Source organism: Agrococcus beijingensis, assembly GCF_030758955.1.
GTDB lineage: Bacteria > Actinomycetota > Actinomycetes > Actinomycetales > Microbacteriaceae > Agrococcus > Agrococcus beijingensis.
The window spans coordinates 2363649-2419740 of record NZ_CP132360.1; the positions used below are offsets into that span (position 1 = coordinate 2363649).

At 72.2% G+C, this 56092-nt stretch carries 51 protein-coding genes, 1 other RNA gene and 2 pseudogenes (2 of these 54 only partly in view); 18 read left to right on the top strand and 36 right to left on the bottom strand.

Annotation, left to right across the window (positions count from 1 at the left end):
* A protein-coding gene (locus tag Q9250_RS11510) for a dihydrofolate reductase family protein (protein ID WP_306232021.1) crosses the window boundary here: on the bottom strand, positions 1–23 show its start. Its footprint begins 577 nt before the window's first position; 23 of the gene's 600 nt are visible here — the first part of the coding sequence; it begins with the start codon at positions 21–23; its stop codon lies off the left edge, out of view.
* Positions 24–144: 121 nt separating this feature from the next.
* Between Q9250_RS11510 and Q9250_RS11515 the strand changes: the two genes are divergently transcribed.
* Both Q9250_RS11515 and Q9250_RS11520 read left to right on the top strand, forming a co-directional pair.
* Positions 145–1614, top strand: a complete 1470-nt coding sequence (locus Q9250_RS11515) for an MFS transporter (RefSeq protein WP_306232022.1) — start codon at positions 145–147, stop codon at positions 1612–1614.
* The gene (locus Q9250_RS11520; RefSeq protein WP_306232023.1) at positions 1611–2333 is read left to right on the top strand and encodes a formylglycine-generating enzyme family protein; all 723 of its coding nucleotides are present in this window, start codon (positions 1611–1613) and stop codon (positions 2331–2333) included. The genes Q9250_RS11515 and Q9250_RS11520 overlap by 4 nt, the downstream gene beginning before the upstream one ends.
* A 34-nt stretch (positions 2334–2367) precedes the next feature.
* On the opposite strand, the gene Q9250_RS11525 is transcribed toward Q9250_RS11520, so the two are convergent.
* Positions 2368–3141 (bottom strand): SDR family NAD(P)-dependent oxidoreductase, encoded by a 774-nt coding sequence (locus tag Q9250_RS11525; RefSeq protein WP_306232024.1) that lies wholly within the window; start codon positions 3139–3141, stop codon positions 2368–2370.
* Between the two features lie 179 nt (positions 3142–3320).
* Between Q9250_RS11525 and Q9250_RS11530 the strand changes: the two genes are divergently transcribed.
* The gene (locus tag Q9250_RS11530; protein WP_306232025.1) at positions 3321–4637 is read left to right on the top strand and encodes a bifunctional o-acetylhomoserine/o-acetylserine sulfhydrylase; all 1317 of its coding nucleotides are present in this window, start codon (positions 3321–3323) and stop codon (positions 4635–4637) included.
* Between the two features lie 22 nt (positions 4638–4659).
* On the top strand, positions 4660–5871 hold the full coding sequence (gene metX, locus Q9250_RS11535; protein WP_306232026.1) for a homoserine O-acetyltransferase MetX: 1212 nt from the start codon (positions 4660–4662) through the stop codon (positions 5869–5871).
* Between the two features lie 300 nt (positions 5872–6171).
* On the opposite strand, the pseudogene Q9250_RS11540 reads toward metX, so the two are convergent.
* The 5 genes and pseudogenes from Q9250_RS11540 to Q9250_RS11560 form a co-directional block, all read right to left on the bottom strand.
* Positions 6172–7020 (bottom strand): annotated as a pseudogene (locus tag Q9250_RS11540) (glycosyltransferase 87 family protein); the annotation flags it as partial.
* A 38-nt stretch (positions 7021–7058) separates the two neighbouring features.
* Positions 7059–8099, bottom strand: a complete 1041-nt coding sequence (locus Q9250_RS11545) for a hemolysin family protein (RefSeq protein WP_306232027.1) — start codon at positions 8097–8099, stop codon at positions 7059–7061.
* Positions 8096–9409, bottom strand: a complete 1314-nt coding sequence (locus Q9250_RS11550; protein ID WP_306232028.1) for a hemolysin family protein — start codon at positions 9407–9409, stop codon at positions 8096–8098. Before Q9250_RS11550 ends, Q9250_RS11545 begins: the two co-directional genes overlap by 4 nt.
* Before the next feature lie 100 nt (positions 9410–9509).
* Positions 9510–10952: a GMP reductase gene (gene guaB1, locus Q9250_RS11555; RefSeq protein WP_306232029.1), complete on the bottom strand. Its 1443-nt coding sequence runs from the start codon at positions 10950–10952 to the stop codon at positions 9510–9512.
* A 16-nt stretch (positions 10953–10968) separates the two neighbouring features.
* The gene (locus Q9250_RS11560) at positions 10969–12537 is read right to left on the bottom strand and encodes a bifunctional 3'-5' exonuclease/DNA polymerase (RefSeq protein ID WP_306232030.1); all 1569 of its coding nucleotides are present in this window, start codon (positions 12535–12537) and stop codon (positions 10969–10971) included.
* A 75-nt stretch (positions 12538–12612) separates the two neighbouring features.
* Here Q9250_RS11560 and Q9250_RS11565 point away from each other — a divergent pair, with 75 nt between their 5' ends.
* Both Q9250_RS11565 and Q9250_RS11570 read left to right on the top strand, forming a co-directional pair.
* On the top strand, positions 12613–13119 hold the full coding sequence (locus tag Q9250_RS11565; protein WP_306232031.1) for an HNH endonuclease: 507 nt from the start codon (positions 12613–12615) through the stop codon (positions 13117–13119).
* Positions 13120–13221: 102 nt separating this feature from the next.
* Positions 13222–17037, top strand: a complete 3816-nt coding sequence (locus Q9250_RS11570; protein WP_306232032.1) for a multifunctional oxoglutarate decarboxylase/oxoglutarate dehydrogenase thiamine pyrophosphate-binding subunit/dihydrolipoyllysine-residue succinyltransferase subunit — start codon at positions 13222–13224, stop codon at positions 17035–17037.
* Positions 17038–17098: 61 nt separating this feature from the next.
* Here the strand turns inward: Q9250_RS11570 and Q9250_RS11575 are convergent, their stop codons facing one another.
* Positions 17099–18583, bottom strand: a complete 1485-nt coding sequence (locus Q9250_RS11575) for a helix-turn-helix transcriptional regulator (RefSeq protein WP_306232033.1) — start codon at positions 18581–18583, stop codon at positions 17099–17101.
* A gap of 154 nt (positions 18584–18737) precedes the next feature.
* On the opposite strand from Q9250_RS11575, the gene aceA reads away from it, so the two are divergent.
* Positions 18738–20054, top strand: a complete 1317-nt coding sequence (gene aceA, locus Q9250_RS11580) for an isocitrate lyase (protein WP_306232034.1) — start codon at positions 18738–18740, stop codon at positions 20052–20054.
* Positions 20055–20101: 47 nt separating this feature from the next.
* A complete protein-coding gene (aceB, locus tag Q9250_RS11585) occupies positions 20102–21787 on the top strand; it encodes a malate synthase A (protein WP_306232035.1) in 1686 nt (561 codons plus the stop codon).
* Positions 21788–21854: 67 nt separating this feature from the next.
* Here the strand turns inward: aceB and Q9250_RS11590 are convergent, their stop codons facing one another.
* Both Q9250_RS11590 and Q9250_RS11595 read right to left on the bottom strand, forming a co-directional pair.
* Positions 21855–22115, bottom strand: a complete 261-nt coding sequence (locus Q9250_RS11590; protein ID WP_306232036.1) for a zf-HC2 domain-containing protein — start codon at positions 22113–22115, stop codon at positions 21855–21857.
* Positions 22112–22714: a sigma-70 family RNA polymerase sigma factor gene (locus tag Q9250_RS11595; protein ID WP_306232037.1), complete on the bottom strand. Its 603-nt coding sequence runs from the start codon at positions 22712–22714 to the stop codon at positions 22112–22114. The genes Q9250_RS11590 and Q9250_RS11595 overlap by 4 nt, the downstream gene beginning before the upstream one ends.
* A 74-nt stretch (positions 22715–22788) precedes the next feature.
* On the opposite strand from Q9250_RS11595, the gene aroA reads away from it, so the two are divergent.
* From aroA to hisN, 3 genes are read left to right on the top strand one after another with little or no spacing between them, the layout of a single operon-like run.
* Entirely contained in the window at positions 22789–24099 is a 1311-nt protein-coding gene (gene aroA, locus Q9250_RS11600; protein ID WP_306232038.1) for a 3-phosphoshikimate 1-carboxyvinyltransferase, read from the top strand.
* A gap of 7 nt (positions 24100–24106) precedes the next feature.
* Entirely contained in the window at positions 24107–25150 is a 1044-nt protein-coding gene (gene rsgA / locus Q9250_RS11605) for a ribosome small subunit-dependent GTPase A (protein ID WP_306232039.1), read from the top strand.
* A gap of 22 nt (positions 25151–25172) precedes the next feature.
* The gene (hisN, locus tag Q9250_RS11610; protein WP_306232040.1) at positions 25173–25946 is read left to right on the top strand and encodes a histidinol-phosphatase; all 774 of its coding nucleotides are present in this window, start codon (positions 25173–25175) and stop codon (positions 25944–25946) included.
* Between the two features lie 18 nt (positions 25947–25964).
* Here the strand turns inward: hisN and Q9250_RS11615 are convergent, their stop codons facing one another.
* The gene (locus tag Q9250_RS11615) at positions 25965–26456 is read right to left on the bottom strand and encodes a VOC family protein (RefSeq protein ID WP_306232042.1); all 492 of its coding nucleotides are present in this window, start codon (positions 26454–26456) and stop codon (positions 25965–25967) included.
* A gap of 34 nt (positions 26457–26490) precedes the next feature.
* Here Q9250_RS11615 and Q9250_RS11620 point away from each other — a divergent pair, with 34 nt between their 5' ends.
* Complete coding sequence (locus Q9250_RS11620; RefSeq protein ID WP_306232043.1) at positions 26491–26781, top strand: rhodanese-like domain-containing protein; 291 nt, start codon at positions 26491–26493, stop codon at positions 26779–26781.
* Positions 26782–26841: 60 nt separating this feature from the next.
* Positions 26842–28413, top strand: a complete 1572-nt coding sequence (locus Q9250_RS11625) for a CYTH and CHAD domain-containing protein (protein WP_306232044.1) — start codon at positions 26842–26844, stop codon at positions 28411–28413.
* Positions 28414–28437: 24 nt separating this feature from the next.
* Here Q9250_RS11625 and Q9250_RS11630 read toward each other — a convergent pair whose 3' ends face one another.
* From Q9250_RS11630 to prfB, 8 genes and pseudogenes are all read right to left on the bottom strand, one after another.
* The gene (locus Q9250_RS11630) at positions 28438–29808 is read right to left on the bottom strand and encodes an aldehyde dehydrogenase family protein (protein ID WP_306232045.1); all 1371 of its coding nucleotides are present in this window, start codon (positions 29806–29808) and stop codon (positions 28438–28440) included.
* Between the two features lie 83 nt (positions 29809–29891).
* Positions 29892–30262, bottom strand: a transfer-messenger RNA (tmRNA) gene (ssrA, locus tag Q9250_RS11635).
* Between the two features lie 127 nt (positions 30263–30389).
* Positions 30390–31418 carry a 6-phosphofructokinase gene (locus Q9250_RS11640; RefSeq protein ID WP_306232046.1) on the bottom strand — a complete coding sequence of 343 codons (1029 nt, stop codon included), beginning with the start codon at positions 31416–31418 and terminating at the stop codon, positions 30390–30392.
* A 90-nt stretch (positions 31419–31508) separates the two neighbouring features.
* Positions 31509–31985: an SsrA-binding protein SmpB gene (gene smpB / locus Q9250_RS11645; protein WP_306232047.1), complete on the bottom strand. Its 477-nt coding sequence runs from the start codon at positions 31983–31985 to the stop codon at positions 31509–31511.
* A 64-nt stretch (positions 31986–32049) separates the two neighbouring features.
* On the bottom strand, positions 32050–32964 hold the full coding sequence (gene ftsX / locus Q9250_RS11650; RefSeq protein ID WP_306232048.1) for a permease-like cell division protein FtsX: 915 nt from the start codon (positions 32962–32964) through the stop codon (positions 32050–32052).
* Positions 32965–32978: 14 nt separating this feature from the next.
* Positions 32979–33728: pseudogene (gene ftsE / locus Q9250_RS11655) on the bottom strand (cell division ATP-binding protein FtsE); the annotation flags it as partial.
* Positions 33729–33740: 12 nt separating this feature from the next.
* Positions 33741–35204 (bottom strand): 4-hydroxyphenylacetate 3-hydroxylase N-terminal domain-containing protein, encoded by a 1464-nt coding sequence (locus Q9250_RS11660; RefSeq protein ID WP_306232049.1) that lies wholly within the window; start codon positions 35202–35204, stop codon positions 33741–33743.
* A 7-nt stretch (positions 35205–35211) separates the two neighbouring features.
* Entirely contained in the window at positions 35212–36330 is a 1119-nt protein-coding gene (gene prfB / locus Q9250_RS11665; protein WP_306232050.1) for a peptide chain release factor 2, read from the bottom strand.
* A 118-nt stretch (positions 36331–36448) separates the two neighbouring features.
* Between prfB and Q9250_RS11670 the strand changes: the two genes are divergently transcribed.
* The gene (locus Q9250_RS11670; protein WP_306232051.1) at positions 36449–37678 is read left to right on the top strand and encodes an MFS transporter; all 1230 of its coding nucleotides are present in this window, start codon (positions 36449–36451) and stop codon (positions 37676–37678) included.
* Between the two features lie 9 nt (positions 37679–37687).
* On the opposite strand, the gene Q9250_RS11675 is transcribed toward Q9250_RS11670, so the two are convergent.
* The 9 genes from Q9250_RS11675 to Q9250_RS11715 are packed head-to-tail and all read right to left on the bottom strand — an operon-like array spanning position 37688 to position 43051.
* The gene (locus Q9250_RS11675; RefSeq protein WP_306232052.1) at positions 37688–37945 is read right to left on the bottom strand and encodes a hypothetical protein; all 258 of its coding nucleotides are present in this window, start codon (positions 37943–37945) and stop codon (positions 37688–37690) included.
* A 43-nt stretch (positions 37946–37988) separates the two neighbouring features.
* Positions 37989–38513, bottom strand: a complete 525-nt coding sequence (locus Q9250_RS11680) for a hypothetical protein (RefSeq protein ID WP_306232053.1) — start codon at positions 38511–38513, stop codon at positions 37989–37991.
* A 36-nt stretch (positions 38514–38549) separates the two neighbouring features.
* Positions 38550–39008, bottom strand: a complete 459-nt coding sequence (locus Q9250_RS11685; protein WP_306232054.1) for a pilus assembly protein TadG-related protein — start codon at positions 39006–39008, stop codon at positions 38550–38552.
* Positions 39005–39478 (bottom strand): hypothetical protein, encoded by a 474-nt coding sequence (locus Q9250_RS11690; RefSeq protein WP_306232055.1) that lies wholly within the window; start codon positions 39476–39478, stop codon positions 39005–39007. Before Q9250_RS11690 ends, Q9250_RS11685 begins: the two co-directional genes overlap by 4 nt.
* On the bottom strand, positions 39453–39833 hold the full coding sequence (locus Q9250_RS11695; RefSeq protein ID WP_306232056.1) for a TadE family protein: 381 nt from the start codon (positions 39831–39833) through the stop codon (positions 39453–39455). The genes Q9250_RS11690 and Q9250_RS11695 overlap by 26 nt, the downstream gene beginning before the upstream one ends.
* Positions 39833–40021, bottom strand: coding sequence for a hypothetical protein (locus Q9250_RS11700; RefSeq protein WP_306232057.1), 189 nt, complete (start codon positions 40019–40021; stop codon positions 39833–39835). The genes Q9250_RS11695 and Q9250_RS11700 overlap by 1 nt, the downstream gene beginning before the upstream one ends.
* An 11-nt stretch (positions 40022–40032) precedes the next feature.
* Entirely contained in the window at positions 40033–40968 is a 936-nt protein-coding gene (locus Q9250_RS11705) for a type II secretion system F family protein (RefSeq protein WP_306232058.1), read from the bottom strand.
* Positions 40965–41822 (bottom strand): type II secretion system F family protein, encoded by an 858-nt coding sequence (locus tag Q9250_RS11710; protein ID WP_306232059.1) that lies wholly within the window; start codon positions 41820–41822, stop codon positions 40965–40967. The genes Q9250_RS11705 and Q9250_RS11710 overlap by 4 nt, the downstream gene beginning before the upstream one ends.
* Complete coding sequence (locus Q9250_RS11715) at positions 41819–43051, bottom strand: TadA family conjugal transfer-associated ATPase (protein WP_306232060.1); 1233 nt, start codon at positions 43049–43051, stop codon at positions 41819–41821. The genes Q9250_RS11710 and Q9250_RS11715 overlap by 4 nt, the downstream gene beginning before the upstream one ends.
* A gap of 97 nt (positions 43052–43148) precedes the next feature.
* Here Q9250_RS11715 and Q9250_RS11720 point away from each other — a divergent pair, with 97 nt between their 5' ends.
* Together Q9250_RS11720 and vapC are read left to right on the top strand one after the other, a co-directional pair.
* A complete protein-coding gene (locus Q9250_RS11720) occupies positions 43149–43349 on the top strand; it encodes a type II toxin-antitoxin system VapB family antitoxin (RefSeq protein WP_306232061.1) in 201 nt (66 codons plus the stop codon).
* A 2-nt stretch (positions 43350–43351) separates the two neighbouring features.
* A complete protein-coding gene (gene vapC, locus Q9250_RS11725) occupies positions 43352–43744 on the top strand; it encodes a type II toxin-antitoxin system VapC family toxin (protein ID WP_306232062.1) in 393 nt (130 codons plus the stop codon).
* Positions 43745–43848: 104 nt separating this feature from the next.
* Here the strand turns inward: vapC and Q9250_RS11730 are convergent, their stop codons facing one another.
* From Q9250_RS11730 to Q9250_RS11755, 6 genes are read right to left on the bottom strand one after another with little or no spacing between them, the layout of a single operon-like run.
* Positions 43849–44646 carry an aldolase/citrate lyase family protein gene (locus Q9250_RS11730; protein ID WP_306232063.1) on the bottom strand — a complete coding sequence of 266 codons (798 nt, stop codon included), beginning with the start codon at positions 44644–44646 and terminating at the stop codon, positions 43849–43851.
* The gene (locus Q9250_RS11735) at positions 44643–45470 is read right to left on the bottom strand and encodes a 2-keto-4-pentenoate hydratase (protein ID WP_306232065.1); all 828 of its coding nucleotides are present in this window, start codon (positions 45468–45470) and stop codon (positions 44643–44645) included. The genes Q9250_RS11730 and Q9250_RS11735 overlap by 4 nt, the downstream gene beginning before the upstream one ends.
* Complete coding sequence (hpaD, locus tag Q9250_RS11740; protein ID WP_306232066.1) at positions 45467–46561, bottom strand: 3,4-dihydroxyphenylacetate 2,3-dioxygenase; 1095 nt, start codon at positions 46559–46561, stop codon at positions 45467–45469. The genes Q9250_RS11735 and hpaD overlap by 4 nt, the downstream gene beginning before the upstream one ends.
* Before the next feature lie 42 nt (positions 46562–46603).
* Complete coding sequence (gene hpaE / locus Q9250_RS11745) at positions 46604–48097, bottom strand: 5-carboxymethyl-2-hydroxymuconate semialdehyde dehydrogenase (RefSeq protein WP_306232067.1); 1494 nt, start codon at positions 48095–48097, stop codon at positions 46604–46606.
* Positions 48098–48136: 39 nt separating this feature from the next.
* Entirely contained in the window at positions 48137–48841 is a 705-nt protein-coding gene (locus tag Q9250_RS11750; protein WP_306232068.1) for a GntR family transcriptional regulator, read from the bottom strand.
* Positions 48838–50349 (bottom strand): fumarylacetoacetate hydrolase family protein, encoded by a 1512-nt coding sequence (locus Q9250_RS11755; protein ID WP_306232069.1) that lies wholly within the window; start codon positions 50347–50349, stop codon positions 48838–48840. Before Q9250_RS11755 ends, Q9250_RS11750 begins: the two co-directional genes overlap by 4 nt.
* A 152-nt stretch (positions 50350–50501) precedes the next feature.
* On the opposite strand from Q9250_RS11755, the gene Q9250_RS11760 reads away from it, so the two are divergent.
* Positions 50502–51917 (top strand): MFS transporter, encoded by a 1416-nt coding sequence (locus tag Q9250_RS11760; RefSeq protein WP_306232070.1) that lies wholly within the window; start codon positions 50502–50504, stop codon positions 51915–51917.
* A gap of 96 nt (positions 51918–52013) precedes the next feature.
* Here the strand turns inward: Q9250_RS11760 and Q9250_RS11765 are convergent, their stop codons facing one another.
* Positions 52014–52466 (bottom strand): HtaA domain-containing protein, encoded by a 453-nt coding sequence (locus Q9250_RS11765; protein WP_306232071.1) that lies wholly within the window; start codon positions 52464–52466, stop codon positions 52014–52016.
* Positions 52463–53392, bottom strand: coding sequence for a LysR family transcriptional regulator (locus Q9250_RS11770; protein ID WP_306232072.1), 930 nt, complete (start codon positions 53390–53392; stop codon positions 52463–52465). The genes Q9250_RS11765 and Q9250_RS11770 overlap by 4 nt, the downstream gene beginning before the upstream one ends.
* 135 nt (positions 53393–53527) lie before the next feature.
* On the opposite strand from Q9250_RS11770, the gene Q9250_RS11775 reads away from it, so the two are divergent.
* On the top strand, positions 53528–56092 hold the 5' portion of the coding sequence (locus Q9250_RS11775; protein WP_306232073.1) for a cytochrome P450. 471 nt of this gene lie beyond the right edge of the window; only the first 2565 of its 3036 coding nucleotides appear in the window; the start codon lies at positions 53528–53530; its stop codon lies beyond the right edge, outside the window.

The following is a 56092-nucleotide window of genomic DNA, read 5'->3' on the forward strand; positions in this document are numbered from 1 at the left end:
ATGTTGACGTGCAGCTCACCCATCATCCCGCCTCCCGCTGTTCTCGGCTCCGCGCAGCGCGCCCTCGGGGCACCGCCGTCGCCAGTATCCGCGCGGCGAACCCGAGACGGTAGCCCCTCGCCGCCCCGATGGCATGATGCAGTCGTGACGACGACGCGCGCAGTGCCGCTTGCACTCATCGGCTGGCTCGTGTGCGTCGAGCTCACGAGCGGCGTGCTGCAGGGCTGGTACGTCACGCTGACGCCCGACATCGCCCGCTTCCTCGGCGTCACCGACGCCGACGTCAACTGGTTCGAGGCCGGCCAGCTGCTCCTCTCGGCCCTCCTGGTGCCGATCCTCGCGAAGCTGGGCGACATGCACGGCCACAAGCGGATGCTGCTGCTGTCGACCGCGGTCACCGCGGGAGCGAGCTGGTGGATGGCGTTCTCGGGAGACTTCTGGAGCTACCTCTTCGCGTTCTCGCTGCAGGGCGCCTACGCGGTGTGGCTGCCGCTCGAGGTGGCCCTCATCTTCGACCGCGGCCGCCGCACCGGCGTCGCCCCCTCGACCACCCGCCGCGCGGCGGGCCTGCTCGTCATCGCGCTCGAGGCGGGCGCCATCCTCGGCGCCCTCGGCTCGGCCGTCGCCCTCGGCGCCTTCGGCGAGGCCATCCCGCCGACCCTCATGATCCCGGCCGCCATGGTGACGCTCACCTTCTTCGCCATCCTCTGGGGCGTGCCCGAGTCGGAGCCGCTCCCCGGCCGCTCCCTCGACGCCGGCGGCTTCGTGCTCCTCGCGCTGTCGCTCCTGACCATCACCTCGGGCCTCACGTTCCTCAAGCTCGGCGGCGCGGGCGCCTGGTGGGGCTGGGCGGTCATGGCGATCGGCGTCGCACTGCTGCTGCCCTTCGGCCGCTGGGTGCTCGGCAAGGCCGACCCGGCGATCGACCTGCGCGTCATGCGGCAGCCGTCGATGTGGCCGGTGCAGCTCACCGCCGGCCTCGTGGGTGTCAGCCTGCTGGGCGCCCAGACGCCGCTCGCCACCTACGCCGGCACCGACCCGTCGCTCGGCTACGGCCTCGGCCTCGACGCGACCGGCCGCTCGCTGCTCATCGGCGTCTACCTGTTCTCCCTGATCGTCGGCGCGAGCCTCCTCGCGATCTTCTCCACGCGCATCCGCCCCCGTCTGCTGCTCATCGTCGCGTCGACGCTCGTCGGGGTCGGCTACCTGCTGCTGATCCCGTTCCACCTCGAGATCTGGCAGGTGTTCGGCTGCATGGCGATCGCCGGGCTCGGCTCTGGCGCCCTGGTCGGCGCGCTGCCCGCCGCGGCCGCCGCCGCCGCGCCGCGCGGCCAGACGGGCGTCGCGACCGGCATGACGAACACCACGAAGACCATCGGCGGCTCGTTCGCGTCGTCGATCTTCGCGATCGTGCTCGCGGTCGGCGCCATCGGCACCGCCGCGAGCCTGGGCGGCTACATCGTCGTCTGGATCATCTGCGGCGTCACCGCGCTCGTCGCCGCGGTCGGCCTCGTCGCCGTGCCCAAGCTGGCCTTCGCCGACCCGGAGCCGGGCGCCGAGGAGCCGCTCGCCGATCCGCCCGTGCCCGACGCGACCCGCGCGACGCAGGCGTGACGCCCGAGCTGCTCGAGGTCCCCGGCGGCGAGCTGCTCCAGCGCGACGCGCGCACCGGCGGCGAGCGCACGGTCGGGCTGCGCCCCTTCCGCCTGGCGCGCACCCCGCTCACCGACGACGACGGCGTGCCGCTGCACGGCATCCGCTGGATCGACGCGATCCACCGCTGCAACACGATGTCGGCGGATGCGTCGCTGCGCCCCGCGTACGACGTGACCGACGGGCGGGTGGCCTGGAACGCATCCGCCGACGGCTACCGACTGCCGACCGAGGCGGAGTGGGAGCACGCGTGCCGCGCGGGAACGACGACGCCGACATACGGGCCGCTCGACGAGGTCGCCTGGACGGCCGCCGACGGCGTGGACGGCCCGCAGCCGGTGGGCCGCAAGGCGGCGAACGCCCTCGGGCTGCACGACATGCTCGGCAATGTCTGGGAGTGGTGCTGGGACTACGCCGACCCCGCCCGCTACGGCGCGTACCGCAGCCTCCGCGGCGGCGGCTGGTCCGACCGACCGTTCAGCGTCCGCGCCTCGGTGCGACGCGGCACCGCGCCCGACGCACTGCTCGAGGACGTCGGGCTGCGCGTCGCCCAAGGTGCCGTCGCCGAGCCGAGCGCGACCGCGGCGCAAGGCTGGTCGGCGGCCGCCGACCGCGAGCGCGCCGACATCCGCGGGCCGCTGCCGGTCGGCTGGACGCCGCTGCGCGACCTGCTCGACTGAGGCGGCCGTGCGCTCGGGCGCGCAGCGCCGTGCGTCAGCCCTTCGCGACCAGCGGCCCCCTGTGCACCATCCACGGGTGCGTCTGCGCGACCGGCTTGATGATCGTCTCGTCGACCGAGACGTGCCCCGGCAGCGCCAGGATGTCGGTCATGACGCGGGCCACGTCGTCTGCCGACAGGGGGTCCTGCACGTCCTTGTAGACCGCATCCGCCTTCGCCTGGTCGCCCTCGAAGCGCACCAGCGAGAACTCCTCGGTCCAGACCATGCCCGGCGCGACCTCCATCACGCGGATCGGCTCGCCGTGCAGCTCGAGCCGCAGCACGTCGACGAGCTGCTTCTCGGCCGACTTCGCGGCGTTGTAGCCCGAGCCGCCCGCGTAGGCGACCGTCGCGGCGATCGACGTGACCACCATGATCTCGGCGTACCCGCCCGACGCGGTCGAGCGGCGCAGCAGCGGCAGCACCGCGTCGATCACGCGCTTCGTGCCCACGACGTTCGCCTCGAACATCCAGCGCCAGTCGTCGATCGTCGTCTCGGCGAGGTGCGCTGCGCCCTTCGCGCCGCCCGCGACCTGCACCAGGCCCGTCGGCGCGAAGGCCGCCGCCGCCTCGGCGAACGCGGCGACCGAGGCCTCATCGGTGAGGTCGGCGACGAACGTCTCGCAGCCGATGTCGGCCGCCAGCGCCTCGAGCCGCTCCGCCCGCCGCGCGACGGCCAGCACCTGCCAGCCGCGCGCGACCGCCTGCCGGGCGACCGCCTCCCCGATGCCGCTCGACGCACCCGTGACGATCAGTCGCTTCTCGCTCATGACGCCATGCAAGCAAACGCACGCCGGCAGCGCCAATCGACCGGGGCCGAGCAGCCTGCGTCTCATACCCAGTGTTACGCCCCGAGACGCACCCACCTGGCGCCCAGGGCGCATCCGCCGCGAGGATGGAGCAAGACTTCACCCCGATCCCAAGACTTCACCCGATCCGAGGAGCCATCATGAGCGACTGGAAGTTCGAGACCCTGCAGGTCCACGCGGGCGCCGCCCCCGACCCGACCACCAAGGCGCGCATCACGCCCGTCTACCGCACCACCTCGTACGTGTTCGACAACGCCGACCACGCCGCGCGCCTGTTCGGCCTCGCCGAGACCGGCAACATCTACTCGCGCATCATGAACCCGACCAACGACGTCGTCGAGCAGCGCCTCGCCGCGCTCGAAGGGGGCAGCGCCGCCCTCCTCCTCGCGTCGGGCCAGGCCGCGACCACGTACGCGATCCTCAACATCGCCCAGGCCGGCGACCACATCGTCTCGTCGTCGTCGATCTACGGCGGCACCTACAACCTCTTCAACTTCACGCTCGCCAAGCTCGGCGTCGAGGTCACCTTCGTCGAGGACCAGGACGACCTCGACGAGTGGCGCCGCGCCGTGCGCCCCAACACGAAGGCGCTCTTCGCCGAGACGATCGGCAACCCGCGCATCAACCTGCTCGACATCGCCGGCGTCTCGTCGGTCGCCCACGACGCCGGCGTGCCGCTCGTCGTCGACAACACGATCGCCACGCCCTACCTGATCCGCCCGCTCGAGCACGGGGCCGACATCGTCGTGCACTCGGCGACGAAGTTCCTCGGCGGCCACGGCTCGGTCGTCGCCGGCGCCATCATCGACGGCGGCCGCTTCGAGTGGTCGAAGTCCGACAAGTTCCCGGGCCTCACGACGCCCGACGAGTCGTACCACGGCGTCACCTTCACCGAGGCGCTCGGCGACCAGATCGCCTACATCATCAAGGCCCGCGTCACGCTGCTGCGCGACGTCGGCGCCTCATCCTCCCCCGACACCGCCTGGCAGCTGCTGCAGGGCATCGAGACGCTGTCGCTGCGCCTCGACCGCCACGTCGCCAACGCCACGAAGGTCGCCGAGTTCCTCGAGGCCCACCCGCAGGTCGCCGGCGTGCACTACGCGGGCCTCGCGTCGAGCCCGTGGCACGAGCGCGGCAAGCAGATCGCCCCCCGCGGCACCGGCGCCGTGCTGTCGTTCGAGCTGCTCGGCGGCGTCGAGGCGGGCAAGGCCCTCGTCGAGTCGCTCGAGCTCTTCAGCCACCTCGCCAACATCGGCGACGTGCGCTCGCTCGTCATCCACCCGGCGTCGACGACGCACGCCCAGCTCACCCCCGAGCAGCAGCTCACCGCCGGCGTCACGCCCGGCCTGGTGCGGCTGTCGGTCGGCATCGAGCACGCCGACGACCTCATCGCCGACCTGACCGCCGGCCTCGAGGCGGCCGCGGCGAAGGCCGCGGAGCTCTCGGCCAGGGCCTGACGCGAAGGGACGGCGGGCACCCGTGGACTGGCAGCTGAGCGACGACGCGCAGCCGGCCTCCAGGGTGCCCGCCGCTCGGCTGTTCGAGGCGACGCCCGGGCACGAGCCGCCCGTGCCCGTCACCGGCGCCTGGCGGCCCGGCGACGACCCGGGCGACCGTCGCTTCGCCCGCATCGGCGATCTCGACACCGAGGCGGGCGGCAGGGTGGCGGATGCGGTGCTCGCGTTCGAGACGTGGGGTCGCCTGAACGAGCGGGCCGACAACGCGGTGCTCGTCGCGCATGCGCTGACGGGCGACAGCCACGTGCGCGGCCCGGCCGGGCCCGGTCACGCCACCGCCGGCTGGTGGGAGGAGGTCGTGGGCCCCGGCCTCGCCCTCGACACCGATCGGTTCTTCGTGGTAGCCCCCAACATGCTCGGCGGCTGCCAGGGCTCGACCGGCCCCGCGTCGTTCGGCGCCGACGGCGTCGAGCTCGGCTCCCGCTTCCCGCGCGTCACGATCCGCGACCAGGTCGAGGCGCAGCGACGCCTCGCCGACCAGCTCGGCATCGACCGCTGGCACGCGGTCGTCGGCGGATCGATGGGCGGCATGCACGCGCTCGAGTGGGCCATCGAGCACCCCGACCGCGTCGGGGCCGCCGCGCTGCTCGCCTCGAACGCCGCCACCAGTGCCGACCAGATCGCCCAGAACACCCTCCAGATCGAGGCGGTCACGACCGATCCCGGCTGGCTGGGCGGCGACTTCTACGACCTGCCCGGCCACGCCGGGCCCGCCCGCGGCCTCGCACTCGCGCGCCGCATGGCGATGCTCGGCTACCGCTCGCAGCACGAGCTGAACGAGCGATTCCGGCGCGAGTGGCAGTCGAGCCTCGACCCGCTGCAGGGCGGGCGGTTCCAGGTGGAGTCGTACCTCGACGTGCACGGCAACCGCTTCACCCGGCGGTTCGACGCCGGCTCCTACACGCGCCTCGTCGACGCCATGTCGACCCACGACGTGGGCCGCGGCCGCGGCGGCGTCGAGGCCGCGCTCGAGCGGGTCACATCACCGACGCTCATCGTCGGGATCTCGAGCGACCGGCTCTTCCCCGTCGCCGACCAGCAGCGGCTCGCCGCCGGCATCCCCACGAGCACCTCGGGCAGCGAGCCGATCGTGCTCGAGAGCGGCTTCGGGCACGACGCGTTCCTCATCGAGTCGGGCCGCGTCGGCGACCTGCTCGCGACGCTCCTGGGCTGAGCGCCCCACCGCCCCGCGCCGGGTCGCGCGCACCAGCATCCAGATCGCGCCGACGAGGATGCCGATGTGCACCAGGTTGCGGGCCGTCAGCAGCGCGACCGCCGCCGGGTCGGCGACGACCAGCCAGAAGTAGGTCCACGGGAACTGCAGCTGCGTGAGCGCCGCGACCGCCGCGATCGCGCCGACCCCGATCCAGTGCCGCCGCGAGCCCATCTCGGCCAGCAGCAGCGCCGGCACGAACAGCCAGAGCACGAACTGCGGCGAGCCCACCTTGTTCGTCACGATCATGACCTCGATGAGCGCCACCGCCAGCCAGACGATCGCCTCGCGCCCGTGCGCCCGCCGCACCGCGAGCACGCCGACCGCGCTCAGCAGCGCCACGCCGCCGACCAGCACCGGCGTCGCGAGCGCCGCGACCGTGCTCACGCCCTCGCCGCCCACCTGGTAGGTCCAGATCTGCCGGTCGAAGAAGACGCGCGCCTCGTCGGCGCTCGCCATCCACATGTACGGCGTCGCCGCGACCGCCTCGATCTGCAGCCCGCGATCCTCCTGCTGGGTGAGGAACGACAGCACGTGCTCCGAGCCGAGCAGCAGGCCCACGGCCACCACCGCGATCGAGACGAGCGCGCCCGCCGCGAGCGTGCGCATCCGCTCGCGCCGCACGATGAGCATCGCCAGGAACAGCACGCCCGGCCACACCTTCATCCACGCGCCGACGGTGAACAGCGCCGCCGCCAGTCCGGGCCTGGAGTGCCGCAGCGCGACCACGGCGATCACGCCGAGCGCCACCACCACCGTGTCGATGCGGCCGAGCGCCACCGGCCCCAGCGCCAGCTGCAGCCCCAGCCACGTGAGCGCCAGCACGTGCCCCCTCGGCACCCGCAGCAGCAGGTGGAACGCGACCGCGTCGAGCGCCACGACCATCAGCATCCACAGCAGCGGCAGCCAGTCGGGCCCCAGCGCGCTCGAGACGAGGATCGGCACCCACGCCAGCAGCGGGTACACCCACGGCACGTCGATGCCGAGCCACTCGCCGTCGACCGCCTCGGTGCCGAGGCCCCGCTCGAGCCACGACGGATAGACGGTCAGCACATCCCCGTACGCGTCGGAGACCGTCGGGATGCTGAGGATCGCGAGCAGGCCGTGCACCGCCCCGAACGCGAGCCACAGCCACGCCCGGTCGCGCGTCAGAAGAGCCTCCGGGTCGCGTCGCGCACCTCGCCGACGAGCTCCTCGATGATGTCCTCGAGGAACAGCAGGCCGGTGGTCTCGCCGTTCGCGTCGAACGAGCGCGCGATGTGCGCGCCGGTCGAGCGCATGAGCGCGAGCGCGTCCTCGACCTCCGCCTCCTGGTAGATCGAGGCGAGCTGGCGGATGCGCTTCGACGGCACGGGCAGGTCCATCTCGTCGTCCTCGGCGCCGAGCACGTCCTTCACGTGCACGTACCCGTTCGGGTGACCCTCGGCATCCGCGATCACGTAGCGCGAGAAGCCGCGCTCGCGCACCGCCGCCTCGACGTCGGCCGGGGTCGCCCCGGCGGGCAGCGTGACGATCTCGTCGAGCGGCAGCGCGACCTCGCGCACCCGCCGCTCGGTGAACTCGAAGGTGCGCGTGATGGCGCCGGTCGGATCGAACAGCAGCCCCTCGCGCTTCGACGTCTCGACGATGGTCTCGACCTCGTCGATCGTGAAGGCGCTCGCCGCCTCGTCGACCGGCTGCACCCGGAACAGGCGCAGGATGCCGTTCGCGACGGCGTTCATGAGCCAGATGATCGGCTTGAACACGCGCGAGATGAGCACGAGCGGCGGGGCGAGCAGCAGCACCGCCCGGTCGGGCACGGAGAACGCGGCGTTCTTCGGCACCATCTCGCCGAGCACGACGTGCAGGTAGGTGACGATCAGCAGCGCCAGCACGAACGCGACGACCGAGACGACCTCGGGCGACAGGCCCGTCCACGACAGCGGCCCCTCCAGCAGGTGGTGGATCGCCGGCTCGGAGACGTTGAGGATCAGCAGCGAGCAGATGGTGATGCCGAGCTGGCACATCGCGAGCATGAGCGAGACGTGCTCCATCGCCCACAGCGCGAGCTTCGCCGCCCGGTTGCCGCGGTCGGCGAGCGGCTCGATCTGGCTGCGCCGGGCCGAGATGACGGCGAACTCCGCGCCGACGAAGAAGGCGTTGGCCGCCAGCAGGATGACGAGCCACATGATGCCGAGCCAGTCGTTCATCGTGCCTCCTCCACCACGGTCTGCGGATGCTCGATGAAGCGCACGCGGTCGACGCGGCGCCCGTCGACGCGCTCGACGCGCAGCGTGCCGCCCGCGATCGCGACCGTGTCGCCCACGCCGGGCACCGTGCCGAGCTCGGCCATGATGAAGCCGCCGACGGTCTCGTAGGGGCCGTCCTCGGGCACCGTGACGCGCGCCCGCTCGGCCAGCTCGTCGGGGCGGAAGGAGCCGGGGAACGTCACCCAGCCCGGGCCGCGGACGACCTCGACGTGCATGCGGTCGTGCTCGTCGGAGACCTCGCCGACGACCTCCTCCACGAGGTCCTCGAGCGTCGTGATGCCGGCGGTGCCGCCGTACTCGTCGACCACGATCGCCATCTGGTAGCCGCGCTCCTTGAGGTCCGACAGCAGCGCGTCGAGGTGCACCGACTCGGGCACGCGGTGCGGCTCCTCGGCGATCGCCGCCACCGGCACGTCGGCGCGGCGCTCGCGCGGCACCGAGATCGCCTGCTTGATGTGGGCGATGCCGATCACCTCGTCGAGGTCGCCGTCGATCACCGGGAAGCGGCTGAGGCCCGTCTGATGGGCGAGCGCGATCAGGTCGGCGACCGTGCCGGAGCGCTCGATCGCCTGCACCCGCGGGCGCGGCGTCATGACGTCGCCGGCGGAGAGCTCGGAGAACCGCAGCGTGCGGGCCAGCAGCGTCGCCGCGCCCGCGTCGAGCGCGCCCTCCATGGCGCTGCGGCGCACGAGGGTCGCGAGCTCCTCCGCGGTGCGGGCGCCCGAGAGCTCCTCCTTCGGCTCGATGCCGATCGAGCGCAGGATGCCGTTGGCCGAGCCGTTGAGGGCCAGCACGGCGGGCTTGAACACGGCGGTGAAGGCGCGCTGGAACGGCGTCACCGCGATGGCGGTGCCGAGCGGCTTCGCGAGCGCGAAGTTCTTGGGCACGAGCTCGCCGACGATCATCGACAGGATCGTGGCCGCGGTGATCGCGATCACGCTCGCGAGCGGGTCGGCGACGGCCTCCGGCACCCCCCAGCCGACCATCACGGGCGTGAGCAGCCGCGAGATCGCGGGCTCCATCGTGTAGCCGGTGAGCAGCGTGGTCAGCGTGATGCCGAGCTGCGCGCTCGACAGGTGCGTGGAGGTCTGGCGGAGGGCCTTGATGGTGCCCTCGAGCCGGGCCTCGCCCCGCTCGCGGCGCGACTCCAGGTCGGCGCGATCCAGGTTGACGAGCGCGAACTCGCTCGCCACGAACAGGCCGGTCCCGATGGTCAGCACGATGCCGACGGCGATGAGCACCGCGTCCATCAGCTGTTCGGTTCCGGCTCGGGACTATGACTGCTGTCGTCGTTCACCCGAGCATCCTAGCGAGCCGGGCCGCACGCATCCCTCCTCAGGCACGAGGCGGTCACCACGAGACCGGCAGCGCCTTGCCCTCCTCGTAGCCCGCCGCCGACTGCACGCCGACGCGGGCGCGCTCGCGGAACGCGGGCACCGAGGCGGCCCCCGCGTAGGTGAACGACGAGCGCACGCCGGCGGTGATCATGTCGACGAGATCCTCGACGCTCGGCCGCGCCGGGTCGAGGAGGATCGTCGACGACGAGATGCCCTCGGCGAACAGCTGCTTGCGGGCGAGCTCGTAGGCGTCGAGCTGCCCGAAGCGGCCCACCACGGCACGCGTCGAGGCCATGCCCCACGACTCCTTGAACAGCCGGCCCTGGGCGTCGCGCTGCAGCCGACCCGGTGCCTCGATCGTGCCCGCGAACCACGAGCCGATCATCACGCTCGAGGCGCCCGCGGCCAGCGCGAGCGCGACGTCGCGGGGGTAGCGCACGCCGCCGTCGGCCCAGACGCGCGCGCCGAGCTCGATGGCGGTGGCCGCGGTGTCGAGCACCGCCGAGAACTGCGGGCGGCCGACCGCGGTCATCATGCGGGTCGTGCACATGGCGCCCGGGCCTACGCCGACCTTCACGATCGAGGCACCCGCGGCGACGAGATCGCGCACGCCGTCGGAGGAGACGACGTTGCCGGCCACCACCGGGAAGCCGTCGCCGACCGCCGCCCGCACCGCCTCGAGCGCGCGCAGCATCCCCTCCTGGTGGCCGTGCGCGGTGTCGACGACGATCACGTCGGCGCCCGCGGCGACCAGCGCGGCCGCCTTCGCACCGGGGTCGCCGTTGATGCCGACGGCCGCCGCCACGCTCAGACGACCGGATGCGTCCAGTGCCGGCCGGTAGATGTCGGCGCGGAGCGCTCCGAGCCGTGAGGCGAAGCCGAGCACCCGCCCGTCGTCGACCACCGGCGCGACGTCGACGCCCTCGCGAGCGAGCGCGGCGAACATCGCCCTGCCGTCGACGGCGTCCGCGCGGGTCAGCTCCGGCAGCTGCGAGTGCAGCAGGTCGCCGAGCTTCGCATCCGGCAGCGCGTGGCCGAGCCGCTCGGCGGCGATCGCCCCCAGCAGCCGGCCGTCGGCGTCCTCGACGGCGACCGCGTGGCCCGCGAGCGCGGGCACGCGCTCCAGCACGTCCTGCACGGCGTCGTCGGGCGCGGCCCGGTGCGGCGACTCCAGGCCGATGGGCTGCGACTTCACCCAGTCGATCGAGCCGATCGTCTCCTCCACCGGCGGATCCTGCGTCAGCACGGCGAGCCCGCCGCGGCGCGCGAGCGTCGCCGCCATGCGAGGCCCGGTGACCGAGTTCATGTTCGCCGCCACGATCGGCAGGGTCGCGGCGGTGCCGTCGTCGGGCGCGAGGTCGACGCCCATGCGGGAGCCGACGTCGCTGCGGCTGGGGACGAGGAAGACGTCGGAGTAGGTGAGGTCGTGCTCCGGCACGTCGTCGATGAAGCGCATGGCTCCAGGGTAGGCCTCAGCCCTTCGCCTGCCCCCAGTCGTCGACGACCGCCGCCTGCACGGGGAACTCGATCGGGAAGTCGCCGAACAGCACCCGGCCCGCGAGCGCCGCGGCCTCCCGGACGCGCTCGGCGACCTCCTCCGCCCGCGCCTCGGGCGCCTGCACGATCACCTCGTCGTGCAGGAAGCAGACGAGCGCCGCTCCGTCGATGTCGCGGATCGCCCGGCGCACCCCCGCCATCCAGGCCAGCGCCCACTCCGCGGCAGTGCCCTGCACGACGAAGTTGCGCGTGAAGCGCCCCCACGAGCGGGCCTGCCGTGCGCCGCGCTCGTCGTCGCGCCACACCGGGGGCAAGGGGGATGCGCGGCCCAGCCAGGTGCGCACGCGCTCCCGCCGCTCCCCCGCCCGCGCCGCCGCTTCGACCGCCGCCAAGGCTCGCGGGTAGGCGCGCGCGAGCCTCGGCAGCACGACGGCGGACTCGCCGGTCGTGCCCCCGTAGAGGGCGCCGAGCATGCCGATCTTCGCGTGCTGGCGGCTGTCGACCACGCCGCGGTCGACCAGCCCCTGGTAGAGGTCGGCGCCGCGGCCGGCCTCGGCGAGCGCCTGGTCGCGCGAGAGCGCCGCGAGCGCGCGCGGCTCGAGCTGCGCGGCGTCGGCGACCACCAGTCGCATGCCGGGCTCGGCGGCGATCGCGCCGCGGATCTGCCGCGCGATCTGCATGGCGCCGGAGCCCTCCGTCGACCATCTGCCGGTGACCACCCCGCCCGGCACGTACTCGATCGCCAGGCGCATCCTGCCGCGCTCGTCGGCCCTCGCCCACCGCTGCGCCCACGCCCAGCCGTTCGCCGTGTGCAGCCGCGAGAGCCGCTTGTAGGCCACCAGCGGCGCGACCACGGGGTGCTCGAGCTCCTCGATCTCCCACCGCGAGGTCGTCGAGACGTCGAGGCCCGCGCGACGCAGCGCCTTCAGCACCTCCTGGGGCGAGTCGGGATTCAGGGTCGGGTCGCCGATCGCCGCGCGCACCTCGGCGGCCAGCGCCTCCATCTGCCGCGGCCTGCCCGCCGAGCGGTCACCCAGTGCCTCGACCAGCAGCGCGTCGTGCCGGGCGGCGTCGAAGGGCAGGCCCTCGCGGCCCAGCTCGATCGCCACCACCGCGCCCATCGACTCGGCGCCGGCGAGCATCGCGAGGCCCGCGTCGTCGCCGATCGCGGCCTCCTGCACGCGCAGCTGCTCGGCGATCGCCGCCACCGGCTCGGCCTCGGGCGCCATCGAGAAGAGCGCGTCCACGTCGGGTCGGAGCATCCGCAGCCAGCGATCCTCGGCCGGGATGCCGCGCGCCTCGACGAGGATCCGGTGCACGAGCCGCAGGTCGCGCACCCGCTCGATCGGCACGCCGGCATCGAGCAGGGCCGGCACGACGGCCCGCGCGTCCTGCCAGACGAGCCGCGCGCCGACGGCACCCAGCCGCTCGTCGTCGGCGACCCGCGCGCGGTCGTGCGCCCGCGCATCCGTCACCGCCCCGTCGTCGAGCGTCGCCACCGCGATGCGCGCGCCGCGCTCGAGCGGCACGACCGCGAGATCCATGTCAGCACGATATTCCGCGCGTCCCACATGCGCCGTCCACCCCCCATGCGGCACGATGGGCACGGAGAATCCGCGATGACTGCGCAGGTGGTGGTGCTCAACGCGACGCTCGAGCCGATCGGCGTCGCTTCGCTGCAGCGCGCGGTCGCGTTCATCGTCAAGGAGCGGGCGCAGATCGTGCTCGCCGCCGACGGCACCATCCGCTCGAACTCGCTCGAACTGCCCGTGCCGCGGGTGGTGGTCTTCAACGACTACGTGCGGATCCCCCACACGCGCCTCTACGACCGGATGCCGTGGAGCCGCACGGGCGTGCTCGACCGCGACGCGCGGCGGTGCGCCTACTGCGAGGGGCCGGGCGCGACCATCGACCACATCCAGCCCACGTCGCGCGGCGGCGAGTCGACCTGGCTCAACACGATCGTCGCCTGCGTGGCGTGCAACGGTGCCAAGGGCGACCGCACGCCCGGCGAGGCCGGCATGCCGCTGCTGTTCGAGCCGCGCGTGGTGTGGCGGCGCGAGGTGATGATGCTCGCGGTGGCCGCCGCCGGCGTCGACCTCGCCGAGCTCGGCATCACGCACTGAGCCCGCCTCACGCGCCACTATGCTTGAAGGCAGTGTCGCCGCGGACTCTCTGCGGCATGCCCTCAAGACGTGAAAGAGGCGATCGATACCGTGTCCAGCCCTGTGGACGACAGCGACTTCGGAGCGAACGAATGGCTCGTCGAGGAGCAATATCAGCTCTTCTCGAAGGACAAGAGCTCCGTTGCCCAGTCGTGGTGGCCCATCCTCGAGCGGTACGCAGCCCAGCGCTCGTCCGGCGCGGCGGAGACCAGCATGAGCGAGCCGCCGAAGGCGCCTGCGCCCGCGCCCGCGGAGCCTGAGGCCGCGAAGCCCGACGCCGCGACGCCCGCGCCGACGCAGCCCGCGCCCCCGCGCCAGCCGGTGCGCGCCGAGGCTCGGCCGCAGCAGCCCGTCGACCCGGGCGAGGGCCAGCGCGCGCAGGATGCGCCGCAGGAGAACACCGAGGGGCAGGCCGACACGCCGACGCCGGCCAAGGCCGACGGCGCGATCGTCGCCCGCACGACGCGCCAGGCGGCGCGCCCGAAGCCGGTGCCCGCCGAGGCCCCGACCGCGAGCGACAAGCAGGCGGCCAAGGCCGAGGCGCCGCCCGCCGACGAGCCCGTCGTCACCACGCTGCGCGGCATGCCGAAGACGCTCGCCGCCAACATGGACAAGTCGCTCAGCGTGCCGACCGCGACCAGCGTGCGCACGGTGCCGGCGAAGCTGATGATCGACCAGCGCATCGTCATCAACAACCACCTCCGCCGCACGCGCGGCGGGAAGGTGTCGTTCACGCACATCATCGGCTACGCGCTGGTGCAGGCGCTGAAGGCCTTCCCGAGCCAGAACGTCTACTACGACGAGATCGACGGCAAGCCGGCGATGGTCGCGCCGCCGCACGTGAACCTCGGCATCGCGATCGACATCCCGAAGCCCGACGGCTCGCGCGCCCTGCTGGTGCCGAGCATCAAGGGCTGCGAGGCGATGGACTTCTCGGAGTTCGTGGCCGCCTACGAGGCGATCGTGAAGAAGGCCCGGGCCAACAAGCTCGACGCGGGCGACTTCGCCGGCACCACCATCTCGCTCACCAACCCGGGCGGCATCGGCACCGTGCACTCGGTGCCCCGCCTCATGCAGGGCCAGGGCTGCATCATCGGCGTCGGCGCGCTCGACTACCCGGCGGAGTTCATGGGCTCGAGCCCCGAGCGCCTCGCCGATGCCGGCATCGGCAAGACGGTCACCATGACGTCGACCTACGACCACCGCGTCATCCAGGGCGCGGGCTCGGGCGAGTTCCTGAAGATCGTGCACGGCCTGCTCGTGGGCGACGGCGACTTCTACCGCGGCATCTTCGCCGACCTGCGCATCCCCTACGAGCCGATCAAGTGGGCCACCGACGTCTCGGTGCGCGAGGCCGACGAGCTCTCGAAGCAGACGCGCGTCACGCAGCTGATCAACTCGTTCCGCGTGCGCGGCCACCTGATGGCCGACATCGACCCGCTCGAGTACGTGCAGCGCACCCACCCCGACCTCGAGATCGAGCAGCACGGCCTGTCGTTCTGGGATCTCGACCGCGAGTTCGTCACCGGCGGCTTCGGCGGCAAGCGCTCGGCGCTGCTGCGCGACATCCTCGGCGTGCTGCGCGACTCGTACTGCCGCACCATCGGCGTCGAGTACATGCACATCGCCGACCCGGCGCAGCGCCAGTGGTTCCAGAGCCACCTCGAGGTGCCCTACGTCAAGCCCACCCACGACGAGCAGATGCGCATCCTGCGCAAGCTCAACGAGGCCGAGGCGTTCGAGACGTTCCTGCAGACGAAGTACGTCGGCCAGAAGCGCTTCTCGCTCGAGGGCGCCGAGTCGATGATCGCGTTCCTCGACTCCGTGCTCGCGGGCGCCGCCGAGGCGGGCCTCGACGAGGTCGCCATGGGCATGCCGCACCGCGGCCGCCTCAACGTGCTCACGTCGATCGCCGGCAAGACCTACGGCCAGGTGTTCCAGGAGTTCGAGGGCGCCGCGGTCTTCCAGGGCTCCGGCGACGTGAAGTACCACCTCGGCAACGCCGGCGAGTTCACCGCCGCCGACGGCTCGACCGTGCCCGTCTACCTCGCGGCCAACCCGTCGCACCTCGAGGCCGTCAACGGCGTGCTCGAGGGCATCGTGCGGGCCAAGCAGGATCGCATCGGCAACGGCGCGCAGAGCGTGCTCCCGATCCTCGTGCACGGCGACGCGGCGAACGCGGGTCAGGGCGTGGTCTTCGAGACGCACCAGCTGTCGCAGCTGCGCGCGTACCAGACCGGCGGCACGGTGCACCTGGTGGTCAACAACCAGCTCGGGTTCACCACCCCGCCGACGGAGTCGCGCTCGTCGACCTACGCGACCGACGTCGCGAAGGCCATCCACGCGCCCGTGCTGCACGTGAACGGCGACGACCCCGAGGCCGTCGTCCGCGTCGCCGAGCTGGCGTTCCAGTACCGCCAGGAGTTCAAGCGCGACATCGTCGTCGACCTCATCTGCTACCGCCGCCGCGGGCACAACGAGGGCGACGACCCCACCATGACGCAGCCGCTCATGTACTCGCTGATCGAGGCCAAGCGCTCGGTCCGCACCCTCTACGCCGAGAACCTCGTCGGCCGCGGTGACATCACCGAGGAGGAGTACCAGTCGGCACAGGCCGACTTCCAGGCGAAGCTCGAGCAGGCGTTCATGGAGACCCACGCCGCCGCCACCGGCTCGATGCCCGTCATCTCGTCGACCGCCGAGCAGCCTGCAGCCGGCGAGCCCGAGACCACCGGTGTCGACGCATCCGTCGTCGAGGCCATCGGCGACGCGCACGGCAACCCGCCGGACGGCTTCACGATCCACCCGAAGGTCAAGCAGGTGCTCGACAAGCGCGTCAAGGCGAGCCGCGAGGGCGGCGTCGACTGGGCGTACGGCGAGCTGCTCGCGCTCGGCTCGCTGCTGCTCGAGGGCACGCCGGTGCGCATGTCGGGCCAGGACACGCGACGCGGCACCTTCGTGCAGCGCCACGCCGTCATGCACGACCGCCACAACGGCCAGGAGTGGCTGCCGCTCGCCAACCTCGGCGAGGGCCAGGCGCGGCTGTCGATCTACGACTCGCTGCTGAGCGAGTACGCGGCGATGGCCTTCGAGTACGGCTACTCGGTCGAGCGCTCCGACGCGCTGGTGCTGTGGGAGGCGCAGTTCGGCGACTTCGTCAACGGCGCCCAGATCGTCATCGACGAGTTCCTCTCCTCCGCCGAGCAGAAGTGGAACCAGCAGTCGTCGCTGGTGCTGCTGCTGCCGCACGGCTACGAGGGCGCGGGCCCCGACCACTCGTCGGCCCGCATCGAGCGGTTCCTGCAGATGGCGGCGCAGCGCAACATGACGATCGCGCGACCGTCGACGCCCGCGAACCACTTCCACCTGCTGCGCCGCCAGGCCTACGCGCGCCCGCGCCGCCCGCTGGTCGTCTTCACCCCGAAGGCGATGCTGCGGCTGCGCGACGCGACGAGCGCGGTCGAGGAGTTCACCAGCGGCCGCTTCCAGACGGTGATCGACGACGCGCAGGTGCAGGACGCCGGTGCGGTCACCCGCGTGCTGCTGCACTCGGGCAAGATCCACTACGACCTGAAGGCAGAGCTGGCGAAGCGCGGCCGCAGCGACATCGCGCTGGTGCGCGTCGAGCAGCTGTACCCGCTGCCGATCGACGAGATCAACGCCGCGGTCGACCGCTACCCGAACGCCGAGCTGGTCTGGGTGCAGGAGGAGCCGCTCAACCAGGGCTCCTGGCCGTTCATCCACCTGGCGCTGCCGCGCCACCTGCACGGCCGCACCCTCAAGGTCGTCAGCCGTGCCGCATCCGCCAGCCCGGCCACGGGGTCGGCCAAGCGCTCGGCGCAGGAGCTCACGGCGATCCTGGAGTCCGCGCTGGGCTGATGGCCGCACCGCGACGAGGCCCCGCACCGATGCATCCGGTGCGGGGCCTCGTGCCTGCCGCTCAGTCGCGCGCGGCCAGGAAGCTGTAGACCTCGGTCTCGTCGACGCCCGGGAAGGCCCCCGGCGGCAGCGCCGCCAGCAGGTGCGAGTGCGCGCGTGCGCTGGGCCACGCCTGGCCCGCCCACGCGGCGGCGAGGTCGGCCGGCGGCCGGCGGCAGCACGTCGGGTCCGGGCAGCGCGAGGCCGACCGCTCCTTCGTCGCCCGCCCGCGGAACCACTTGGCCTGCGAGAACGGCACGCCGATCGAGAGCGAGAACTCCCCCGCCGCGCTACGCTCGGTCATCGCCGTGCACCAGAACGTGCCCGCAGGCGTCTCGGTGTACTGCTCGAACGCGTTCACCTTGTCGGCCACGTCGAAGACCTCGCGGCTCGTCCAGTGCTTGCACACCGGCTGCCCCTCGATCGCGCCCGTGTGGTCGGCGGGGAACGTCACCCCGTCGTTCTCGTAGGCCTTGTAGATGATCCCCGACTCGTGCACCTTCTGGAAGTGCAGCGGGATCCCCAGGTGCACGGTCGCGAGGTTCGTCAGCCGGTGGGCGGCGGTCTCGTACGAGACCGCGAAGGCGTCGCGCAGATCCTCGACGGCGAGCTGCCGCGCATCCTTCGCCACCCGCAGGAAGTCGACGGCGGTGCGCTCCGGCATGAGCAGCGCCGCGGCGAAGTAGTTCGTCTCGATGCGCTGGCGCAGGAAGCCGCCGTAGTCGGCCGGCACCGAGTGGCCCAGCACGTGGTGCCCGAGCGCCTGCAGCAGCACCGACCGCGGGTCGTGGCCGATGCGCGACGAGCGCGACAGGTAGATGCGCTTGCGCTTCAGATCGGTGACCGAGCGCGTCGAGTGCGGCAGGTCGCCCACGTGGTGCACCGAGAAGCCGAGCCGCTCGGTGATGGCCGCGATGAGGTGCTGCGACAGCGGGCCCGACTGGTAGCCGACCTTCTGCAGCATCTTCTCGGCCTCGGCCTCGATCTCGGGGAAGTGGTTGTCGCGCGCGCGCATCTCCCCACGCAGCTGCGTGTTGGCCCGGCGCGCCTCCTCGGGGGTGGCGGCGCGCTCCTCGGCGACCCGGTCGAGCTCGTCGACGAGCGCGAGCATCGTCTCGAGCACGTCGTCGGGCGTGCGCGGCCCGATGCGCATGGCGGGCAGCTGCTTCTGCTGCCAGGTCGACGACTGCATCGCCCGCTCGAGCCGCAGCTCGAGCTCGGCGCGGCGCGACGGCGGCGCCGTGCCCGTGAGCTCGTCGAGGCTCGCGCCGTAGAGGCTCGCGAGCTGCTGCAGCTGCGAGAAGCGGGCCTCGCGCTTGCCGGTCTCGAACCCCGACAGCTGCGACGGCGCGAGGCCGATCGCGTCGTGCACGGCGTCGAGCGTCAGCCCCGCCTGCTTGCGGGCATGGCGCAGCGCCTTGCCGAGCTGCAGGGTGTCGACCTGCTGGGGCGCGGGCTGCGAGCGCGCCGGGCGATCCCAGGCTGCGGATGCGGTGGGGGCGGTCATGCGAGCACCTTACGACACTTCTGCACGATCTGGCAGGAGTGAAGAACTTCACACTACGAATGCGCGGATGCGGTGCAGTTCTGCACGCAGAGTGGTCACCAAGGGACGAGCCGGGGCCGAAGGAGGCTCCCGGCGGAGCACACAGGAGGACACCATGACTGAGCAGACCGACAAGCCGAACCGGGTGAACGACGCGATGGCGACCGAGGCCGCAGAGCTCGAGCTCGAGTGGGCGGCCGACGCTCGCTGGACCGGCGTCAAGCGCGACTACACCGCAGCCGACGTCGTGCGGCTCCGCGGCTCGGTCGTCGAGGAGCACACGCTCGCCCGTCGCGGCGCCGAGCGCCTCTTCGAGCGCATCACCACCGACGAGAAGCCGGTGCGCGCGCTCGGAGCGCTGACGGGCAACCAGGCGGTGCAGCAGGTGCGCGCCGGGCTCGAGGCCATCTACCTCTCCGGCTGGCAGGTCGCCGCCGACGCCAACCTCTCGGGCCAGACCTACCCCGACCAGTCGCTCTACCCCGCCAACTCGGTGCCGGCCGTCGTGCGCCGCATCAACAACGCGCTGCAGCGCGCCGACCAGATCGAGCGCAGCGAGGGCAACCCGACCGTCGCCGACTGGCTGGCGCCGATCGTCGCCGACGCCGAGGCCGGCTTCGGCGGACCGCTGAACGCCTTCGAGCTCATGCGCAGCATGATCGTCGCCGGCGCCGCGGGCGTGCACTGGGAGGATCAGCTGGCGAGCGAGAAGAAGTGCGGCCACCTCGGGGGCAAGGTGCTGATCCCCACGCAGCAGCACGTGCGCACCCTGAACGCCGCGCGCCTCGCCTCCGATGTCGAGAACGTGCCCTCCGTCATCATCGCCCGCACCGACGCCGAGGCTGCGACGCTGCTCACGAGCGACGTCGACGAGCGGGACCAGCCGTTCCTCACGGGCGACCGCACGTCGGAGGGCTTCTACGAGGTGCTGGGCGGCATCGAGCCGTGCATCGCCCGCGGCCGCGCCTACGCCGAGTACGCCGACCTGCTCTGGATGGAGACCGGCAAGCCCGACCTCGAGGTCGCCCGCCGCTTCGCCGAGGGCATCAAGAGCGAGTTCCCCGACCAGCTGCTGGCCTACAACTGCTCGCCGTCGTTCAACTGGAAGAAGCACCTCGACGACGACCAGATCGCCAAGTTCCAGCGCGAGCTGGGCGCGATGGGCTTCCGCTTCCAGTTCATCACCCTCGCCGGCTTCCACGCCCTCAACCACTCGATGTTCGACCTGGCGAAGGGCTACGCCGAGCACGACATGACGGCCTACGTCGACCTGCAGGAGCGCGAGTTCGCCGCGGAGGCCGCCGGCTACACGGCGACCAAGCACCAGCGCGAGGTCGGCACCGGCTGGTTCGACCTGGTCGCGACCACCCTCAACCCCACCTCGGGAACGCTGGCGCTCGCCGGCTCCACCGAGTCCGAGCAGTTCCATTGATCCGCAGTGCACCGAGCACCCACGACACCTGAAGGAGGAAGACGATCATGACTGACCGCATCCGCATCACCGCCACCGCCGAGGGACAGGAGCGCGTCCTCACCGACGAGGCCGTCGCGTTCCTGCTCGAGCTGCACGACGCGTTCGAGTGCACGCGCCAGCAGCTGCTGCAGAACCGCCGCAAGCGTCGCGCGGCCTTCGCCGAGGGCGAGACGCCGGGCTTCCTGGAGTCGACCAGGCGCATCCGCGAGGACGGCAGCTGGCGGGTCGCCCCGCCCGCTCCGGGCCTCGAGGACCGCCGCGTCGAGATCACCGGGCCGATCGAGCGCAAGATGACCATCAACGCGCTCAACTCCGGCGCGAAGGTCTGGCTGGCCGACTGCGAGGACGCCTCGAGCCCGCTGTGGCGCAACGTCATCGCGAGCCAGGTGAACCTGCAGGACGCCATCCGCGGCCGCATCGAGTTCACCAGCCCGGAGGGCAAGGAGTACCGGGTGACGGCCGAGGAGACGCCGACGATCGTCGTGCGGCCCCGCGGCTGGCACATGGACGAGCACCGCATCATCGTCGACGGCAAGCCCATGTCGGGATCGCTGGTCGACTTCGGCCTGCACTGCTTCCACAACGCCGAGGAGCTCATCGCCCGCGGCAGCGGCCCGTACTTCTACCTGCCGAAGCTCGAGAACCACGAGGAGGCGCGCCTCTGGAACGACGTGTTCCGCATGGCGCAGCAGCTGCTGGTGCTCCCGCAGGGCACGATCCGCGCCACGGTGCTGATCGAGACGATCACGGCGGCGTTCGAGATGGAGGAGATCCTCTACGAGCTGCGCGAGCACTCGGCGGGGCTCAACGCCGGCCGCTGGGACTACCTGTTCTCGATGATCAAGGCGTTCCGCCTCCGCGGCGAGGCGTTCGTGCTCCCCGACCGCTCGCAGCTGACGATGACGGCGCCGTTCATGCGGGCCTACACCGAGCAGCTGGTGCGGGCCTGCCACCGCCGCGGGGCGCACGCGATCGGCGGCATGGCGGCGTTCGTGCCGAGCGCGAAGGACCCGGAGGCCACCGAGCGGGCGCTGAGCGCTGTCGCCTCCGACAAGGCGCGCGAGGCCGGCGACGGCTTCGACGGCTCCTGGGTCGCGCACCCGGGCCTGGTGTCGACCTGCCGCGAGGCGTTCGACGCGGTGCTCGGCGAGCGGCCGAACCAGCTCGACCGATCCCGCGAGGACGTCGCGGTCGACGGTGCGGCGCTCATCGACCTGTCGACGACGCCCGGCGAGATCACCGACGGCGGCCTGCGCTCGAACATCGAGATCGGCATCCGCTACATGGAGGCGTGGCTGCGCGGCCACGGCGCCGTCGCCATCCACTCGCTGATGGAGGACGCGGCCACTGCCGAGATCTCCCGCTCGCAGGTGTGGCAGTGGATCCACAACGAGTCGAAGACCTCCGACGGCCGCACCATCACGCCGGAGCGCTGCGAGTCGATCGTCGACGAGCTCGAGCGCGGCTTCGACCGCAGCGAGGGCAACCGCTTCCGCGAGGCGATCGCGCTGTTCCGCGAGATCGCCCTGGAGGAGACCTACCCGGCCTTCCTCACGCTGGCCGGCACCGAGCGCTACCTGGCCGACGGCGTCGAGCGGCACACGACCGGCTCGATCCCGGTGCAGGATGCGTCGCCGCAGGCTGAGCAGGAGGGCTCGCGCGACGACGAGCGCGAGCGCGTCGCGGCCTGACCGGCAGACGCAGGAGAGGCGGGGCCCCGATGGGGTCCCGCCTCTCCTGCGTCGTCTCGTCGCCTGCTCAGGCGTGCGCGGCGCGGGCCGCGCGGAGCTTCTCGAGCAGCTTCTCCCGCAGCTCCTCGGGAGCGCGATCCTTGCACGCGCCCTGCAGCGCAGACGTCAGCATCTCGCCCACGTGGTGCTCGGCCGAGCACTCGGCGCAGGTCGCCAGGTGCGCGCGAACATCTGCGGCATCCTCGGCGCAGAGCTCGTTGTGGAGGTACTCCTCCAGTGCTGCGCGGGCCTGCGTGCAGTCCTTCTTGGCCTCCAGCGTCTCGCTCACGGCTTCTCCTTCACGTCGGTGCCCGGCACCGCGATTCCTTGTTCTCTGGCGTAGTCGGCGAGCAGGCCCCGCAGCAGCTTCCGCCCGCGGTGCAGCCTGCTCATCACGGTGCCGACGGGGGTCTCCATGACCTCGGCGGTCTCGGCGTAGCTGAGGCCCTCGACGTCGACCCAGTAGACCGCCATGCGGAAGTCCTCCGGCACCTGCTGCAGCGCATCCTTCACAGCCCCCGAGGGCATCCGATGGATGGCCTCGGCCTCGGCACTGCGCGACGACGTGGCGGTGAATGACTCGGCATCGCCGATCTGCCATTCCTCCATGTCGTCGAGCGGCGCCTCGAAGGGCCTGCGCTGCTGCTTGCGATAGGTGTTGATGTAGGTGTTGGTCTGGATGCGGTACAGCCACGCCCGCAGGTTGGTGCCCTGCTTGAACGAGTCGTACGCGGCGTAGGCCTTGAGCAGGGTCTCCTGCACGAGGTCTGCCGCGTCGGCGGGGTTGCGCGTCATGCGCATGGCGGCTGCGTAGAGCTGGTCTGCGTACTGCATGGCCTGCTCGACGAAGTCGTCGCGCTTCTCCGCCGGAGAGGAATCAGTTGTCATCGCGGGTGAGTCTATTGTCGCGGTGCCCACTGAGCCTCCTCGGCTTTGCTTTCCTGACCGATAGATTGCAACCGATGACCTCGCCCGTGCATTCCCGACCCTGGGTCGCGCCGACCGCGACCTCGCGCCTCGACGCCCGCGTGCAGCTGCCCGGATCGAAGAGCCTGACCAATCGAGCGCTGCTGCTGGCCGCCCTCGCCGACGGGCCGTCGACCCTGCACCGGCCGCTGCGCAGCCGCGACGCGTCGATCATGACCGAGGGGCTGCGTGCGCTCGGCGCGACCATCCGCGAGGCGCCCGGCGACGGCCTGTTCGGCCCCGATCTCACCGTGACGCCCGGGCCCGTCGCGGGCGACGCATCCATCGACTGCGGCCTGGCCGGCACGGCCATGCGGTTCCTGCCGATCATGGCGGCGCTCGGCGACGGCCCGGTGGCGTTCGACGGCGACCCGCACGCGCGCAAGCGCCCGATGGACCAGACGATCGCGAGCCTGCAGGGCCTGGGCGTGCGTGTCGATGCCGATGCGCCGCGACTGCCGTTCACGGTGCACGGCGCGGGCGGCGTGCGCGGCGGCGAGCTGACGATCGACGCGAGCGCCTCGAGCCAGTTCGTCTCGGCGCTGCTGCTGGTCGCCGCCCGCTTCGACGAGGGCCTCACGCTGCACCACGCGGGCGAGAGACTGCCGTCGATCCCGCACATCGAGATGACGCTCGAGGCGCTGCGGCAGCGCGGCGTCGACGCGCGGGCGATCGGCGAGGCCTCGTGGCGCGTCGAGCCAGGCCCCATCGCCGCGCTCGACGAGCAGATCGAGCCCGATCTGTCGAACGCCGCGCCGTTCCTCGCCGCGGTCGCCGCCGTGGGCGGCCGCGTCGTGCTCGACGGCTGGCCCGCGCAGACCACCCAGGTGGGCCGCATGCTGCCCGAGCTGCTCGCCCCGTTCGGCGTCGAGTCGCGGGTGGCGGATGGCTCCCTCACCGTCGAGGCCGTCGGTGGCGCGATCCCCGGTGCCAGCCTCGACATGCACGCGGCAGGCGAGCTCGCCCCCACGATCGTGGCGCTCGGCGCGCTCGCGTCGGCGCCGGTCGAGGTCACCGGGATCGGCCACATCCGCGGGCACGAGACCGACCGCATCCAGGCCCTCGTCGACGACATCGCCGCCCTGGGCGGGCGCGCCGTGGCGCTGCCCGACGGCATCCGGGTCGAGCCGGGCACGCTGCACGGCGGCTCCTGGGGCGCCTACGACGACCACCGCATCGCGACGGCGGGCGCCGTCATCGGCCTGCGCGTGCCGGGCGTCGAGGTCGACGACATCGGCGCGACGGCCAAGACCATCCCGGAGTTCCCTGAGCTCTGGGCGGCCATGCTCGCCGGCGAGCAGGGGTGACGACCGCATGAGCTGGCTCGGCGACTACGAGGGCAAGTACGACGACTACGACGAGTCGAGCGTGCGGGAGCGCCCCAACCCGAAGGCCAACCGCCCGCGCTCGAAGCAGCGGCCCGAGCACGACGACGCCGTCACCGGCATCGTCACCGCCGTCGACCGCGGCCGCTACACGCTCGCCGTGCGCATCGACGAGGAGGACGAGTCGATCGTCACCGCCGCACGCGCACGGGAGCTGCGCAAGCAGTCGATCGTCGCCGGCGACCGCGTCGACGTGGTCGGCGACACGACCGGCGAGACCGGCTCGCTCGCCCGCATCGTGCGCATCCAGCCACGTACGACGGTGCTGCGGCGCTCGGCCGACGACGCCGACGTGATCGAGCGGGTGATCGTCGCGAACGCCGACCTGCTGCTCATGGTGGTCGCCGCCGCCGACCCCGAGCCGCGGCCCCGTCTCGTCGACCGCTACCTGGTGGCGGCGCTCGACGCCGGCATCCGGCCGATCATGGTGATCACGAAGACCGACGTCGCCGACCCCGAGCCGTTCCTGGCGAACTTCGCGGGGCTCGACATCGAGGTGTGGCGCTCGTCGCTCGACGATCCGCCGGTCGAGGAGCTGCGCAAGCGGCTCGACGGGCACACCACGGTCGCCGTCGGCCACTCGGGCGTGGGCAAGTCGACCCTGGTGAACGCGCTGGTGCCCGACGCGCACCGCGCCGTCGGCCACGTCAACGCGGTCACGGGCCGCGGCCGGCACACCTCGTCGTCGACGGTGTCGTTCAAGCTCGGCTCGGGCTGGATCATCGACACCCCCGGCGTGCGCTCGTTCGGGCTCGGGCACGTCGCGACCGCCAACGTGCTGCGCGGCTTCCCCGACCTCGCCGCCGTCGCCGAGGACTGCCCGCGCGGCTGCACGCACCTCGTCGACGAGGGCTACTGCGAGCTCTCGATCGCCGCTGCCGACGGGCGGCTCGAGCCGCGCCGCGTCGACTCGATGCAGCGGCTGCTCGGCACGCTGGTCGCGGCACGGGAGCAGCGCCACCAGGCGGAGTAGTCGGTCGGCGTAGGCTGATCGCGTGACCTACGACGACGACCTCGCCCTGGCGCTGCGGCTGGCCGACGCCGCCGACGCGATCTCGATGGAGCGCTTCGGCGCGCGGGATCTCGAGGTGACGACGAAGGCCGACACCACGCACGTGACGGATGCCGACCGCTCGGTCGAGCAGCGCATCCGCACCATGCTCGCCGAGGAGCGCCCGGACGACGCGATCTTCGGCGAGGAGTTCGGCGTCAGCGGCGAGGCGCAGCGCCAGTGGATCATCGACCCGATCGACGGCACCGCGCACTTCCTGCGCGGCGCCCCCATCTGGGCGACCCTGATCGCGCTCGCCGTCGACGGGCATCCGGTCGTGGGCGTCGTCTCGGCGCCCGCGCTCGGCGGCCGCTGGTGGGCCGCGCAGGGATCCGGCGCCTGGACGAACCCGGCAGAGCCGCGCCGCCTGCGCGTCTCGGGCGTCAGCGCGCTGTCGGATGCGGTGCTGTCGTACAACGCGATCCAGGGGTGGGACGGCGCCGGCCGCATCGGCGACCTGCTGGGCCTGCAGCGCGACGTCTGGCGCGCGCGCTCCTACGGAGACGCCTGGAGCTACATGATGCTCGCCGAGGGCACGATCGACGTGGTCGCCGAGTTCGACCTGCAGCCCTACGACCTGGCGGCGCTCGTGCCCGTGATCGAGGAGGCCGGCGGCACGTTCACGTCGGTCGACGGCGAGCGCGGCCCCTGGCACGGGTCGGCGCTGGCGACGAACGGCGTGCTGCACGCCGAGCTGCTCGAGCGCCTCGCGCGCTGAGCACCCGCTCGCCGCGGCTCAGCCGCGCGCGGCCGCCTCGAGCTGCTCGACGTCGAGCTTGCGCATCGTCAGCATCGCCCGCGTCACCTCGAGCGAGCGCTCCCCCTGCATGAGCTCGCCGAGCTGCTTCGGGATCACCTGCCACGAGACGCCGAACCGGTCCTTGCACCACCCGCACTGCGACTCCGCGCCGCCGTCGGCGACCAGCGCATCCCAGATGCGGTCGACCTCGGCCTGCCCGTCGACGGTGACGGCGATCGACACGGCCTCCGACTGCGGGAACTGCGGCCCGCCGTGCAGCAGCTGGAACGGCGTCCCGGCGAGGGTGAGGTCGACGGTGATCGCCTCGCCCGCGGGCGCGTCGCCCGGCCAGGGGTTGTCGCCCGGGGGGATCCGCATCACGTCGGTGATGCGCGAGTCGGGCACGACCGAGACGTAGAGCTCGGCTGCCTCCTCGATGCGGCCGTCGAACCAGAGCACTGTGCGCACATCCGTCATGGTGGCCATCATGCTCCGCATCCGCGGGCTTCGATACCCTGGATGCATGCGTGAGATCACCCCTGCCGAGGTCGCCGACCTGCCGATCGTCGACGTGCGCGAGCAGCACGAGTGGGATCTCGGGCACGCGATCGGCGCCGTGCACATCCCGATGAGCGACCTCATCGCCCGCCTCGACGAGGTGCCCGACGGCGCCGCGATCATCTGCCGCAGCGGCGCCCGCAGCGGGCAGGTCGTCGCCTACCTCGAGCAGCGGGGGGCGGATGCGGTGAACGTCGCGGGCGGGACCCTCCGGTGGGCGGCCGAGGGCCGCCCGATGGTGGGCACCGTCGCCTGAGCCTGGCGGCGCGCTCGCGCGCGCCTATGCGCCGCAGGGCGGGCGGTGTAGAACCGAGGCATGACGAGCCGCCATCGCGAGATCGAGACGAAGCTCGAGGCGCCCGCGGAGGCGCGCGTGCCGACGCTGGCGGGCACCGGAACGATCGTCGTCGCCGACGAGCCCGTCGAGCACGACCTCGAGGCGACGTACTTCGACACCGAGGCGCGGGCGCTGGCGGCGGCGGGCATCTCGCTGCGGCGCCGCACGGGCGGCGACGACGCCGGCTGGCACCTGAAGGTGCCCATCGGCGAGGGCGTGCGCGACGAGCTGCGCGAGCCGCTCGGCCGCGCGACGAAGACCGTGCCGGAGCCGCTGCGCAGCGCCGTGCACCTGTGGTCGCGCGGCGAGCCGCTGGTGCCGGTCGCTCGGCTGCAGACGCACCGGGCTGTGCATCGTCTTCGCGACGCCGACGGCCGCGTGCTCGTCGAGATCGCCGACGACGCCGTCGTCGCCCGGTCGCCCGTCGACAGCACCACGACGACCGCATGGTGCGAGTGGGAGGTCGAGGCGGTCGAGGGCGGTCGCGACGACGTCGACGCGGTCGTGCAGCAGCTGCTCGCCGTGGGCGCGACGCCCGCGGCCTCTGCGTCGAAGCTCGCCCGCGCGCTGGCCGGGGGCACCGCACCGCCGGCCCCCGAGCCCGAGCCTGCCCTCGACGCGCAGAGCTCCGCCGAGGACGTGCTGGCGGCCGCGCTCGCCGAGCAGGTCGACGAGCTCCGTCGCCGAGACCCGCTCGTGCGGCTCGCGGCCGACGGCGCCGTGCACCGGATGCGGGTCGCCTCGCGACGGCTGCGCAGCCTGCTCGCCACCTTCCGGCCGCTGCTCGACCGCGCGCGGACCGATCCGCTGCGCGACGAGCTGCGCTGGTTCGCCGGTGTGCTCGGCGCGGCCCGCGATGCCGAGGTGCAGTGCGCGCGGCTCGCCGCGCTCGTCGCCGAGCAGCCGGTCGAGCTGGTCATGGGCGCCGTCGGGCAGCGCATCGACGACGCCCTGCGCGCACGCCACCGGCAGGCGCTCGGTGCGGCGCACGCCGCGATGCGCTCGGAGCGCTACCTGGCGCTCATGGACGACCTGCAGCGGCTGGCGACCGCGCCGCCGTGGGCGGGTGCGTCGGGCGGCAGCCCGCAGGATGGGACGGGCGGCAGCCCGCAGGGCGGGTCGGGCGGCAGCCCGCAGGATGCGCTGCGCTCTCGCGTGCGACGTGAGCACCGGCGCACGCGCCGTCGGGTCGAGGCGGCGACCGCGGCCCCAGCGGCCGAGCGCGACGCGCTGCTCCACGAGGCGCGCAAGGCCGCGAAGCGCGCCCGCTACGCCGCCGAGGCGCTGGTGCCGGTGGCGGGCCGCGAGGCTCGGCGCGCAGCGAAGGCGGCGAAGCGCGTGCAGCAGGCGCTCGGCGAGCAGCATGACACGGTCGTCGCCCGGTCGCTGCTGCGCGAGCTGGGCGTGCAGGCGCACCTCGACGGCGACAGCGCGTTCACCTTCGGCCTGCTGCACGCGCGCGAGCACGAGCGCGCCGCGGCGAGCGAGGCGGCGTTCGAGCGCGCCTGGGCGAGGCTGCGGCGCAAGCGCGTGCGGCGCTGGCTGCAGTGAACCCGTGCCGCACGACCGGCGGCGTCAGCCCAGCACGACCAGCTTCTTGTTCATGAACTCCTCCATGCCGTGCGGTCCCAGCTCGCGGCCGAAGCCCGAGCGCTTGGTGCCGCCGAAGGGCATGTCGTAGTCCTCGGCGCCGGCCCCGTTGATCGCGACCATGCCCGAGTCGAGCCGGTCGGCGACGGCGAGCGCGAGCTCCGGGTCGCTGCAGAAGAGGCGCGCGCCGAGCCCGAACGGGGTGTCGTTGGCGATGCGCACGGCGTCGTCGACGTCCTTCGCCCGATAGACGGTGCCGACCGGGCCGAAGAGCTCCTCGCGGTAGGCCTGCATCTCGGCGGTCACGCCGCCCAGCAGCGCGGGGCGCACGCGGGTGTCGCCGGGCTCGCCCACGGCGCCGGCGAGCACCTGCGCGCCCTCGGCGACCGCGGCGGCCGTCTGCTCGCGCAGCCGATCTGCGGCGGCCTGCGACGACAGCGGCCCGACCAGGGCGTCCTCGTCGTCGGCCTCCCCCACCTCGAGCGCCGCGATCGCCTCGCCGAGCTTCTGCGAGAAGGCCTCGTAGTGCTCGTCGAGCACGATGAAGCGCTTCGACGCGTTGCACGACTGACCCGAGTTCTCCATCCGGGTCTCGAGCGCGTTCTGCACCACGGCATCCATGTCGTCTGCCGACAGCACGATGAAGGGGTCGCTGCCGCCGAGCTCGAGCACGACCTTCTTGAGGTGACGCCCGGCGACCTCGGCGACGGCGGCGCCGGCGCGCTCCGAGCCGGTGAGCGAGACGCCCAGCACACGGCGGTCGGGGATGACGATCTCGGCGATCTGCTCGTTGGTGGCGAAGATGTTCTCGTAGGCGCCGGCCGGCAGGCCCGCCTCGGCGAGGATCTCGGCGATGACGGTCGCCGACCGCGGGCACTGCGGCGCATGCTTCAGCAGCACCGTGTTGCCGAGCATGAGGTTCGGGAAGGCGAAGCGCGCGACCTGGTAGTACGGGAAGTTCCAGGGCATGATGCCCAGGATCACGCCCGAGGCCGACTTGCGGATGCGCGCGTCGACGCCGCAGCGGTTGGCGAGCACCTCGTCGGCGAGGAACTCCTCGGCGTTGTCGGCGAAGTACTGGATGATCTCGGCCGAGAACTCGGCCTCGGCGACGCCCTGCGCGAGGGGCTTGCCCATCTCGGTGCGGATGATCTCGGCGAGCTCGCGCGAGCGGGCGGTGAACGCTTCGGCGGCCTTGGTGAGGATCGTCGCGCGCTCGGCCAGCGGCGTCGTGCGCCACGGCTCGTAGGCGGCGTGCGCGCGCTCGATCGCGGCGCGGATCTCGTCGTCGGTCGCCGTCGGGAACTCCTCGACGACCCGGCCGGTGTAGGGATCGGTGACCCGGTACTCGCTCACGCACTGCCTCCTCGCAGATCTGACGAAGCCCAGCGTAGTGCGGGCGAGCGAGAGGGCTCTCACAGCGTGCGACTCGCTACCGATGGTGGAGATGGGGGGAATCGAACCCCCGTCCAACGCTCATATCGTGCGGATTCTCCGGGTGCAGCTCAGGGGTGGCGTTCTGCTCGGCTCCGACCTTTGTCCTGAGCACCTAGGTCGACGAGCCCAGTCACAGTTCAAGTCCCGCGATGCCCTGTGACGCAGCATCGCAGCAATCCCTCAAGATGACGCCAGGGTCCGGAACGAGGGCCTCTCCGGTCTGACGGACTTCAGGCTCGCTTAAGCAGCGAGGGCGAAGTCGGTGCGCTTTGCGTTGGCACCTATGGGTTTGCAGGGAGCGTTCAAGAGATAACCCTGCATCCTCTACCCGCTTCCCGCAGCAACCGAGACGTTGTCGAAACCGATCATCCCCGTGCTGGGTGGCGAGTCGCACGCTGTGGAGTTGTCAATCCGGATGCCTCCGGCGGTCTGGCGAGGCCAGCCCACCATGGTACATCGAAGGAGGGCGCTGCGGCAACACGCGCAGGATCCCCTGCGGCTCAGCCGAACAGCATCTCGGCTTCGCGGTAGCGGTGCTCGGGCACGCGCTTCAGCTCGCCGAGCGCGTCGGCCAGCGGCACGCGCACGATGTCGGTGCCTCGCAGCGACACCATCGAGCCCCACGCGCGGTCGGTGATCGCGTCGATCGCGGCCAGCCCGAAGCGGGTCGCCAGCACGCGGTCGGCGCCGCTGGGCGCGCCGCCGCGCTGGATGTGGCCGAGCACCGTCGAGCGCGACTCGATGCCGGTGCGCTCCTCGATCATCGGCGCGATGAGCTCGCCGATGCCGCCCAGCCGCGGGCGGTTGAACGCGTCGAGGCCCTTGCGCGAGTACTCCTCCTCCATGCCCTCGAGCTTGAAGCCCTCGGAGACGACGACGAGCGGTGCGCGGCGGCGGTCGTAGACCGACTGAACGTACTCGCAGATCCACTCGATCGAGCGCGGCTGCTCGGGGATGAGGGTGACGTGCGCGCCGGTCGCCATGCCGGTGTGCAGGGCGATCCAGCCGACGTGGCGGCCCATCACCTCGAGCACCATGCAGCGCATGTGCGAGTCGCCGGTGGTGCGCAGCCGGTCGCCCGCCTCGGTGGCGATCTGCACGGCGGTGTCGAAGCCGAACGTGTAGTCGGTGGCGTCGAGGTCGTTGTCGATCGTCTTCGGCACCCCCACCATGGGGATGCCGTCGTCGGCGAGCCGGTGGGCGGCTGCGAGGGTGCCCTCGCCGCCGATCGCCATCACGGCGTCGATGCCGAGTCGCGCGAGCGTCTGCTTGATCTTCTCCGGCCCGCCGTTCGGGCCCTCGTAGGGGTTCGTGCGGCTGGTGCCGAGGATCGTGCCGCCGATGCGCGAGGTGCCGCGCACCGACGAGCGGTTCAGCACCCGCACGTCGCCGTCCTTGAGACCGCGGAAGCCGTCGCGGATGCCCACGAACTCGTGGCCGTGGTGCACCATGCCGGTGAGCACCGCCGCTCGGATGACCGCGTTGAGCCCTGGGCAGTCGCCCCCGGACGTCAAGATGCCGATGCGCATGTCGCCTTCCTCCGGGCGGTCCTGGGTGAACCCCGCCGGCATCGTCCATTCAATCGGTCGGGATGCTCGATTGTCGAACGGGGGCGAGCGTCAGTCGCCCAGGCGGTTCTTCGTGCGCATGGCGCGCTCGGCCTCGCGCTTGTCCTGCCGCTCGCGGAGCGCCTGGCGCTTGTCGTACTCCTTCTTGCCCTTCGCGATGGCCAGCTCGACCTTGGCGCGGCCGTCGGAGAAGTAGAGCGAGAGGGGCACGAGCGTGTAGCCGCCCTGCGAGACCTTGGCGGCCAGCTTCTCGATCTCGTCCTTGTGCAGCAGCAGCTTGCGCTTGCGGCGCGGCGGGTGGTTGGTCCAGGTGCCCTGGCCGTACTCGGGGATGTGCACGGCGTCGAGCCACGCCTCTCCCCTGTCGACGTAGGCGTAGCCGTCGACGAGCGATGCCCGGCCCGCGCGCAGCGACTTCACCTCGGTGCCCGTCAGCACCAGACCCGCCTCGACGCGATCCTCGATCGTGTAGTCGTGGCGCGCCTTGCGGTTCTGCGCCACGACCTTCTGGCCCTGTTCGCGCGGCATGGCTCGCTCCCGTGTTCCTGCGCCCGACCGTCGGGCAGCCGCCCAGTCTAGCGTGCGGCGCGGGCTAGATCTTCAGGTACCTGCGGATCGCGACCGCGGCGGCGACGCCGGCGAAGAGCACACCGATCCCCACGAGCACCGGCGCGACCACGAGCGCGTCGTCGATGTTGACGATCGCGATCGTCTGCAGCATCGGCGCCACGTAGCCCTGCAGGAAGAAGTGCACGACCGCGATCACCGATCCGGCCGACAGCACGGCGCCGATGAGCGCCGCGACGATGCCCTCGATGATGAAGGGCGTCTGGATGAACCGGTTCGACGCGCCGACCAGGCGCATGATGCCGAGCTCCCGCTTCCGCGAGAACGCCGACAGCCTGATCGTGGTCGAGATGAGCAGCACCGCCGCGACGAGCATCAGCACGGCCACGCCGATCGCCGCGAGGCTCGCGGTGTTGAGCACCTGGAAGATCGGCTCGAGCAGCGCCCGTTGATCGCGCACCTCCAGCACCCCCGGCAGGGCGCCCGTCGCCTCCCTGATCAGGTCGGCGTCCTGCGGCGCGGTCGGGCGCACCCAGAGCGCCTCGTTCATGGTCTCGGGGCTGGCGAACTCGGCGCTCGAGGTGCCGCCGAACTGGTCCATGAAGTTCTGGTAGGCGAGCTGGCGATCCTCGAACTCGACGTTCGCGACGTAGGGCGCGATCGCCCCGCCCTCGAGCGTGTCGCGCACCGCCTGCACCTGCTCGGCGGTCGCGGCGGTCTGCGTGCAGGTGGCGGTCGAGTCGACCGGGCCGCAGAAGTAGATGCCGACCTGGGCGCGGTCGTACCAGAAGCCCTTCATCTGGTTGATCTGCAGCTGCAGCAGGATCGCGGCGCCGACGAACGACAGCGAGATGAAGGTGACGAGCACGACCGAGACGACGACCGACATGTTGCGGCGCAGGCCGTTCCAGACCTCCTGCGCGATCAGCTGCAGCCTCATGCGCGCTCCTCCTCGAGGGCGGCCGCGGCGGCCGCCGAGCCGCCGGGCTCGTGGACGAGCGGGTCGTTGCCGTCGTCGAGGTGCCGGCGGTAGCCGCCGTGCTGCTCGTCGCGCATGATGACGCCCGCGTCGAGCTCGACGACTCGCTGCTGCATCGAGTCGACGATCGACGCCTCGTGCGTCGCCATCACGACCGTGGTGCCGCCCTCGTTGATGCGGGCGAGCAGCGCCATGATGCCGGCGCTGGTCGAGGGGTCGAGGTTGCCGGTGGGCTCGTCGGCGAGCAGGATCGGCGGCCGGTTGACGACCGCGCGCGCGATCGCGACGCGCTGCTGCTCGCCGCCCGAGAGCTCGTGCGGCAGCCGGCTCGCCTTGCCGGCGAGGCCGACGATCTTGAGCACGTCGGGCACGGCCTCCGAGATGAAGCCGCGGCTCTTGCCGATCACCTGCAGCGTGAAGGCGACGTTCTCGTAGACCGTCTTGTTGTTCAGCAGCCGGAAGTCCTGGAACACCACGCCCAGGTTGCGGCGGAAGAACGGCACGCGGCGGTTCGGCAGCGCCTTCAGCCGCTGGCCGAGCACGTGCACCTCGCCGCTGCTGGGGGTCTCCTCCCGGAGCACCATGCGGATGAGCGTGGACTTGCCGGAGCCGGAGGCGCCGACGAGGAACACGAACTCGCCCTTGAGGATCTCGAGCGAGATGCCGTCGAGGGCGGGGCGAGCCTTGCGGGAGTAGGTCTTCGAGACCTCGTCGAACCTGATCATGACTGGTCGAGGCTACGCGCGGATGCGGTCTGCGGTCGGGTGCGTCGTCGGCGCGGCGTCACTCCCGTGCCGCCGAGCCTGCCACTCGGCGATGCGCCCGGTGGCCCGTGCGAGGCCGAGCACGCCGACGTGGGTGCGCTCGGGCTGGCCCCAGTAGCTGCGCTCGTAGAGCTCGTGGCGCGCGCCGAAGCCGGTGCCGATCGCATCCCACAGCTCGCCGACGACCTCGAGCCGCTCGCGCGCATCCGCCCCGTTCGATCCGCGCAGCAGCGGCTCCAGCCCGGCGAGCTCGTCGCTGCCGAGCGCGCCCTGTGGCACCGGCAGGTGCGCGAGCGCCGACGACAGCACGGTCTCGAGCGAGACGCGCATGCGCGAGTAGGCGTCGGGCGCGAGCGCCGAGAACGCCATCGCCGAGTCGATGCCGGGCAGCACCGAGTCGCCCGAGGGCACGGCCTGCTCGATCATCGCGTCGCGCAGCCCGGCGACGGTGTGGCGGAAGGCGATCAGCTCGCCGAGCGCCGCCTGCGTGCCGCGCCGCTCCTCGGTGCCCATGATCTCGACGGCGCGCACGGCGAGACCGGCCACGTGCTCGAGCTTCGCCTCGAGCCGGGTGGCCGCCTGGAAGGCGAGCCGGGCGTTCCAGCCGACGGCGCCGCGGTTGTAGGCGAGCATCGTCTCGGCGTCGTGGATCAGCACGTCGTCCCAGGCGATCAGCACGTCGTCGAAGACGACCAGCGCGTCGTGCTCCTGGAACCGGCTCGCGAGCGGCTGGTCGGCGCGGAAGGGCGTGCCGCGCGTGAAGATGCGGAGCCCAGAGGTCGCGACGGGCACGGAGGCCGCGATCGCGAACCCGTCGGTCTGCACCTCGCCGCCGAAGTGCGACACGAGCAGCCGCTGCGCCGTCGCGGCGCCGGTCACGACCGCCTTCGCGCCGCGCACCACGAGCCCCGCGTCGGTCTCGCGCACGACGTGGAGGAACACATCCCCCACCTCGTCGGGCGGCAGCTCGCGGTCGACGGGCGGGTTCACGAGCGCCTGCGCGTAGTGCGTCACGTCGCGCTGGTCGCGGGCGAGCGCGGCCCGCACGTTGCCCTCGAAGCGGCCGAAGAACGGCGCGTGCGCGGCCATCGAGGTGATGACGCAGGCCATGAACTCGGGGGTGCGGCCGAGCCAGCCGTTCGTCTGCCGCTGCCAGGCGCGGATCGCCTCGCGCTGGCCGCGCAGGTCGTCGGCGCTCTGCGGCACCGCCCAGAACCGGTGCGTGACCCCCGTGCCATCCGCGGTGGGGGCGAGCAGCGCATCCGCCGTGCCGTCCTCGGCGTGCAGCGAGTCGTAGAGCGACGCGATGGCGGATGCGGTGCCCGAGAAGGCGGGATGCTCGGCCACGCGCGCCACGCGCTCGCCGTCGTGGATGACGACGCGGCCGTCGTCGAGGCTCGCGAGGTAGTCGCTGCCGGTCTGGGGCCGAGTCGCCACGGTGCTCCTAGTCGTCGCCCTCGAGCTGCTGCTGCTTGCGCCAGCGGATGCCGGCGGCGATGAAGCCGTCGAGGTCGCCGTCGAAGACGGCCGAGGGGTTGTTGACCTCGTGCGAGGTGCGGAGATCCTTGACCATCTGGTACGGCGCGAGCACGTAGGAGCGCATCTGGTCGCCCCAGCTGGCGGAGATGTTGCCGGCCAGCTCCTTCTTGCGGGCGGCCTCCTCCTCGCGCTGCAGCAGCATCAGGCGGCTCTGCAGCACGCGCATGGCGGCGGCGCGGTTCTGGATCTGGCTCTTCTCGTTCTGCATCGAGACGACCGTGCCGGTCGGGATGTGCGTGATGCGCACCGCCGAGTCGGTGGTGTTGACGCTCTGGCCGCCGGGGCCCGACGAGCGGAACACGTCGACGCGGATGTCGCCCTCGGGCACCTCGACCTCGTCGACCTGCTCGAACAGCGGCACCACCTCGACGGCGGCGAACGACGTCTGGCGCTTGCCGGCGGCGCCGAAGGGGCTCATGCGCACGAGGCGGTGCGTGCCGGCCTCGACCGACATGTTGCCGAACGCGTAGGGCGCGCCGATCTCGAACGACGCCGACTTGATGCCGGCCTCCTCGGCGTAGCTCGTCTCGTAGACGGTGACGGGCATGCCGTGCTGCTCGGCGTACCGCAGGTACATGCGCAGCAGCATCTCGGCGAAGTCGGATGCGTCGACGCCGCCCGCGCCGGCACGGATCGTCACGACCGCCGGCAGCGGGTCGAACTCGCCGTCGAGGAGTGTCTGGATCTCCATGTCGGCGACCAGCCTCTGCAGGCTCGCGAGCTCCTTCTTCGCCTCGTTCTGGGTCGCCTCGTCGCCCTCCTCGTTCGCCATCTCGACGAGCACCTCGAGGTCATCGATGCGCGCCTCGGCCTCGGTGAGCCGGCGCAGGTCGGTCTGCGCGTGGCTCAGCTGGCTGGTGATCTTCTGGGCGGCGTCGGGGTCGTCCCAGAGGTCGGGCACGCCGGCGGCTGCGGAGAGCCGCTCGATGTCGGCGGCGATCTTCTCGACGTCAGCCACCGCCTTGATGTCGGAGAACGTGGAGCGGAGGGCGGCGATGTCGCCGGCGATGTCGAGATCGGCCATGATCCCCCCAGCCTACCGACCGGGCCGGGCCTGCGGATGCGGCCGAGCCGGCCGCATCCGCCTCTGCTCATTCGCCCCTGCTCATTCGCCCCTGGTCATTCGCCGTAGTGTCGTGCGCATGAGCGGTGTCGACCAGTCCGAGCGCTTCCCGTGGCGCAGGGTCGCCGGCGCCGCGTACGTGCCGACGGCCGCGTTCGCGATCGGTGAGGGCGCGGTGATCCCCTACATCCCGCTGATCGCGGGCGATCTGGGCGCCTCGCTCGCCGTCGCCGCGGTGGTGGCGGCGATGCTGACGATCGGCACGCTCGTGGCCGACCTGCCCGGCGGTGCCGTGGTGGCGCGCTTCGGCGAGCGGCCGACGATGATCGGCGCGGGGCTGCTGGTGCTGGTGGCGCTGGCCCTCGCCTACTTCGCGACGACGGTGTGGATGCTCGGGGTCGCGATCTTCGTGCTCGGCCTCGGCCACGCGATCTTCGGGCTCGCCCGGCACGCGTTCATGACCACCTATGTGCCGATCCGGTACCGCGCCCGGGCTCTGTCGACGCTCGGCGGCATCTTCCGCATGGGCATGTTCGTGGGGCCGCTGATCGGCTCTGCGGTGCTCGGCCTCGGGTTCGGCGTGAGCGTGGTGTGGATCATCTGCGCGATCGGCACGGTGGTGGCGATCCTGGTGCTCATCGTGCTGCCCGACCCGACGTCGGTGTTCGAGAAGGCGCCGCCGACGACGGGCGTGATCGAGCTCACGCAGGAGCGCACGGGCATCGGCCAGGTGATCCGCCGGAACGGGCGCGTGCTCGCGACGGTCGGCGTCGGCGCGGCGATGCTGTCGCTCGCGCGGCAGGCGCGCAACGTGCTGCTGCCGCTGTGGGCCGTGTCGATCGGGCTCGACGGCGTCACCACCGGCCTCGTGATCGGCATCGCCGGCGGCATCGACTTCGCGCTGTTCTTCGTGTCGGGCTGGGTGATGGATCGCTTCGGCCGGCTCTGGAGCGTCGTGCCGTCGCTGGCGCTGATGGGACTGTCGTTCCTGATCCTGGCGTTCACGCACGACGTCGATGCGGCCGTGCTGTGGTTCTGGGTGGCCGCGATCGTGATGGCGCTCGGCAACGGCCTCGGCTCCGGCATCCTGATGACCCTCGGCGCCGACCTCGCCGACCGCCGCAACCCCGCGCCGTTCCTCGGCGCCTGGCGGCTCACGACCGACGCGGGCGGCGCGGTGGCGCCGCTGCTCATCTCGCTGCTGATCGCGGTCGCGTCGATCGCGTGGGCGGCGGCGGGCCTGGTGGCGACGTGCGTGGTGGGTGCAGCGATGATGCTGCGGTGGCTGCCGCGGAAGCCGCGGGAGTAGCGCTGCTCGCTACTGCTCGTCGCGGCGCAGCTCCTGGCGCGCTGCCAGGTCGTGGGCGATCGAGGTGGCCTCGTCGCGCAGCTCGTCGTCGTTCAGCTCGCCCGACTGGATCTGCTGCACCAGCTGGCGGAACGCGGGGTTCTGCATGAGCGCCTTCAGCCCCTCGGCGGCGCGCTCGGGCTGGTCGGTCGGAAGGCTCGCGGCGACGGCGTCGTAGTCGAAGGCCTCCGGGTCGATCGGTGATCCGCTGTCGGGCTGCTCGCTCATGCGGGCAGGGTACCGGGCGGCGCTGAGGCGTCGGGAACGCCGTTCACTCGAGCGCGACGGATCCGAACGAGGGGAAGTCCGGCAGGGCGTAGTCCATCACGGTGAGCGTGTGGATCGCCGGCATGTCGTGAGCGCCGGGCACCTCGATCTCGTGCGTGGTCGCGGCCGGATCGAGCGAGGCGATCTCCCACTGCCCGCCGCCGGCACCCCAGTGCCCGTCGGCATCTTGCACCAGCCGGGCCGGCTTCAGGTACAGCCGAAGATCCGATGCTGCTCCGGTGCGGAAGTCCTCGAGGACCACCCAGACCGAGCCGTCATCGCGGCGCTCGATCCTGGCCGAGCCGCTCGTCTCCGCCGCCTGCGAGAGGAAGGTGCCGCTCAGCGGCAGCTGCTGCTGGAACGCGCTCCCCTGCGGGACCGCGACCTCGGGCGCCGAGGTGCCGGTGCTGCTCGACGCGGACGGCTCGGGCGAAGGCGGCGGATCGACTGCGGCCGTGCAGCCCGCCAAGACCAGCGCGAGCGGCAGCGCGAGGGCGCCGATCCAGCGCCTCTTCGGTGTGGTTGCCATGGCACCAACCTAGGCGGCGAACGGCGCTGCCGACCGTCAGTCGACGAAGACCGCGCGGGCGGTCGAGGTGACGTCGAGACGGATGCCCTCCGGCAGGAAAAGGGAGACGACCGGCGGTCGCCACGCGCTCGAGACGGTGACCGAGGCGCTGCGGGCGTCTGCGCTCGCACCGTCGACGCGCACCGCGTCGAGATCACCGGCTGCCGAGGCCGCCCAGTGCGCCGCCGCCGCGCCGACCGCGCCGTCGGCGAGCTCGGGGCTGGCGGAGGTGCCGTCGAAGCGCACCTGCTCGAGGGCGAACGCCTCGGCGGCCGCGAGCGCCGCACCGTCGGCGACGGTGAAGAGCCGACGGCGCTCGATGAGCAGGCTCGTCGCGGCGGTGACGGCGAGGATCAGCGCCAGCGCGAGCGCAGCGAAGCCGATGGTCAGCACCAGCGTCGAGCCCTCGTCGTCGCGTGCCAGCCGGCGCAGCATCCGCGCTGCGCTGCCTTTCATGGCATGCCGCCGAACGCCGAGACCGGCTGCATCGCCCGCGCCGAGACGGGCACGCCCACACCGATGTCGAGCTGCACGACCGGGGGCGCCAGCGGCAGGGGCACCGAGGCGTCGATCTGCACGGTGACGGTGCCGCGGGGCGTGTCGCATGCGTCGGGCGAGGGAGCGCAGGTGATCCCGACGCGCACGCCGTCGGGCGCGAGGCCGGCATCGGCCATCGCCACCTGGATGGCGCGGTCGGCGGCGGCGAGCCCCTCCCCGTGCGAGTCGGCCTGTGCGATCGCGCGCGCCGCGTGGCGCGACGCGCCCTCGATGCCGAGCACCGCGTGCTGGATCTGGCCGAGCGCCAGCACCAGGTACACCAGCGGCACCAGCAGGATCAGCCCCACGGTGAGGAACTCCAGCGAGGCCGAGCCCCGATCGTCGGCGAGCCGGCGCCGAGCCTCAGCCCAGCGACTCGACCGGCGCATGCCCGGTCACCTCCAGCGCCACCGGGCCGATGAGGCCGAAGACCGGCAGCGGCGCCGCCACCCGGATCTCGATCGTCTCGAGGCCCGCGACGACCGCCGAGGAAGCGCTGACCTGCTGGGCGTAGTCCGGGCCGACTGCTGTGCTGATGAGCTCGCGCGTGCGCGCGATGCCCGCCGACGCATCCGCCCCGATGAGCGACGCGTGCCGCGCGCCCTCGGCCGCGGCGTCGGCGAGCGTGGCGCGCACATGCAGCGACAGGGAGAGCTGCATGACCGAGAGCACGAGCATGACGAGCAGGCCCGCCACCATGGTGAACTCGGCGACCGCCGAGCCGCGCTCGTCGGCCAGCCGCATCAGAAGCTCGTGACGCGCGAGATCGCCTGCTCGAACACGCCCGAGAGCGCTGGGCCCGCGACCGTCCAGATCACGATGACGAGCCCCGCGGTCATCAGGGTGACGAGCACCCAGCCGGGCACGTCGCCGCGCTCCTCGTCGGTGATGCGCCCCACCAGGCGCTGGAGCTTGTGGCTGATCGTCGACATTGCATCCTCCTTCAGAAACCGACCTGCAGCACGTGGATTCCGGGCCACAGCGCGAACGCCACCGTCGTCGGCAGGAGGCCGAAGACGAGCGGCACGAGCATGGAGATCTCCTTGCGACCGGCTGCCTCGAGCAGGTCGCGCTTGGCGGCATCGCGGGCATCGAGCGCCTGCGCCTGCAGCGTCTGGGCGAGCGGCGTGCCGCGCTCGAGCGCCCCGCGCATCTGGTCGACGCTGCGCGTGACGCCGGGGTGGCCGAGCTCGTCGGCGAGCGTGGCGAGCGCGTTCGACAGGCTCGTGCCTGCGGCGGCGTCGGACACGACGCCCGACAGCTCACTGCCGAGCGCGGAGCCGCCTGCCGCGCCGACGCGCCGCAGGGCGTCCTGCAGGCCCTCGCCGGCCGCGAGGCTGAGCGACAGGAACTCGAGGATCGACGGCAGCTCGCTGGAGATGCGTGCGAGGCGTCGCTTGGCGCGACGCTGCAGCAGCCAGTCGACGGTGAACGCGCCGGTCGCGGCGCCCATGACCAGCAGCACGGCAGGCAGTGCTGGCGGACCCGACTGCACGGCACCGGCGACGCCGAGCGCTGCTCCGGCGGCGGCGCCGATCACCGACCAGCGCAGCTGCCGCCCGCGGAACTCACCGACCGTCTCGTCGGAGGCCGCTTGCCGCAGCCGGCGGCGGATGCCCTCGGGCGCGCCGAGCACCGCGTGCACGACGGGCAGCAGCCGGTCGCCGACGGGCGAGGCGACGACCCCCAGCACGCGCGTCGGATCGACGCGGCGCCGTGCGATCAGGTCACGGGCGCCGGCCGAGACGTCGAGCACGTACGGTGCGACGCGATGCAGCAGCAGCGGCCGGCGCAGGATCGGCACCAGGCTGACCAGCATCCAGAGGCCGAAGCCCAGCGTCGCGCCGAGGATCAGTCCCCAGCCGGTCTCGGGCGTCACGCGAACCACCGCGACTCGGTCGGCAGCGCGCCGATGCGCAGCATCACGCGGTAGGCGATGAACGTCACGATCGCGCCGCCCGCGATGAGCACGAAGCCGCCGGCGGAGTTGTAGGCCTGTGCCGCCTCGGGCCGGGTCGACAGGATCAGCAGCACGATCCAGGGAGCTGCGACGCCGAGGCGCGCGGCGCTGACGATCCAGGTCTGCCGCGCCTCGAGCTCGCCGCGGGTCGCCAGGTCGACGCGCAGGTAGGCGGCCAGCTCGCGCAGCACGGTCGTCACCTCGGTGCCGCCCACCTCGCGGGCCATGCGGAGCGTCTCGACGATGCGATCTCCGACCGGATCGGCGAGCCGGGACTTCAGCCGGTCGAGCGCGTAGCCGAACGAGCCGGTCGCCCGGTGGTCGGCCGCGTAGGCGGCGAACGCGGGGCGCGTGATCGCCGGGCCGGCGTGCTCGAGCTGCGCCACCGCATCCGGGAGCGCCAGGCCGCTGCGCACCGCGGAGACCAGGTGGTCGACCACATCGGGCCAGACGGCCGCCTGCGCGCGGCGGCGTCGCTTCGCGCGCCAGCGCACCGCGACGATCGGCGCGGCGGCGCCGGCGACGAACGCAGCCGCGGCCACCGCGACGACCGGCGCGAAGGCGAGTGCGAGGCCGCCTGCCAGCACGCCCGCGAGCAGCGCGACCGCCACGAGCGCGAGCGGCGGGATGCCGTCGAGGCCCGCCTGGGTGAGCCGGTCGAGCACGCGGCCGCGCGCCTTCGGCTCAGCGCTGCGCTCACGTCGCGGCCACAGCCACGGGCTCACGACGAGCACGACGCCGAGCCCGAGCGCCGCGCCCAGCAGCCACGTCACGCGCGACTCCCGGTGAGCAGAGTCACGGGGTCGACACCGATCGCGGCGAACTTGGCGGTGCGCGCCGGGTGCGAGCCGGTCGGCTCGAGCAGCCCGTTGCGCAGCGCGAACAGCGGCGATGCCTCGATGACGCCCGCCGTCACCTGACCCGTGGGTGCGAGGATCTCGACGACGCTGCGGTTGCCACGGGCGTCGATCGCCAGGTGCACGACGAGGTCGATGCACTGCGCGACGGTCGGCACGACGAAGCCCGAGTCGATGTTGCGGCCGGCCAGCAGCGGCAGCGTGGTGAGCTTGCCGAGCGCATCGCGCGCGGAGTTGGCGTGGATCGAGCACATGCCGCTCACGCCGCAGTTCAGTGCCACCAGCAGGTCGAGCGCCTCGGCCTCGCGCACCTCGCCGACGACGAGCCGGTCGGGGCGCATGCGCAGCGACTCCTTGACGAGCCGCCGCAGCGAGATCTCGCCGGTGCCCTCGAGCGAGGGCTGCCGGCACTGCAGCCCGACGATGTCGTCGACGGGCGGGTCGAGCTCGAAGGTCTCCTCGACGGTGACCACGCGCTCCCCCGGCCGCACGGCTGAGAGGAGCGCGTTCAGCATCGTGGTCTTGCCGGCGTGCGTCGGACCGGAGACGAGGATGTTGCAGCCCGCGACGACCGCCTGCTTCAGGAAGGCCGCTGCCTGCTGGCTGAGCGCCCCGCGCTCGACGAGCGCGCTGAGCGACGCCAGCCGCCGCGAGAACTTGCGGATGTTGATGCTCATCGCGCCGCGAGCCACATCTCCCGAGGCGACGTGGAGGCGTGAGCCGTCGGGCAGCGAGGCGTCGACGAAGGGCGTCGAGAGGTCGACGCGCCGACCTGTGGTCGACAGCATCCGCTCGACCAGGTCGCGCACCTCGACCTCTGTCAGCCGCAGCGGCAGCGGCTCGCTGACGCCGCCGCGGGCGGCGAAGACGCGCGAGCCCTGGTTGACCCAGAGCTCCTCGATCTCGGGATCGTCGAGGTACGGCTGCAGCGGGCCGTAGCCGCTGACCGCGGCGAGCACGTCGCGCTCGGCCTGCCGCTCGTCGGCGAGCAGCGGCACGCTGCCGCCCAGCGAGCGCTCAGCGTAGGAGCGCACCGCGTCGCGCACGTAGCGCTCCGCCAGGTCGCCCGAGCGGGCCAGATCGACCCCGTCGCGGCGCACCTTCGCCCGGACGGACGCGGTGATCTCGGCGACGGCTTGGCGCATGGGGCCAGTGAAGCCGAACGGCCGTGCGGGCCGCGGAAGTTCTCCACAGCCCGCCCGATCGCCCGCTCACACGCCACTGAAGGTGTATGCTTGGTGTATGTCACGCACCAACATTGATCTCGACGAGTCAGCTGTCGAGGCGGTCATGCGGCGCTTCGCCTTCACGACGAAGCGAGAAGCGGTGAACTACGCATTGCGAGCGGTGGCCTCCGAACCGCTCGACGTCAGTGGCGCGCTCGCGCTCGAGGGCTCCGGCTGGCACCTCGACCTCGAAGAGCTCCGCGAGACGCGGGCATAGGGGTGCTCGTCGACACTTCTGCGTGGGTCGAGTATCTGCGCGGGACGGGTTCGGTCACGAATGTGGCTGTGCGCGACCGCATCCGGGAGAGCGCGAGCCTGGTGACGTGCGATCCAGTGGTGATGGAGGTGCTGGCAGGCGGGCGCTCCGAGCAGCATGTCCTGGAGCTGCGCGGGCTTCTTGCTCGCGCCGAACTCGTTGCCACCATGCCATCAGACTGGGATGACGCGGCCCGGATCTATCGCGCGGGCCGGCGCCAGGGCGTGACCATCCGCAAGCTCGTGGACTGTCTCATCGCCGCGATCGCGCTGCGGCGCGGCGAGCCGGTCCTCCACCACGACGCAGACTTCGATGCGATCGCGCGAGTCGTCCCACTGGTCGTCGCGCGAGGTTGATTCGGGTTCGCGTGCTCGTGGCAAATGGGGCTCTTCGCCGTTGAGTGTGGGTCATGCGAATAGTCCGCCTGCCTCACCTGGGCCGCACTATTGGGAGACATGCCCTAGTAGCTGTCGGCTTCCGTGCGCGCCTGCTTCAGCCGCGCGACCGCAGCCTCGGAGCCGCGCGCCATGAGCGTCACGTCGGCCGCGACGAACACGAACGCGGCGCCGCGGGCGATGCAGCGGTCGGCGTCGGCCTCGGCGAAGGTGTTCACGCCCACCGGCTTGCCGGCGGCGCGCACCGCGTCGATGGCGGCGTCGACCGCGTCGACCACCGCCTGCTCCGACGGGCGACCGGGGAAGCCCATCGAGCCGGCGAGATCGGTCGGCCCGATGAAGACCGCGTCGACGCCCTCGACCGCGGCGATCTCTGCGGCGTTCGCCACCGCATCCGCCGTCTCGATCTGCACGGTGACCGACACGTGGCTGTCGGCGCCCTGCACATAGCCCGCGATGCGACCCCAGCGCGACGAGCGCGCCAGCGCCGAGCCGATGCCGCGCGTGCCCTCGCGCTCGCCCGGTCCGCCCGGGTAGCGTGCGGCCCGCACGGCGGCGCGCGCGTCGTCGGCGGTCGAGACCATCGGCACCAGCAGGTTCTGCGCGCCCAGGTCGAGCACCTGCTTGATGATCACCGGGTCGTTCCACGGCACGCGCACGAGCGTCGTCACCGGGTAGGCGGCGGCGGCGTGCAGGATCGGCAGCAGCTCGCTCACGGTGATCGGGCCGTGCTCGCCGTCGACGAGCAGCAGGTCGGCGCCGGAGCCAGCCATGATCTCGGCGGCGACGGCGCTGCCGGATGCGTTCCACAGGCCCACGAGCGGAGCCTGCGCGCCCGCGAGGGCCTCGCGGAAGGTGCTCATCGGAACGTGACCTCGACCGTGCCCATGTCCTGGTACTCGGCGCGCACGACGTCGCCGGGCTTGACCCACACCGGCCGCGTGAACGAGCCGGCCAGGATCAGCTCGCCGGCCTCGAGCCGGTCGCCGTGCTGCGCGAGCTTGCCCGCCAGCCACGAGACGCCGAGCGCCGGGTTGCCGAGCACGCCGCCCGAGACGCCGGTCTCGATGATCTCGTCGTTGACGAGGCAGAGCGAGCCGATCCAGGAGAGGTTGCGGTCGCGCGGGCCGATCTCGAAGTCGCCGACCACCACGGCGCCGAGCGCCGCGTTGTCGCTGATCGTGTCGACGATCGTGCGGCCCTCGAGCTCGATGTGCGAGTCGAGGATCTCGAGCGCCGGCACCACGATCTCGGTGGCGTCGAGCACCTGGTCGACCGTGAGGCCCTCGCCCTCGAGCGGCGCCTTCAGCACGAAGGCCAGCTCGACCTCGACGCGCACGTTCGACCACTGCGCGTGCTCGACCGTCTCGCCCGAGCGGTAGGCCTGGTCGGCGAAGATGACGCCGTAGTCGGGCTCGGTGATGCCGGTGGCGAACTGCATCGCCTTGCTCGTCAAGCCGATCTTGCGCCCGACGAGCCGCGCACCGCCCTCCTCGCGGCGCGTGCGCCAGATGCGCTGCACCGCGTAGGAGTCCTCGATGGTGGCCTTGGGGAACCGCGTCGAGATCTTCTCGATCGTGCCCCGCGAGCGGGTGGCCTCGGCGAGCTCGTCGGCGATCTGCGCCACGGTCGCGTCGTCGAGGCCCCGACCGCGACCTGCTGCGCTCGACGCGGTTCCCGTGGTCACAGCTGGTTGCCGATCTTGAAGCCCTTCGACGCCTGACCGCGGTAGGTGCCGTCGTCGTCGCCCTCGCGGGTGTACGAGAAGCCGTCGGCGCCGATCGTCACCTCCATCTCGCTGGAGTCGGTGCGCTCGACGATCTCGACGACGTTGCCGTCGAGGTCGAGCACGGGGGATGCCTCGGTGTACCAGGAGGGCACGACCGGGTTGCCCCACCAGTCGCGGCGCTGGTTGTCGTGCACGTCCCAGGTGATGACGGGGTTGTCGGGGTCGCCGGTCCAGTAGTCCTGCGTGTAGATCTCGATGCGGTGGCCGTCGGGGTCGGTGATGTACAGGTAGAACGCGTTCGAGACGCCGTGGCGGCCCGGTCCGCGCTCGATGTGGTCCGACATCCGCAGCGCACCGAGCTTGTCGCAGATCTGGATGATGTTGTGCTTCTCGTGGGTCGAGAACGCGATGTGGTGCATGCGCGGGCCGTTGCCGCCGGTGAGGGCGGTGTCGTGCACGGTGCCCTTGCGGTGCATCCACGCGGCGTAGGTGACGCCCTCGCTGTCCTGGATGTCCTCGGTGACGCGGAAGCCGAGGTCCTCGAGGTACTTGCGACCGCGGGGCACGTCGGGCGTGACCTGGTTGAAGTGGTCGAGGCGCACGAGCTCGCCGGCCGAGATGAGGTCGTAGCGCTGGTGGAGGCGCTCGGCGTGCTCGGTGGCATAGAAGAACTCGTAGGGGAAGCCCAGCGGGTCCTCGACGCGCACGCTGTCGCCGAAGCCCTTCTGGAAGCCGCCCGCACGGCGCTCCGTGCGGCAGCCGAGCTCCTTGTAGTAGGCCTCGGCGGCGTCGACGTCCTCGGGGGTGCGCACGCGGTAGGCGAACGCCGCGACCGCCGCGACCGGGCCCTTGCGCAGCACGAGGTTGTGGTGGATGAACTCCTCGAACGACCGCAGGTAGATCGCCTCGTCGTCCTCCTCGGTCACGTGCAGGCCGAGCACGTCGACATAGAACGCGCGGCTGGCGGCCAGATCGGTGACGACCAGGTCCATCGCCGCGCAGCGGATGATGTCGGGCGCGGGAACGCTGGGCTTGGGGATCTCGTTCATGGTCCTGCTCCTTCGAAGTGTGGGGTCAGCTGCTGACGCAGATCAGGCGGATGCGCCGAAGCGGGAGGTGTGCACGTCACCGAGGGTGATGTGCACGGCCTGCTGGTCGCTGTAGAAGTCGAGCGAGCGGTAGCCGCCCTCGTGGCCGAGGCCGGAGGCCTTGACGCCGCCGAACGGGCTGCGCAGGTCGCGCACGTTGTGGCTGTTCAGCCACACCATGCCGGCCTCGACGTTCTGCGAGAACAGGTGCGCGCGCTTGAGGTTGTTGGTCCAGATGTAGGCGGCGAGCCCGTACTTGGTGTTGTTGGCGAGCTCGAGCGCCTCCTCGTCGGAGTCGAACGGCGTGATCGACACGACCGGGCCGAAGATCTCCTCCTGGAAGATGCGGGCGTCGGGCTTGACGTCGGCGAAGACGGTGGGAGCGACGAAGTTGCCCTCGGGGAACGCCTCGGGGCGGCCGCCGCCGGCGAGCAGGCGGCCCTCCTCCTTGCCGATCTCGACGTACGACATCACCTTGTCGAAGTGCTCCGGGTGCACGAGCGCGCCGACCTCGGTCTTCGGGTCGTGCGGGTCGCCGACCACGATGTTCTTCGCCCGCTCGGCGTAGCGCTCGAGGAACTCCTCGTAGATGGGGCGCTCGACGAGGATGCGGCTGCCGGCGGTGCAGCGCTCGCCGTTCAGCGAGAAGACGCCGAACAGCGTCGAGTCGATGGCGGCGTCGAGGTCGGCGTCGGCGAAGACGACGGCGGGGCTCTTGCCGCCGAGCTCCATCGAGAGCGCCTTCAGGTGCGGCGCCGAGTTGCCGAAGATGAGCTTGCCGGTGCTGCTCTCGCCGGTGAAGGAGATGAGCGGCACGTCGGGGTGCTTGACGAGCGAGTCGCCGGCGGTCTCGCCGAAGCCGTTGACGAGGTTGAACACGCCCTTCGGCAGGTCGGCCTCCTCGAAGATGCCGGCCCACAGCGACGCCGAGAGCGGCGTGAACTCGGCGGGCTTCAGCACCACGGTGCAGCCGGAGGCGAGCGCGGGGCCGAGCTTCCACGACTCGAGCATGAAGGGGGTGTTCCAGGGCGTGATCAGGCCCGCGACGCCCTTGGGCTTGCGGTTCACGTAGTTCACCTGGCTGCCGGGCACCTTGTAGGTGTCGTCGCGGCCGGCGACGATCAGGTCGGCGAAGAACCGGAAGTTCTCGGCGGCGCGCTGCGCCTGGCCGCGCGCCTGCGTGATCGGCAGGCCGGAGTCCCACGACTCGAACTGCGCCAGCTCCTGGTCGCGCGACTCGACGATGTCGGCGATGCGGCTGAGGATGCGGGCGCGGTCGCGGTTCTTCATGCGCGGCCACGGCCCCTCGTGGAAGGCGCGGGTCGCGGCGGCGACGGCGAGGTCGATGTCGGCCTTCTTGCCAGAGGCGGCGACGGTGTAGTCCTCGTTGGTGACCGGGTTGAGCACGCCGAACGTGTCGCCGTCGACCGAGGGCACGCGCTCGCCGTCGATGTAGTGCGGGATCAGGTCGGGGATGCCTGCGGGCTGGTTGGCCATGGTGGCTCCGTTTCTGTAGGTCAAGACGGGATCTGCGGGTCAGGGCTGGTTCGGGTGGATCTTCTGGAGGTAGGCGCCCGGCGTCGCGAGGCGATGGGCGCGCACGGCGAGCTCGATCTCGCGCGGGTCCGCGCCGCCCTCGATGAGCTGCAGGATCGCCTCGTGCTCGTCGACCGACGGCAGCGCCCGGCTCGGCACGAAGGAGAAGGTCGACTGGCGCAGCCGTGCGAGCCGCTTCCAGCAGTTGTCGATGACGTCGGCGAGCACGCCGTTGGGGGCGATGTCGGTGAGCCGCCGGTGGAAGGCCTCGTTGAGCGCGGTGAACTTCACCGGGTCGAAGCCGGCGAGCGACTCGCGCATCTGCTCGTTGATCGCGCGGGCGTCGGTGACGTCCGACTTCGAGTAGAGCCCGGCGGCGAGGGAGATCGCGGCGCCCTCGACGAACGACAGCGTCTCCATCGTCTCGTGGTACTCGAGCTCGTCGATCTCGGCGACGCGGGCGCCGATGTTGCGCTCGAAGGTGACGAGCCCCTCGGCCTCGAGGCGGCGGATCGCCTCGCGCACCGGCACGACGCTCATGTCGAGCTCGCGGCCGATGGCGTCGAGCACGAGCCGGTAGCCGGGGGAGTAGGTGCCGTCGACGATGCGGTCGTGCAGCAGGCGGTAGGCGCGCTGCGACTTCGACGGCGCGACGGTGCCGCCCGCCTCCGTGGCCGCGGCGGCTCGCTGGGATCGTGCGCTCATGCACGCTCCAGCGCGGTCTCGGCCTCGTACTTCGCGCGCCACTCGGCGTTCATCGGGAAGAGCCCGTCGACGGGGTGGCCGGCGTCGACCTGCGCCGCGATCCACTCCTCCTCCGCCTCGGTCGCGAGGCACTCCTCGACCAGCTCGCGCGCGAGGCCGGGCGGGATCACGAGCAGGCCGTCGCCGTCGCCGACGATGATGTCGCCGGGCTGCACCGTGGCGCCGCCGCACGCGACGGTCTCGTCGAACGCCCACGGCACGTGCAGCCGCCCGAGCACGGCGGGGTGGCCGCCCCCGTGATAGGTCGGCACGCCGATCTCGGTGACGACGTCGAGGTCGCGCACGCCGCCGTCGGTGACGAGGCCGGCGGCGCCCAGGTGCCGCGCGCGCAGCGCCAGGATGTCGCCGAGGGTGCCCGAGCGGTTGTCGCCGCGCGCCTCGATCACGACGACCTCGCCGGGCTGCAGCGAGTCGAACAGCCGCTTCTGGGCGTTGTAGCCGCCGCCGTGGCTCTTGAAGAGGTCTTCGCGGTTGGGCACGTAGCGCAGCGTGCGGGCCGTGCCCACGAGGCGCTTGCCCGGCTGCGTCGAGCGCAGGCCATCGATCGAGACGTTGTTGAGACCGCGCTTGCGCAGCGCCGACGAGAGCGTGGCGAGCGCCACCCGAGAGAGCTGCTCGCGCAGGTCGTCGTCGAGCACGGGCGCGGCAGCCTCCTGGAAGTCGGACACAGGGCGTCCGGATGCGTCTGCCCACTGCTCCGCCGTCGGCTTCGGCTGGGCGGAGTACGGCGGGAGCACCTGGTCGCCCACCCGCACGGTGGTCGACAGGCGGCCGGTCGACAGCTGCTCGCCGTCGAGCGCGGTGGCGGTGACCTCGACCTCGACGGTCTGGCCGGGGGAGAAGGTGGATGCGTCGGCGGGCGTGCCCGTGAGGATCACGTCCCCGGGCTCCAGGGTCACGAGCTGCGAGAGGTCGGAGACGATCTGCGCGAGGGAGAAGATGAGCGTCGAGGTCGAGTCGGCCTGCACCAGCTCGCCGTCGAGCCAGGTGCGCACCTCGATCGACGCGGGGTCGAGCCGGTCGGCGGGCAGCAGCGCCGGGCCGATCGGCGTCATGCCGTCGCCGCCCTTCGAGCGGATGTTGGAGCCCTTGTCGACCCAGCGGAGGTCGAAGACGCCCAGGTCGTTCGACGCGGTGACGGCGGCGACGTGACCCCACGCATCCGCCTCGCTCACGGCGCGGGCGTGGCTGCCGATGACGATCGCGATCTCGCCCTCGAAGCCGAAGATCTCGGTGCCGGCGGGCACGATCACCTCGCCGCCGGTGGAGAGCGAGGTGGCGGGCTTCAGGAAGTAGCCGGGAGCCTCGGGCGTGCGGCCCTTCTGGGCGGCGCGGGCACGGTAGCCGATGTGCATCGCGAAGACCTTCGAGGGGCGACTGCCGAGCAGCTGCCAGGCGGCCTGTGCGGCGGTGGGGGCCCCGGAGGAGGGCTGCGACGATGCATCCATGCGGGCATCGTATACGATTCCGAATCCGGTCTGCAAGCGGCGCTTCGAGCCGCGGAAGATGCGGTCTTGACGGTCGTGCATGAAATCGTATATGTTCACCGCAGTCCCCAGAGGTCGACCCCTCGGCCCCCTTTCCTGACAAAGGAGTCAGCGTGTCCCACAGCACGGCTCACACCGCGACCAGCGCCCGAGAGCGCAACAAGGTCCTCGCAGCGGTCGTCGTCGGCACCACCATCGAGTGGTACGACTTCTTCATCTACGCCTTCATGGCGAACCTGGTCTTCGCGGCGCTGTTCTTCGAGCCGGCCGGCCCGGGCCTCGCGCAGATCCTCTCGCTCGTCTCGATCGGCATCTCGTTCCTCTTCCGCCCGCTCGGCGCGTTCCTCGCTGGCCACTTCGGCGACCGCGTGGGCCGCCGCCCGATGCTCGTCATCACGCTGCTGCTCATGGGCGTGTCGACCACGCTCGTCGGCGCGCTGCCGACCTACGAGGCGATCGGCGTCATGGCGCCCGTCCTCCTCATGCTCCTCCGCATCCTGCAGGGCCTCTCTGCCGGTGGCGAGTGGGGCGGCGCCGTGCTCATGGCCATCGAGCACGCTCCGGCCAACCGCCGCGGCCTCTACGGCTCGTTCGTGCAGGCCGGCGTGCCGATCGGCATGCTGCTCGCGACCGGCACGCTCGCAGGCGTTCGCGCCATGTTCCCCGGTGACTCGTTCCTCGAGGTCGGCTGGCGCATCCCGTTCTTCGTCTCGATCATCCTCGTGCTGGTCGGCTTCATCGTGCGCCGCTCGGTCGACGAGTCGCCCGTCTTCCAGGAGATCAAGGAGACCGCGCAGCAGTCGTCGGCCCCGATCGTCCAGGTCTTCAAGAAGTACGGCGCGATCGTCGCCTTCGCCGCGATGGTCTTCATGGCCAACAACGCCACGGGCTACATGACGACCGGCGGCTACGTGCAGGGCCTCGCCTCGCGCCCCGTCGACGGCACCCCGCCCGGGTTCGGCTTCGACCCGGTCGGCGTGCAGCTGGCCGCGTTCGCCGGCTCGATCTCCTGGCTCGTCTTCACGTTCATCGCAGGCTGGGCCTCCGACAAGATCGGCCGCAAGCCGCTCTACCTCATCGGCTGGGTGACGCTCGCGATCGGCATCGTGCCGCTGTTCATGCTCGTCGAGACCGGTGTGGCCGGTGTGGCCTGGGCGACGATCATCCTCGGTGTCGGCCTCGGCCTCACCTACGGTGCGCAGGCCGCCTGGTACGCCGAGTCGTTCCCCGCCTCGGTGCGCTTCTCGGGCGTCTCGATCGCCTACGCCATCGGTGCTGTCATCGGCGGCGCCTTCGCCCCGACGATCGCACAGGCGCTGCTGCAGGCCACGGGCAGCACCTGGGCCATCGTGGGCTACCTGCTCGCCACCGTCGTGATCTCGATCATCGGCACGCTGCTGCTGCGCGACCGCACCGGCATCCCTCTGTCGATCGAGTTCGAGAACTCGGGCAAGTGGGACGACTGGAAGAAGGGCGACGAGTTCGTCGAGGCGTCGCCGGTCGACCAGGCGGCCCGCGTCGAGCGCTGACGCACTCCGACACGCTGACACGGAACGGCCCCGCTTCGGCGGGGCCGTTCCCGTGTGCTGGGCGGGCGAGGCGGGCCGCTGCCGCTCGCGATCGCGTCAGGCGACGACCGGGTCGTCGAGCGGGGTGCCCTGCGCGTAGGGCCCGAAGAAGAAGAGGTCGGCGCCCTCGGCCGTCAGCGCCGTGCCGGTGGCGCGCTCGCCGTCGAACGCCTGCAGGGTCGCGAAGCGCAGCCGCACCTCGGGCTCGTCGGGGTCGGCGATCTCGATCGCCCAGCCGCCCGCCGTCTCGCGCAGCGCCGGGTCGGCGATCACCACGCGCAGCATGCCGCCGTGCCCGGTGAGCGCGACGCTGCCGCGGAAGGCGAGCGGGTCGTCGCCCTCGCCGCGCGGGAACCGGAAGCCGTCGTCGACGACCTCCGCACCGCCGGTGGCCTCGACGCGGCCGTCGGCCATGCCGCGCACGTAGCCGACCAGCGAGGCCTTGACGCCCCACACGAGCGCGCCGCCCTTCAGTGCGCCGTCCTGCAGCGCGTCGACCTCGGCGGTCATCGGGGCTGCGGCCAGGGCAGCGCCCTCGCGAAGTCGATGAGCGCGCGCGTGCGCGCGGTCGGCTCGGGCGAGCGCGGCCAGATGACGTCGATGCCGACCGGCGGCACGGCGGGCGAGATCTCGAGCATGGCCACAGGGTAGCCCTCGTAGCTCGCCGGGTTCGCGGGCCGCTGCACGAGCACGCCGTAGCCCAGCCCGCGTGCGACGAGCGCCCGCACCGCCTCGGTGCTCTGCACCCGGTGGCGCACGCGGGGCACCAGCCCGTGCGCGGCGAACAGCGACATCGTGTGCTCGCTCGACGGCGGCGCGTCGAGCAGGATCAGGTCGCGCTCGACCAGCTGCTCGAGCCGCACCTCGCCCGTGCCCGCAGCCGCCAGCGGGTCGTCGCCCGCCACGATCACGTGCGCGGGCAGCTCGAACAGCTTCGCCCGCTGCGGCTCGCCGGGGATGAGCGTGTCGTAGACGAACGCCACGTCGACGCGGCCCGTTTCGAGCGGCCCCCGCAGCCGGTCGTGCGTCGCCTCGAGCACCGTCAGCTCGACGCGCGGGTGCAGCCGGCCGAAGCCCTGCAGCAGCGGCGGCAGCACCGTCGGCGCGAGCGTCGGGTAGCAGCCGATGGTGATCGGCCCGGCCAGCTCGCCCGGCGCAGCCCGCAGCGAGGTCTCGAGCTCGCGCGACGACGCGAGCAGCGCGCGGGCGCGAGCGACGACATCCGCCCCCGTGCTCGTGAGCGTGAGGCCGCGCGCGCGGCGCCGCACCGTGAGCTGCATGCCGAGACCTCGCTCGAGCTCGCTGAGCGCCTCCGACACCGCCGACGGCGAGACGTGCAGGCGCGCTGCGGCGCCGGCGACCGTGCCCTCCTCGGCGGCGCAGACCAGGAACGAGAGCTGCCGGAGCGTGAAGCCCGGCGCGTCGAGCAGATCCATGGTGGGCGCCCCTCACTTCGGTTCTTCCGATGTTGTTGTGCAGATCAATCCGCTTTCCTCACCGTAGTGCAGCGAGCAGACTGAAGGCCGGTGCTCCGTGACGGATGCGTGCACCGACGACCACGAGGACGTGCCATGACGAGCAACGAGGCTCCCGTCGCCGATTGGGTGACGATCCCGGATCTGTACCGCGACCCCTTCCCGATCTACGAGCGCCTGCGCGCCGAGGGCGGCGTGCACTGGGTGCCAGCCGTCGGCCGCTACCTGATCACCTCCTACGCGGCCGTGCACGAGACCGAGCTCGACCAGACCGTCTTCTCGGCGAACGAGCAGGGCTCGCTGCAGATCCGCGCGATGGGGCACTCGATGCTGCGGCGCGACGACCCCGAGCACTACCTCGAGCGCAAGGCCTGGCAGCCGACGCTGCGCCCGGGCGTCGTCAAGCGCCACTGGCGGGGCGTGTTCGAGGAGGTCGCGGAGCAGCACCTCGACGCGATGATCGCGAAGGGGGAGGGCGCCGACCTGATCTGGGACTTCGCGGCGCCGTTCGCCGCCGAGAGCCTGCGTCGGATCCTGGGGCTCCACAACGCCACCCAGCAGGATCTGCAGCGCTGGTCGCAGACCCTCATCGACGCCACCGGCAACTACGCCGACGACCCGGAGGTGTGGGCGAAGGGCAAGCGCTCCTTCGACGAGGTCGACGCGGTGCTCGACGAGATGCTGCCGTGGCACGCGGCCAACCCGAACGAGTCGCTGCTGTCGCAGCTGCTGCGCATCCCCGACTACGAGATGCCGATGGAGCGCATCCGCGCCAACGTCAAGATGACGATCGGCGGCGGGCTGAACGAGCCGCGCGACGTGCTCGGCGTCGCCGCCTGGGGGCTGCTCGCCCACCCCGAGCAGCGCCGCGCCGTCGAGGCCGACCCGAGCCTCTGGCACGCGGCCTTCGACGAGACGCTCCGCTGGATCGCCCCGATCGGCCTCTACTCCCGCCAGACCACCCGCGAGGTCGAGCTCACCGGCGTGCGGCTGCCCGCGGGGGCGCGGCTGGGCATCTGCATCCTCTCCGCCAACCGCGACGAGCGGGTCTGGGACGACGCATCCGCCTTCGACATCCGCCGTGAGGTCAAGCCGCACCTGGCCTTCAGCAAGGGCGTGCACGTGTGCCTCGGCGCCTGGGTCGCGCGCTCCGAGATCGCCGACGTGGCGCTGCCGATGCTGTTCGAACGGCTCCAGGGGCTCGAGCTCGTGCCCGAGCGGCCGGCCGAGATCGGCGGATGGGTCTTCCGCGGCATGCTGCAGCTGCCGGTGCGCTGGTCGTCGGTGACGACGCGCACCGCTGGCGGGCCCGCACCCGCCGCGGCCGTCGCCGCCGGCCCCGCCCCGCGCATCGGCATCGTCGGCTCGGGGCCGGCCGGCAGCTTCACCGCGCAGGCGCTGCGCCGCAGGCTCCCGGGTGCCGAGATCGACGTGCTCGATGCGCTGCCGGTGCCCTACGGGCTGATCCGCTCGGGCGTCGCCGCCGACCACCACGGCACGAAGTCGGTCGCGCGGCAGTTCGACCGGCTGTTCCTGCAGGACGGGGTGCGGTTCCGCGGCAACCTGCGCGTCGGCACGGGCTCCGGTGCGGACTCCGACGGCACGACGCCCGCCGCCGGCGGCACGTCGATCGAGGCGCTCCGAGGCGCCTACGACGCCGTGGTGCTCGCGACCGGGCTGCGGCTCGACCGCCCGCTCGGCATCCCCGGCTGCGAGCCCGGGCGTGCGCTCAGCGGCGTGCACGGCGCCGGTCGCATCACGCGCCTCCTGAACGCGCATCCTGACGAGCCGGCCGCGACCTCCCTCGGCGCGACGACGACCATCGTCGGCCACGGCAACGTCGCCGTGGACGTCGTGCGGCTGCTGGCGCGCGACGAGGCGGAGCTCGACGGCACCGACGTCGACGACGAGGCGCGGCGGGTGCTGGTCTCCGAGCTGCGCACGATCCACGTCGTCGGCCGCAGCGCGCCGACGGCCGCGAAGTTCGACCCCGTCATGGTGCGCGAGCTGGCGGGCCTGGCGGGCGTCGCGCATCACGTGCACGGTGCCGATCTGCAGCTGGTCGAGCCGGGCAAGGACGCCCGCGTCGACGCGGTGCGACTGCTTGACGAGACGCGCCCGAGCCTGCCGCGCGTCACGGTGCACTGGTGGTTCGGCCTCACGCCTGAGCGGCTCGAGGGCGACGGCTCGGTCGAGCGCATCGTGTTCGTCGGTGCCGACGCCCAGGCAGAGGTGTCGATCCCGACCGACTCGGTGGTGACGGCGGTCGGCTTCGCCGGCGACGCCGAGTCGCTCGCCGTGCCCGGTGCTCACCAGGACGGCCGGGTGGAGGCGGGCCTCTACACCGCTGGCTGGCTGCGGCGCGGCCCGCGCGGCACCATCCCCGATCAGCGCACCGATGCCCGCGAGCTCGCGCGCACCATTGCCGAGGATCTCGAGACCGGCGCGGTGCCGATCGGCGCTCCGGGCCTGCCCGAGGTCGCCGGCGAGATCGGCTTCGACGGCTGGCGCCGCATCGACGTGCGCGAGCAGCTCGGCGCCGCGCCCGGGCGCTCGCGGGCGAAGCTGCGCGGTGTCGCCGCCATGCTCGAGGCCGCGGCCGACGACACGATCCCGCTGCCCGAGATCACGGCGGTGGCGGATGCGTCCGGTGACGCCGGC

Excerpts from the sequence above, each read along its gene's own strand:
- Q9250_RS11525 (WP_306232024.1), bottom strand. The coding sequence starts at position 3,141 with ATGAGCGAGAAGCGACTGATCGTCACGGGTGCGTCGAGCGGCATCGGG.
- Q9250_RS11530 (WP_306232025.1), top strand. The coding sequence starts at position 3,321 with ATGAGCGACTGGAAGTTCGAGACCCTGCAGGTCCACGCGGGCGCCGCC.
- Q9250_RS11545 (WP_306232027.1), bottom strand. The coding sequence starts at position 8,099 with ATGAACGACTGGCTCGGCATCATGTGGCTCGTCATCCTGCTGGCGGCC.
- Q9250_RS11550 (WP_306232028.1), bottom strand. The coding sequence starts at position 9,409 with ATGGACGCGGTGCTCATCGCCGTCGGCATCGTGCTGACCATCGGGACC.
- guaB1 (WP_306232029.1), bottom strand. The coding sequence starts at position 10,952 with ATGCGCTTCATCGACGACGTGCCGGAGCACGACCTCACCTACTCCGAC.
- Q9250_RS11560 (WP_306232030.1), bottom strand. The coding sequence starts at position 12,537 with ATGGATCTCGCGGTCGTGCCGCTCGAGCGCGGCGCGCGCATCGCGGTG.
- Q9250_RS11565 (WP_306232031.1), top strand. The coding sequence starts at position 12,613 with ATGACTGCGCAGGTGGTGGTGCTCAACGCGACGCTCGAGCCGATCGGC.
- Q9250_RS11575 (WP_306232033.1), bottom strand. The coding sequence starts at position 18,583 with ATGACCGCCCCCACCGCATCCGCAGCCTGGGATCGCCCGGCGCGCTCG.
- aceA (WP_306232034.1), top strand. The coding sequence starts at position 18,738 with ATGACTGAGCAGACCGACAAGCCGAACCGGGTGAACGACGCGATGGCG.
- aceB (WP_306232035.1), top strand. The coding sequence starts at position 20,102 with ATGACTGACCGCATCCGCATCACCGCCACCGCCGAGGGACAGGAGCGC.
- Q9250_RS11595 (WP_306232037.1), bottom strand. The coding sequence starts at position 22,714 with ATGACAACTGATTCCTCTCCGGCGGAGAAGCGCGACGACTTCGTCGAG.
- aroA (WP_306232038.1), top strand. The coding sequence starts at position 22,789 with ATGACCTCGCCCGTGCATTCCCGACCCTGGGTCGCGCCGACCGCGACC.
- rsgA (WP_306232039.1), top strand. The coding sequence starts at position 24,107 with ATGAGCTGGCTCGGCGACTACGAGGGCAAGTACGACGACTACGACGAG.
- Q9250_RS11615 (WP_306232042.1), bottom strand. The coding sequence starts at position 26,456 with ATGATGGCCACCATGACGGATGTGCGCACAGTGCTCTGGTTCGACGGC.
- Q9250_RS11620 (WP_306232043.1), top strand. The coding sequence starts at position 26,491 with ATGCGTGAGATCACCCCTGCCGAGGTCGCCGACCTGCCGATCGTCGAC.
- Q9250_RS11625 (WP_306232044.1), top strand. The coding sequence starts at position 26,842 with ATGACGAGCCGCCATCGCGAGATCGAGACGAAGCTCGAGGCGCCCGCG.
- Q9250_RS11640 (WP_306232046.1), bottom strand. The coding sequence starts at position 31,418 with ATGCGCATCGGCATCTTGACGTCCGGGGGCGACTGCCCAGGGCTCAAC.
- smpB (WP_306232047.1), bottom strand. The coding sequence starts at position 31,985 with ATGCCGCGCGAACAGGGCCAGAAGGTCGTGGCGCAGAACCGCAAGGCG.
- ftsX (WP_306232048.1), bottom strand. The coding sequence starts at position 32,964 with ATGAGGCTGCAGCTGATCGCGCAGGAGGTCTGGAACGGCCTGCGCCGC.
- prfB (WP_306232050.1), bottom strand. The coding sequence starts at position 36,330 with ATGGCCGATCTCGACATCGCCGGCGACATCGCCGCCCTCCGCTCCACG.
- Q9250_RS11670 (WP_306232051.1), top strand. The coding sequence starts at position 36,449 with ATGAGCGGTGTCGACCAGTCCGAGCGCTTCCCGTGGCGCAGGGTCGCC.
- Q9250_RS11675 (WP_306232052.1), bottom strand. The coding sequence starts at position 37,945 with ATGAGCGAGCAGCCCGACAGCGGATCACCGATCGACCCGGAGGCCTTC.
- Q9250_RS11680 (WP_306232053.1), bottom strand. The coding sequence starts at position 38,513 with ATGGCAACCACACCGAAGAGGCGCTGGATCGGCGCCCTCGCGCTGCCG.
- Q9250_RS11685 (WP_306232054.1), bottom strand. The coding sequence starts at position 39,008 with ATGAAAGGCAGCGCAGCGCGGATGCTGCGCCGGCTGGCACGCGACGAC.
- Q9250_RS11690 (WP_306232055.1), bottom strand. The coding sequence starts at position 39,478 with ATGCGCCGGTCGAGTCGCTGGGCTGAGGCTCGGCGCCGGCTCGCCGAC.
- Q9250_RS11695 (WP_306232056.1), bottom strand. The coding sequence starts at position 39,833 with ATGCGGCTGGCCGACGAGCGCGGCTCGGCGGTCGCCGAGTTCACCATG.
- Q9250_RS11700 (WP_306232057.1), bottom strand. The coding sequence starts at position 40,021 with ATGTCGACGATCAGCCACAAGCTCCAGCGCCTGGTGGGGCGCATCACC.
- Q9250_RS11715 (WP_306232060.1), bottom strand. The coding sequence starts at position 43,051 with ATGCGCCAAGCCGTCGCCGAGATCACCGCGTCCGTCCGGGCGAAGGTG.
- Q9250_RS11720 (WP_306232061.1), top strand. The coding sequence starts at position 43,149 with ATGTCACGCACCAACATTGATCTCGACGAGTCAGCTGTCGAGGCGGTC.
- Q9250_RS11730 (WP_306232063.1), bottom strand. The coding sequence starts at position 44,646 with ATGAGCACCTTCCGCGAGGCCCTCGCGGGCGCGCAGGCTCCGCTCGTG.
- hpaD (WP_306232066.1), bottom strand. The coding sequence starts at position 46,561 with ATGAACGAGATCCCCAAGCCCAGCGTTCCCGCGCCCGACATCATCCGC.
- hpaE (WP_306232067.1), bottom strand. The coding sequence starts at position 48,097 with ATGGCCAACCAGCCCGCAGGCATCCCCGACCTGATCCCGCACTACATC.
- Q9250_RS11750 (WP_306232068.1), bottom strand. The coding sequence starts at position 48,841 with ATGAGCGCACGATCCCAGCGAGCCGCCGCGGCCACGGAGGCGGGCGGC.
- Q9250_RS11755 (WP_306232069.1), bottom strand. The coding sequence starts at position 50,349 with ATGGATGCATCGTCGCAGCCCTCCTCCGGGGCCCCCACCGCCGCACAG.
- Q9250_RS11765 (WP_306232071.1), bottom strand. The coding sequence starts at position 52,466 with ATGACCGCCGAGGTCGACGCGCTGCAGGACGGCGCACTGAAGGGCGGC.
- Q9250_RS11770 (WP_306232072.1), bottom strand. The coding sequence starts at position 53,392 with ATGGATCTGCTCGACGCGCCGGGCTTCACGCTCCGGCAGCTCTCGTTC.